Annotated in this window: 44 protein-coding genes and 6 pseudogenes (1 of these 50 running past the window's edge); 25 read left to right on the forward strand and 25 right to left on the reverse strand. The window is 71.2% G+C overall.

The window, feature by feature from the left end; translation table 11 throughout:
- Positions 1-94 precede the first annotated feature (94 nt).
- The 5 genes and pseudogenes from ACFW1I_RS16770 to ACFW1I_RS16790 form a co-directional block, all read right to left on the reverse strand.
- A pseudogene (locus tag ACFW1I_RS16770) lies at positions 95-367 on the reverse strand (DUF1877 family protein); the annotation flags it as partial.
- Between the two features lie 80 nt (positions 368-447).
- Positions 448-618 (reverse strand): annotated as a pseudogene (locus ACFW1I_RS16775) (IS5/IS1182 family transposase); the annotation flags it as partial.
- 381 nt (positions 619-999) lie between these two features.
- The gene (locus ACFW1I_RS16780; protein WP_384670372.1) at positions 1,000-1,443 is read right to left on the reverse strand and encodes a DUF2267 domain-containing protein; all 444 of its coding nucleotides are present in this window, start codon (positions 1,441-1,443) and stop codon (positions 1,000-1,002) included.
- Between the two features lie 59 nt (positions 1,444-1,502).
- The gene (locus ACFW1I_RS16785; RefSeq protein ID WP_384670373.1) at positions 1,503-1,898 is read right to left on the reverse strand and encodes a DUF2267 domain-containing protein; all 396 of its coding nucleotides are present in this window, start codon (positions 1,896-1,898) and stop codon (positions 1,503-1,505) included.
- 104 nt (positions 1,899-2,002) lie between these two features.
- Entirely contained in the window at positions 2,003-2,434 is a 432-nt protein-coding gene (locus tag ACFW1I_RS16790; RefSeq protein ID WP_384670375.1) for an Hsp20/alpha crystallin family protein, read from the reverse strand.
- 128 nt (positions 2,435-2,562) lie between these two features.
- Between ACFW1I_RS16790 and ACFW1I_RS16795 the strand changes: the two genes are divergently transcribed.
- On the forward strand, positions 2,563-3,195 hold the full coding sequence (locus ACFW1I_RS16795) for a type III effector protein (protein WP_384670376.1): 633 nt from the start codon (positions 2,563-2,565) through the stop codon (positions 3,193-3,195).
- 96 nt (positions 3,196-3,291) lie between these two features.
- Here the strand turns inward: ACFW1I_RS16795 and ACFW1I_RS16800 are convergent, their stop codons facing one another.
- A complete protein-coding gene (locus ACFW1I_RS16800; RefSeq protein ID WP_384670378.1) occupies positions 3,292-3,786 on the reverse strand; it encodes a DUF3237 domain-containing protein in 495 nt (164 codons plus the stop codon).
- Positions 3,787-4,395: 609 nt separating this feature from the next.
- Here ACFW1I_RS16800 and ACFW1I_RS16805 point away from each other — a divergent pair.
- A complete protein-coding gene (locus tag ACFW1I_RS16805; RefSeq protein WP_384670379.1) occupies positions 4,396-5,583 on the forward strand; it encodes an alpha/beta hydrolase family protein in 1,188 nt (395 codons plus the stop codon).
- Between the two features lie 857 nt (positions 5,584-6,440).
- On the opposite strand, the gene ACFW1I_RS16810 is transcribed toward ACFW1I_RS16805, so the two are convergent.
- From ACFW1I_RS16810 to ACFW1I_RS16830, 5 genes and pseudogenes are all read right to left on the reverse strand, one after another.
- Positions 6,441-7,367, reverse strand: coding sequence for a discoidin domain-containing protein (locus ACFW1I_RS16810; protein ID WP_384670435.1), 927 nt, complete (start codon positions 7,365-7,367; stop codon positions 6,441-6,443).
- Positions 7,350-8,132, reverse strand: a pseudogene (locus tag ACFW1I_RS16815) (Tat pathway signal sequence domain protein); the annotation flags it as partial. The gene ACFW1I_RS16810 and the pseudogene ACFW1I_RS16815, both read right to left, overlap by 18 nt.
- 806 nt (positions 8,133-8,938) lie before the next feature.
- A complete protein-coding gene (locus tag ACFW1I_RS16820) occupies positions 8,939-9,523 on the reverse strand; it encodes a hypothetical protein (RefSeq protein ID WP_384670380.1) in 585 nt (194 codons plus the stop codon).
- Positions 9,524-9,651: 128 nt separating this feature from the next.
- Positions 9,652-9,996, reverse strand: coding sequence for a hypothetical protein (locus tag ACFW1I_RS16825; RefSeq protein WP_384670381.1), 345 nt, complete (start codon positions 9,994-9,996; stop codon positions 9,652-9,654).
- Between the two features lie 930 nt (positions 9,997-10,926).
- Entirely contained in the window at positions 10,927-11,916 is a 990-nt protein-coding gene (locus ACFW1I_RS16830; RefSeq protein ID WP_384670382.1) for an NAD(P)H-dependent oxidoreductase, read from the reverse strand.
- Positions 11,917-12,084: 168 nt separating this feature from the next.
- On the opposite strand from ACFW1I_RS16830, the gene sigJ reads away from it, so the two are divergent.
- Both sigJ and ACFW1I_RS16840 read left to right on the forward strand, forming a co-directional pair.
- Positions 12,085-13,032 carry an RNA polymerase sigma factor SigJ gene (gene sigJ, locus ACFW1I_RS16835; RefSeq protein ID WP_384670383.1) on the forward strand — a complete coding sequence of 316 codons (948 nt, stop codon included), beginning with the start codon at positions 12,085-12,087 and terminating at the stop codon, positions 13,030-13,032.
- 540 nt (positions 13,033-13,572) lie between these two features.
- On the forward strand, positions 13,573-13,839 hold the full coding sequence (locus ACFW1I_RS16840; protein ID WP_384670385.1) for a hypothetical protein: 267 nt from the start codon (positions 13,573-13,575) through the stop codon (positions 13,837-13,839).
- Between the two features lie 73 nt (positions 13,840-13,912).
- Here ACFW1I_RS16840 and ACFW1I_RS16845 read toward each other — a convergent pair whose 3' ends face one another.
- Positions 13,913-14,053, reverse strand: a complete 141-nt coding sequence (locus tag ACFW1I_RS16845; protein ID WP_384670387.1) for a hypothetical protein — start codon at positions 14,051-14,053, stop codon at positions 13,913-13,915.
- A gap of 335 nt (positions 14,054-14,388) precedes the next feature.
- On the opposite strand from ACFW1I_RS16845, the gene ACFW1I_RS16850 reads away from it, so the two are divergent.
- On the forward strand, positions 14,389-17,223 hold the full coding sequence (locus ACFW1I_RS16850) for a tetratricopeptide repeat protein (RefSeq protein WP_384670388.1): 2,835 nt from the start codon (positions 14,389-14,391) through the stop codon (positions 17,221-17,223).
- Between the two features lie 121 nt (positions 17,224-17,344).
- Here ACFW1I_RS16850 and ACFW1I_RS16855 read toward each other — a convergent pair whose 3' ends face one another.
- From ACFW1I_RS16855 to ACFW1I_RS16875, 5 genes are all read right to left on the reverse strand, one after another.
- Entirely contained in the window at positions 17,345-17,842 is a 498-nt protein-coding gene (locus tag ACFW1I_RS16855) for a hypothetical protein (RefSeq protein WP_384670390.1), read from the reverse strand.
- A gap of 117 nt (positions 17,843-17,959) precedes the next feature.
- Positions 17,960-19,312 (reverse strand): carotenoid oxygenase family protein, encoded by a 1,353-nt coding sequence (locus tag ACFW1I_RS16860; RefSeq protein WP_384670391.1) that lies wholly within the window; start codon positions 19,310-19,312, stop codon positions 17,960-17,962.
- 142 nt (positions 19,313-19,454) lie between these two features.
- Positions 19,455-19,922: an SRPBCC family protein gene (locus ACFW1I_RS16865; protein WP_384670393.1), complete on the reverse strand. Its 468-nt coding sequence runs from the start codon at positions 19,920-19,922 to the stop codon at positions 19,455-19,457.
- A gap of 84 nt (positions 19,923-20,006) precedes the next feature.
- Entirely contained in the window at positions 20,007-21,611 is a 1,605-nt protein-coding gene (locus ACFW1I_RS16870; protein ID WP_384670395.1) for an MFS transporter, read from the reverse strand.
- Between the two features lie 107 nt (positions 21,612-21,718).
- Positions 21,719-22,285 (reverse strand): TetR/AcrR family transcriptional regulator, encoded by a 567-nt coding sequence (locus ACFW1I_RS16875; RefSeq protein ID WP_384670396.1) that lies wholly within the window; start codon positions 22,283-22,285, stop codon positions 21,719-21,721.
- 1,085 nt (positions 22,286-23,370) lie between these two features.
- On the opposite strand from ACFW1I_RS16875, the pseudogene ACFW1I_RS16880 reads away from it, so the two are divergent.
- Positions 23,371-23,475, forward strand: a pseudogene (locus ACFW1I_RS16880) (IS5/IS1182 family transposase); the annotation flags it as partial.
- Positions 23,476-23,507: 32 nt separating this feature from the next.
- On the opposite strand, the gene ACFW1I_RS16885 reads toward ACFW1I_RS16880, so the two are convergent.
- On the reverse strand, positions 23,508-23,912 hold the full coding sequence (locus ACFW1I_RS16885) for a RidA family protein (RefSeq protein WP_384670398.1): 405 nt from the start codon (positions 23,910-23,912) through the stop codon (positions 23,508-23,510).
- A 535-nt stretch (positions 23,913-24,447) separates the two neighbouring features.
- Between ACFW1I_RS16885 and ACFW1I_RS16890 the strand changes: the two genes are divergently transcribed.
- A complete protein-coding gene (locus ACFW1I_RS16890; RefSeq protein WP_384670399.1) occupies positions 24,448-25,017 on the forward strand; it encodes an SMI1/KNR4 family protein in 570 nt (189 codons plus the stop codon).
- Here ACFW1I_RS16890 and ACFW1I_RS16895 read toward each other — a convergent pair.
- A pseudogene (locus ACFW1I_RS16895) lies at positions 24,989-25,369 on the reverse strand (transposase family protein); the annotation flags it as partial. The gene ACFW1I_RS16890 and the pseudogene ACFW1I_RS16895 sit on opposite strands and share 29 nt — an antisense overlap.
- A gap of 212 nt (positions 25,370-25,581) precedes the next feature.
- Between ACFW1I_RS16895 and ACFW1I_RS16900 the strand changes: the two are divergent.
- Positions 25,582-26,142, forward strand: a complete 561-nt coding sequence (locus ACFW1I_RS16900; protein WP_384670400.1) for a GNAT family N-acetyltransferase — start codon at positions 25,582-25,584, stop codon at positions 26,140-26,142.
- 239 nt (positions 26,143-26,381) lie between these two features.
- Positions 26,382-26,639, forward strand: coding sequence for a hypothetical protein (locus ACFW1I_RS16905; protein ID WP_384670402.1), 258 nt, complete (start codon positions 26,382-26,384; stop codon positions 26,637-26,639).
- Positions 26,640-26,914: 275 nt separating this feature from the next.
- Here the strand turns inward: ACFW1I_RS16905 and ACFW1I_RS16910 are convergent, their stop codons facing one another.
- Complete coding sequence (locus ACFW1I_RS16910) at positions 26,915-27,769, reverse strand: alpha/beta fold hydrolase (RefSeq protein WP_384670404.1); 855 nt, start codon at positions 27,767-27,769, stop codon at positions 26,915-26,917.
- Between the two features lie 77 nt (positions 27,770-27,846).
- Here ACFW1I_RS16910 and ACFW1I_RS16915 point away from each other — a divergent pair, with 77 nt between their 5' ends.
- Positions 27,847-28,812: a DUF5937 family protein gene (locus ACFW1I_RS16915; RefSeq protein WP_384670406.1), complete on the forward strand. Its 966-nt coding sequence runs from the start codon at positions 27,847-27,849 to the stop codon at positions 28,810-28,812.
- A gap of 120 nt (positions 28,813-28,932) precedes the next feature.
- Here ACFW1I_RS16915 and ACFW1I_RS16920 read toward each other — a convergent pair whose 3' ends face one another.
- Entirely contained in the window at positions 28,933-29,751 is an 819-nt protein-coding gene (locus ACFW1I_RS16920; RefSeq protein WP_384670408.1) for an MBL fold metallo-hydrolase, read from the reverse strand.
- A 119-nt stretch (positions 29,752-29,870) separates the two neighbouring features.
- On the opposite strand from ACFW1I_RS16920, the gene ACFW1I_RS16925 reads away from it, so the two are divergent.
- Positions 29,871-30,479: a helix-turn-helix domain-containing protein gene (locus tag ACFW1I_RS16925; RefSeq protein WP_384670409.1), complete on the forward strand. Its 609-nt coding sequence runs from the start codon at positions 29,871-29,873 to the stop codon at positions 30,477-30,479.
- A 242-nt stretch (positions 30,480-30,721) separates the two neighbouring features.
- Here ACFW1I_RS16925 and ACFW1I_RS16930 read toward each other — a convergent pair whose 3' ends face one another.
- The 3 genes from ACFW1I_RS16930 to ACFW1I_RS16940 form a co-directional block, all read right to left on the reverse strand.
- The gene (locus tag ACFW1I_RS16930) at positions 30,722-30,991 is read right to left on the reverse strand and encodes a DUF1905 domain-containing protein (RefSeq protein WP_384670410.1); all 270 of its coding nucleotides are present in this window, start codon (positions 30,989-30,991) and stop codon (positions 30,722-30,724) included.
- Positions 30,992-31,007: 16 nt separating this feature from the next.
- Entirely contained in the window at positions 31,008-31,373 is a 366-nt protein-coding gene (locus ACFW1I_RS16935; protein WP_384670411.1) for a VOC family protein, read from the reverse strand.
- Positions 31,374-31,497: 124 nt separating this feature from the next.
- On the reverse strand, positions 31,498-32,655 hold the full coding sequence (locus tag ACFW1I_RS16940; RefSeq protein WP_384670412.1) for a helix-turn-helix domain-containing protein: 1,158 nt from the start codon (positions 32,653-32,655) through the stop codon (positions 31,498-31,500).
- Positions 32,656-32,780: 125 nt separating this feature from the next.
- Here ACFW1I_RS16940 and ACFW1I_RS16945 point away from each other — a divergent pair, with 125 nt between their 5' ends.
- The 3 genes from ACFW1I_RS16945 to ACFW1I_RS16955 all read left to right on the forward strand — a co-directional run bounded on the left by ACFW1I_RS16945 (position 32,781) and on the right by ACFW1I_RS16955 (position 35,156).
- On the forward strand, positions 32,781-33,503 hold the full coding sequence (locus ACFW1I_RS16945; protein ID WP_384670413.1) for a hypothetical protein: 723 nt from the start codon (positions 32,781-32,783) through the stop codon (positions 33,501-33,503).
- A gap of 269 nt (positions 33,504-33,772) precedes the next feature.
- Complete coding sequence (locus ACFW1I_RS16950) at positions 33,773-34,582, forward strand: hypothetical protein (RefSeq protein ID WP_384670415.1); 810 nt, start codon at positions 33,773-33,775, stop codon at positions 34,580-34,582.
- 247 nt (positions 34,583-34,829) lie between these two features.
- Positions 34,830-35,156 carry a hypothetical protein gene (locus ACFW1I_RS16955; RefSeq protein WP_384670416.1) on the forward strand — a complete coding sequence of 109 codons (327 nt, stop codon included), beginning with the start codon at positions 34,830-34,832 and terminating at the stop codon, positions 35,154-35,156.
- 49 nt (positions 35,157-35,205) lie between these two features.
- On the opposite strand, the pseudogene ACFW1I_RS16960 reads toward ACFW1I_RS16955, so the two are convergent.
- Positions 35,206-35,768, reverse strand: a pseudogene (locus ACFW1I_RS16960) (IS5 family transposase); the annotation flags it as partial.
- 414 nt (positions 35,769-36,182) lie between these two features.
- Between ACFW1I_RS16960 and ACFW1I_RS16965 the strand changes: the two are divergent.
- The 11 genes from ACFW1I_RS16965 to ACFW1I_RS17015 all read left to right on the forward strand — a co-directional run.
- Positions 36,183-36,377 carry a hypothetical protein gene (locus ACFW1I_RS16965; RefSeq protein ID WP_384670418.1) on the forward strand — a complete coding sequence of 65 codons (195 nt, stop codon included), beginning with the start codon at positions 36,183-36,185 and terminating at the stop codon, positions 36,375-36,377.
- A gap of 68 nt (positions 36,378-36,445) precedes the next feature.
- Positions 36,446-37,198, forward strand: a complete 753-nt coding sequence (locus ACFW1I_RS16970; RefSeq protein ID WP_384670419.1) for a BTAD domain-containing putative transcriptional regulator — start codon at positions 36,446-36,448, stop codon at positions 37,196-37,198.
- A gap of 87 nt (positions 37,199-37,285) precedes the next feature.
- Positions 37,286-37,885, forward strand: coding sequence for a dTDP-4-dehydrorhamnose 3,5-epimerase family protein (locus ACFW1I_RS16975; RefSeq protein WP_384670436.1), 600 nt, complete (start codon positions 37,286-37,288; stop codon positions 37,883-37,885).
- An 88-nt stretch (positions 37,886-37,973) separates the two neighbouring features.
- Positions 37,974-38,972 (forward strand): Gfo/Idh/MocA family protein, encoded by a 999-nt coding sequence (locus tag ACFW1I_RS16980; RefSeq protein ID WP_384670420.1) that lies wholly within the window; start codon positions 37,974-37,976, stop codon positions 38,970-38,972.
- Between the two features lie 732 nt (positions 38,973-39,704).
- Positions 39,705-40,601, forward strand: coding sequence for a glucose-1-phosphate thymidylyltransferase RfbA (gene rfbA, locus ACFW1I_RS16985; protein ID WP_384670422.1), 897 nt, complete (start codon positions 39,705-39,707; stop codon positions 40,599-40,601).
- Positions 40,588-41,613, forward strand: coding sequence for a dTDP-glucose 4,6-dehydratase (gene rfbB, locus ACFW1I_RS16990; protein ID WP_384670423.1), 1,026 nt, complete (start codon positions 40,588-40,590; stop codon positions 41,611-41,613). Before rfbA ends, rfbB begins: the two co-directional genes overlap by 14 nt.
- A gap of 122 nt (positions 41,614-41,735) precedes the next feature.
- Positions 41,736-43,055: an acyl-CoA dehydrogenase family protein gene (locus ACFW1I_RS16995; protein WP_384670425.1), complete on the forward strand. Its 1,320-nt coding sequence runs from the start codon at positions 41,736-41,738 to the stop codon at positions 43,053-43,055.
- Between the two features lie 5 nt (positions 43,056-43,060).
- Positions 43,061-44,182 carry a DegT/DnrJ/EryC1/StrS family aminotransferase gene (locus ACFW1I_RS17000; protein ID WP_384670426.1) on the forward strand — a complete coding sequence of 374 codons (1,122 nt, stop codon included), beginning with the start codon at positions 43,061-43,063 and terminating at the stop codon, positions 44,180-44,182.
- 73 nt (positions 44,183-44,255) lie between these two features.
- Entirely contained in the window at positions 44,256-45,500 is a 1,245-nt protein-coding gene (locus ACFW1I_RS17005; RefSeq protein WP_384670428.1) for a methyltransferase domain-containing protein, read from the forward strand.
- Positions 45,501-45,629: 129 nt separating this feature from the next.
- On the forward strand, positions 45,630-46,031 hold the full coding sequence (locus ACFW1I_RS17010) for a hypothetical protein (RefSeq protein ID WP_384670429.1): 402 nt from the start codon (positions 45,630-45,632) through the stop codon (positions 46,029-46,031).
- A gap of 106 nt (positions 46,032-46,137) precedes the next feature.
- Positions 46,138-57,671, forward strand: partial view of an SDR family NAD(P)-dependent oxidoreductase gene (locus tag ACFW1I_RS17015; RefSeq protein ID WP_384670431.1) — the 5' portion only. 7,501 nt of this gene lie beyond the right edge of the window; only the first 11,534 of its 19,035 coding nucleotides appear in the window; it begins with the start codon at positions 46,138-46,140; its stop codon lies off the right edge, out of view.

Raw genomic sequence — 57,671 nt, forward strand, 5'->3', positions numbered from 1 at the left:
CCCGAATAGTCCTTCATCGCCATCGGCGGTCTTCTCGCTTCCTCCGGATCAAGCAGATCCAGTATCAGCGTGTCCACCACTCAGGGGGAGGCCCCGTCACGTATCGCGGCGGCCCGTAGCCCCAGTCATCGGCTTCGGCGAAGGGTTCCTCGCCATGCACGATGTCCACTGGGAACGCCGAGCGTTTCAGCAGGAAGCCCAGCAGGTTCCAGGTCTGATGCGTGGTGAAATGACGCGCTTCGGCCAGCGTCGTCTCCTCTGCCTCCTGGACGTCCTGGTACTCCTCGGCGAGCTCCAGAGCCCACTCGGGATCCTTCAGGGCCCGGGTCAGTTCTTCGGGTGTGACGCGCAGGTACTCGCCGTTCATGCTCATGGGCGGCAGCTTATGGACAGGCACCGACAGCCGGTCCGGCTGGTCATCACGTACTTGCGGTTCGGTGCCGACCTTGCGGTGTATTGCCGGAGGTGCTGCTGGGCGAGGAAGCGGTCGTAGCCCTTGTCGCCGTGGAGCTTGCCCGGCTTGCGCCACCGGGGCCCGCGGCGGGAGCGGATCGGCGGTATGCCGTGCACCCGCGGGATCAGGGCCTGGTTGTCGTGCAGGCTCGCTGCCGAAATTCCGAAGCCGTCATCCGCAACGGCCGCCTCGTACCATCCCCGGCCCGCCAGCCAGGTCTCGAGCCAGCTGTCCGCATCCACGAACCACGCCCGGGCCCGTCCTGCCCGCTGATCGCGTTCGGCTCGAAGGAGTACGGCTTGGTCATCTGCGGGCGGTCGGGCGCATGGGACCCCACCCGCCTGCGCACGGCGCAGTCCCACTGCCCCGGCAGGTCATCGGCGCCTACTGCCCGACGACTGAACCCGGTAAGTGAACCTGGCGGGTGAGCCCGGCGACAGGGGCCGTCCTCGTCAGCGTGTCGCCGGGGTCTCTATGTCGGTGCGCGGCTCGGGACGGCGCGGAGGTCCGTCGTCGGGGTACGCGGGTGCCGGGTGCCCGCCCGCTTACACGGCCGGGTTGAGTTCGGCTTGGCCGAACAGCAGCGCGTAGCCGGTGGGGAGCTGGTGGAGGATGCGGGTGACGAGGTCGGGGCCGGCGTGGGCGGCGACGGCTGCGAAGACGGATCCGGTGTCCCAGCGGGTGGTGGCCAGGGAGGCGCCGGAGCGGGCGGCGAGGTCCTTGACGAAGGCCCATCCGGTCAGTGGCTGGGTGTCGGGGATCTGCACGGTCAGGAGACGTGCGGCCTCCAGGGGCAGGCGGGCGGCCAGGTCGACGCGTTCGTCGCCGGTCAGTTGGCGTCCCAGCCCGCCAAGGACCAGGCGGACGGCTTCGTCCGCTCGCTCGCGTGTGGGGTAGGCGCCTTCGTAACGGACCTTCTCCAGCATCTGCTCGTACGCCGTCCCGTACGGCTGCCGGTACTCAGACGGTGCGCGCACGTCGGTGATCACTGTGGTGCATGCCTTTCGTGAAGCCGGGGTGGAGCGGTGCCGGTGTGCGGCACCGCTGGTCAGGTGGGCTGGGGGCGGCCGAAGAGGAGGTCGTAGCCGACCGGGAGCTGGAGCAGGATCTGCCCCAGCAGGTCCTCGCCCGCGGTGTCGGCGACCGTGGACAGCACAGCGCTGACGTCCCAGGTCGCGGTCTGCTCGGTGGCGCCCTCGATCCAGGCCGCGGTCGCCCGCACGAACCGCTCCGGTGGCAGCGGTTCGGCGCTCTGCAGCGGGTTGAGCAGGATCAGGGCGAAGTCCTCCGGCAGGCGGGCCGCGAGCCGGGCGCGGACTTCGCCGACCAGGTGTGCGCCGAGCAGGGCGAGGACCACGCGGGCCGCGCGCTCGGCTTCCTGCACAGTGCCGTACTTGCCACGTTCCTTGACGTGATCGAGGAATGCTTCGCGTCGCAGAGTCATCTCGGCCGCCACCCCTTTTGGTTCTTCGGATTGCCCATGGGGGTGCGGAGAACGGGTTGAGGGGGGAGATCGCGTGCCCGTCCTCCGCACCTGTCCGGCCGGTGTCAGCCGGAGATCTCCTTGTGGCCGGTCCCGACGCCGATGGAGATCTTGCGGGGCTTGGCGCGCTCGGCGATCGGGATGCGCAGCGTGAGCACGCCCGCGTCGTAGTCGGCCTGGATGTGCTCGGTGTCGAGGGTGTCGGCGAGCACGATCTGGCGGGAGAAGACGCCCAGCGGCCGCTCGGACAGTTCCATCTGTACGTCGTCGGCCTTCGCCACGGGCCGTCGCTCGGCCTTGACTGTCAGCATGTTCCGCTCGACGTCGATGTCGATCGCGTCGGGGGTGACGCCCGGCAGGTCGAAGGCCACCACGTACTCGTCGCCCTCGCGGTAGGCGTCCATCGGCATCGCCGACGGCCTCGACCAGGTGCCCGGGCCCAGCAGCTGCTGCGTCAGCCGGTCCAGCTCACGGAAGGGGTCAGTGCGCATCAACATCGTGAAAACACCTCCAGCAGGTTCAGGCAGTTGCTGCCAATGCGCCTCACTGACACCGTTGTAACATGTCATCCAATGGATGACAAACATGAAGTCGTCGATCCGATGACAACCCGAGGGAAGTGCCCGTGACCCCGGCCGACCAGCCGTCTTCGCCCAGCGCCGACGCCCCCAGTCCGGTGCCGTTCCTTGCCGCCGCGGCGGCCCTAGCCGCCATCGACGACGCCTTGCGCGTCGCCCAGCAAGAGTCCAAGGGCGTCCCCGATACCCCCCGTCCCGGGCCGGAGCAGGCGCTCGCCTCCCTGCTGCTGCTGCGGCAGGTCCGCGAGCAGCTCGCCGGGTGGGAGACCGGCCTGATCGAAACGGCCCGCGACGCCGGCGCAAGCTGGGCCGACCTCGCCCAGCCCCTCGGCGTCGCCAGCCGTCAGGCCGCCGAGCGTCGCTACCTGCGCGGCCGCCCCGGCGCGGCCGGCACCACCGGCGAGCAGCGAGTGACGGCCACCCGCCAGGCCCGGGCCGCTGACCGCACCGCCGCCGCCTGGGCCCGCCGCAACGCGGCCGACCTGCGCCGCCTCGCCGGCCAGATCACCGCCCTCACCGACCTGCCCCCCGCCGCCCGCCGCCCGCTCAGCCGGCTCCACGCGGCCCTCGCCCACGACGACCCCGCCGACCTCATCGCCCCCCTGGCCGCCGCCCGCCCCCATCTGGCGGCCGCCCACCCCGACCTCGCCGCCCGGCTCGACACCCTCACACCCCCCTGACCCCGCCCGCCGCACCACGACGACAGCCCGGTCAGCCCCGCCCCAGGTGGGTGAACGAGCGGAGACCTGGCCTTTGCGGCTTGTCTCGGCCGGTGGTCAGGTCACGGAGTAGAAGCGGATGGCGACCTCGGAGTCGTCGCCGCGGGCGAGGCCGATGAAGACGGTGCGGGCGAGCCAGAGGTGGGCGGGGGCATCAGTGCGGAAGACGGGGGATGTCCGGTAGTACACGCCTGCCTCGGACACCTGCAGGGCGCCGTCGTACTGGGCGGGGGCGGTGGGGTCGTCCTCGTGGTAGTAGCCCCGGTTGGTGATGTCGATGACCGCGCCGTCATCGGCTTGAAGGAGGTACCGGGCATCGAGCTGGTAGACACCACGGCGTCTGTCGCACCAGTCGCCGCCACCGGCCAGGACCTTGCCGCGCAGGCTGGGGCCGTCCACAGTGCCGCCGGTGATGGGGACGTACTCGGTGACTTCGCCGGCGCCGTGCCCGATATGGAGGGAGGGAGCGAGGAAGGCACGGACCTCGAAAGCGAAGCGGAGGGCGGGGGTGAAACCTGGCCTGACGACGGGATGCGACTCTGGGGCAATCACGGCACTCCGTAAAGGCTGCGGGGCTGGCGTGGCGGTTCGGCAGATCCTAGACAAGCCTTGCCCAGCGCAGTCAACGGTGTTGACGTAGTGCAGTCGTGCCCGATCAGTTGGTGGCCGCTAGGGCGGCGGTGCGGGCGCGGTCGACGTCGTGGCGGCGGGGCCGGGTGCCACTGTCGGAGGGCGACCCGCGCAGTGGCACCAGAAGCTCGCCAAGGCCCTACGCCACTGGTAGCCGTCGGAGTCCTCCTCAACGGGACATCTGGTCGACGGCGCGCCGCGGCGACCGGCGCGTGGGCCACGTTCTGGAAGACCTCCACGCCGCCGGCACCGTTCTGGCCGCCGCCACCTGCACCCGGCGCCGGCTGCCCGCAGGGCTCGTCGCACGGCCCGGACCACGACCGACGCCTGCGGCAGCCGACCGCATCAACCCTGGGGTGTAAACCCGTGGGTCGACGCCCTCACGAGTGATTAGCCCGTGGGCCGATGCTGCGCGGGAGGGGCGCCTGACAGTGTTCCCCTGTGCCCGCGGACTGACCGTCGCGGCACGGTCGACGTTCCGTCACCACAGGAGGGCCCATGACCATCACGCCGTTCAACTGTCAAAAGAGCATGACGCGCCGCAGCGCGCTGAAGGCCGCGCTGGCCACCGGGGCCGCCGTGCCGCTTGCCGCCTTCGCCGCTCCCGCGTGGGCGGGACCGGCCGCGGCCGGTCCCGCCGCGACGCGGCTCACGCTGCCCGAGCCGACCGGACCGCACCCGGTGGGCACGGTCCAGCTGCACCTCGTCGACCGGTCGCGTCCGGACGACATCGCGGGCCCCGGGCACTTCCGCGAGCTGATGGCCACCGTCTGGTACCCCGCCCGGGACGTCCAGCGGTACCCGGTGGCGCCCTGGATGCCGACCGGCGCGCTTCAGGCGTTCCTCGCCGACGCCGGGTTCAGCGACCTGGCTCCCCTGGGGCCGTTCTCCGCCGGCCACGTGGGCGCTCCGGTGAGGCGATCGGGCCGACGGCTGCCCGTGGTCGTGTACTCGCACGGCGCCCGCAGCCACCAGGGCGACCACACCGTCATGGTCCAGGAGCTCGCCAGCCACGGATACGCGGTGGTGACGGTGGCTCACCAGTACGACACCTACGCCGAGTTCCCCGACGGTCGGATCGCCGTCCCGCGCCGCGACAGGCAGGCGCCGATACGGCCCGGAGACTTCGCCGCCGACCTGCGCTTCATCCTCGACTGCGTGGAGCAGCTCGCCGGCGGGCGCAATCCCGACGTCGACCACAGGCAGCTCCCGGCCGGCCTGCTCGGCTCCCTCGACCCACGGCGCATGGGCGCGTTCGGCTGGTCGAAGGGCGGTACGGCCACCGCCTGCGCCATGCTCGCGGACGAGCGCATCCGGGCCGGGCTGAGCCTCGACGGCCCGATGGAGATGAACCCGCCTCTGGCCGAAGACTTGGACCGGCCCTTCATGATGATGTCCGCCGAGTTCACCCGGGCCACGCATCCCGCAGCCGCCGCATTCTGGTCACACCTGCGGGGCTGGCGGCTGAACATCCAGGCCCAGGGCGCCGTCCACATCTCGTACGGCGACAACGAGGCGCTGTTCCCTCAGGTGGCAAAGCTGTTCGGATGGAACGAGCAGCAACTCCAGGACGTGATCGGCACCCTCGATCCCGACCAGGCGGTCAAGATCCAACAGGCGTACCCGCTCGCGTTCTTCGACGAGCACCTGCGCCACCGTCGACGGCACCTGCTCGACGGACCGTCCTCAGCCTTCCCGGCAGTAGCCTTCCTCCCCTGAGCACCCCGGACCGCGGCGCGCCTCGGTCCCGACTCTCGCGCCGGCACCGGAGTCCCGGGGTGCATGCCCAAGTCCAGCGATACGAGACGTGACCGGCGGGCGCGAAGGCGATCCGTTCCTCGCGGTCGTGCGACTGAAGCCGGCGAATGTGCTGATGGCCGCGGAGGGGCCGTGTGTCATCGACTTCGGGATCGCCGCCACGGCTGCCTCGGCATCCGGAACGTGGACCGAACCGCTCACTGCGAGCGGTGAGGTGATCGGCTCTCGCCCGGCTTCATCGCGGCGGAGCAGATCGAGGTCGGCGGCCGTCTCGGCAGCCACTCGGACGGGTTCGCGCTCGGGACGCTCCTCGCGCCGGCGGCCACGGGCGGCCGTTGCCCCTTCGGGGCGGGGTCAGCGCCTCAGGTGCGGTACGGACCCCTGCACGAGGATCCCGGCCTGCCGAGCGCTCCAGGCGAGGAGTGGTCTGTCTTCCTGGACCGCCCCACGGTCCCGTGCGGGAGTCTCGTAGGCCGGGGCGGCGGGCTGGAGGATTCGTTGCGCCGGCTGGGCGATGAGGATGCGGGCGAACGTGTCGCTCTGGTTCCGGCATCACTCCTACCTGCACGAGGTACTTGGTCCACTCCGGCAGACGGGCGTCCAGCCTCCTGCGAAGCTCTGGATCAGGGACGCCCACCCCGCCCCGCCGATGGGAGACTCGGACCATGTGCGAAAGCGGCTCTCCAGTGCCACGTTCGCGGGTCGGAACGACTCCCGTGGTGGGGCGGGTAGGGATCACACCACATTCGATGACGGGCAGCACCGCACCTGAGGAAGGCTGATATCGCGTGCCGTTCGGGGCTGGTCCACGCGGCAGGTCACGACGACCGCTCCCAGAGCGCGGGGCTCGCGGAGGGCTCCCAGCCCGGCTGCGAGGTGTGGGCCTGCAGGCAGCGGTAACCACTCCCGCCGTAGGTGACCACGGCGTAGGCGACGCCTGCCTGCCAACTGCCCGACGAGGTCGGGCTCGGAGTCGGGGTCGGGGATTGGGTCTGAGTCGGGGACGGGGTCGGCGTCGGGCTCGGTGAGCCGGTGGTGCCGTAGACCTTGAGCTCGTAGAGCGAGTAGCCGTACGGGGTGGCCCGCTGGGTGCCGTAGACGCGGACGTAGCGTGCGTCGCCCGTCACCGCGATGTCGTCGGTGCCGCCGTCGCCCCCCGTGACGGTGGCGAGGTCGGTCCAGGTGGCGCCGTCGGCGGAGGACTGGATCCGGTAGGCGGAGGCGTACGCGGCCTCCCAGTCGAGGCGGACGCGGGACAGCGCGGCGGTGGTGCCGAGGTCGACACGGAGCCATTGGGGGTCGGAGCCCTCGGCGGAGGCCCAGCGGGTGGCGCTCTGGCCGTCCACGGCCAGAGCGGGCTCGAAGCCCGGGCCCTCGGTGGAGGAGGCCGTGGCCGGCCGGCCCTGGGAGAGCAACGTCTCGGTACCTGGTGCGGGGGCGGTGGTGACGGAGAGGGGCGTGGACGCGGCGGAGCGGTTGCCGGCGGCGTCCCTCGCCCTGACGGTGTAGCTGTACGGGGTGGCGGCGGCGAGGCCGGTGTCGGTGTGGGTGGTGCCGGCGACGGTGGCGACGAGGGTGGTGCCGCGGTAGACCTCGTACCCGGTCACGCCGACGTCGTCGGTGGCCGCGTTCCAGGCCAGCGAGGCACTGCCGGCGGTGGTGCCGGTCACCCGGAGTCCGCTCGGGACCGTCGGCGGCTGGGTGTCGGTGCCGGGGGTGCCGCTGGTGAGCTGGTAGGCGCGCATGTTGCGGAGCAGCAGGTAGGTGTCGCGCAGGGAGCCGGAGGTGTCGCCGAGGGAGCGGTAGATGCCCCACTTGGGTCGGACGCGGTCGGCGAGGAAGGTGTCGACGCCGGTCTTGGTCGCGTCGACGACCGTGGTGGCGCCGTTCTTGACCACCCAGCGCACCGAGCCCGCGGTGCCGTCGCCGATCTTGATCTCGTACTCGATGTCGATCCATTTGTTCTGGAGGGGTTCCAGGTTGGTCCTGCCGACCAGGACGTCCCCGGCGATGACCTTGTGCTCGATGGTCTGCACGCCGTTCACCCGGCGCAGTGAGGTGACGGTGATCGGGGAGCTGCCCGTGCCAGGCTGCTTGGTCTGCATGATGTGGGTGAAGCTCGTCGTGGCCATCAGCGAGCTGGGGATGTACATGGAGTACGTCACCCGCCAGGTCTCGCCGAGCTTCCACTGGAGGTAGCTGGAGGACGAGGTCCGGTTGCCGGTTACCTCGTGGCGCTGCCGGTCGGTGGACGTGTCCCGATCGACCGTATGCATGTCGAATCGGTAGGCGCCGTTGGCGACCTTGATGTGCGGTCCGCCCGCGGGGTGGGAATCCGCCCGGTCGTCCTCGATGGTCTCGAAGGCGTCGAGACCTTGGACTGCCGGATCGGGGGACCATCGGAGTGTCCAGACGGGTGCGGCTCCGGCGGGACCGGAGGAGAGCAGCGGCCCGAGCGGGGCCAGAAGGAGCGCGGCCAGCAGGAGCGGCAGCGCGCGGCGATGCTTCATGCGTCACCCCTTGAGAGGTTGTCAGGTACGCAACATGCTGCCCGAGGGGTGGCATGACAGTAAAGCTTCCTAACAAACAATGTGGAGGTGAGATCCCTCCGCGGCCCACGTCGGACTCGGCCGGCCACCAGGGGCCTGGACGGCGCTCGCGACGCCGCCAACGTCGGCCTGGCGGGCTTCCGGAACGGACGCGGACGGGTGCAGGTGCAGGTGCGGGTGCGGGTGCGGGTGCGGGTGCGAGAAAGTCAGCCGTGGAGCCGGAGGAGGTGAACCTGCCCTTGGCAAGGGTGGTGGCGTGGTTGGCCTCGTCTGCCGGGTCGGCGAGGCCGTGTGGCGCGAGGAGGGCGCCCGTACGTTCCCGGGAGGCAAGTCCGATGACCAGGCCTCAGAAGACCCGACGCTGCGTCGGGTCCATACCGGCTGTGGGCTCTGCAAGGAGCAGGACCTCGGGTCCATGGACCAGGGCGTAGGCGACGCCGACGCGGCGCAGCTGACCGCCGGACTTCCCGCCGTTCAAGACCGTCTACGACTATGACGCAGCGAGGGAGGCGGACGGAATCAGCCGGGCAGGGCCACGATGTGTGCTGCCTGTCCGGCTGGGGACGCGACTGCTCCGCACGGAGTGCAGGCCACGATCACTGACGTGAAGCGGCGTCCAGAACTCGTGAAGTCTTCTCGCCCCAGCGCTCGCTAACCGCCGCTCAGACTGGTCGCCGAACGCTGTCACTGACGGTGTACGAAACCAAGCGCCTGGGTCGCGGTGGTGGCAGGGCTGAGGGCGCTCTCGATCGGGGTGTCCCACTCGATCAGGGCGCCAGGGAACCAGGTGACCGGCTTGGTGTCTCCACGAGTGTTCGCCCAGGCGGCGAGTCGTAGGGCGGCCTTCCGGTCGGGCAGCAGACCGCGTTCATCAGTATCCACTCCGAGGTGGAGCCTGCCCTCCTCGTACAGACCGTTGCAGAGCCAGGTGTGGAGCAGGCCGTGGTCGTACCGAGTACCTCCCAGCCGAGCTTGTGCCCGTCCTCGGCCACCTCCCGGGCGGCCTCGCCGGCGTCCTGACCGTCGAGGTGGGCGAGCAGCACCGGCTCGTCCGTCCCGGCCGCGCGGATGTCGGCGACGAATCCGCCGACATGTTCGGAGGGCACCGGCAGGGCGTACATACGTGCCTCCGCAGGCAATCGGAGAGGCCGGCAGGCCGCGAGTGCCTCTTGCACCGTGCCGAACCAGCAGCCTTCACCCGGCAACCGGTCGATCAGACAGTCGGACGCCGAGATCAGCCGCTCTGTACGGGGCAACCCCGAGAGCTTGAGCTCCTCGGGTACTGCAACGAAGTACCCAGCGAGCAGCATCTCGCCGGGCACGTCGGCATCGGAAGGAGGACGGTCCGTCATGCGTGAACCGTACCCGTCCCGTCTCATGAGACCTGGGTTCCCGTTTTCTGGAACGAGGAAGGCGTCTGGTTCTCCTTCGAGGTGGACGCCGATGGCTAGGCGAGCCGACAAGTCGAGTTGCAGGGTCGTCACGGTTCCACCGCATCGAAGGGCTCGTTGTCCCAGCGCCAGCCGGCGGTACCGTCGTCGTGGATGTGCAGCATGAACTCGTCAACGGGATTTCCGTCGGGAAACGTCAGGGTGAGCACACTGCGGATGCGGAGGTAGCACTCGTCGATCTGCTCCCAGTCCTCATCGTCTACGGCCCGCTCCTGCTCGCTGAAGAGGGGGCGAAACTCGTCAAAGCCTGGAAGCGCTTCGACGTCGGCGTACATCCAGGGCCAGTCGGCGCCGGTCACCGCCAGCCGGGCAATCTCCTGGTCGCCGTGGTGGAGCCGCCAGATGCCACCGGTCGTCACGTTCGGGTTGGTCATGTCTCCCATGATGGGGATGGGCACTGACAGACGGGGAGCGAGATCACCGTGACTTCCCGGTCGCGACGACGACCCGCTCCTGCAGCGGAAGCTGATGGGGAGCGATATTTGAGCCGCCGTGCCAAGCAACTCGCTGCTGTCCTCGCTCGTGAACCCACCGGGCGAACGATCCCGTGGTGCCGGAGGTTGGCTCGCACGACCTCGTGCAGCCGTGTCAGGTCGTACTGGACATCGCCGAGGGGCCAGCGCTGCTGCTGACGGCAGACGTCTTCATGGTGTGGAGTGGTGCGGACGACGAGGCCGTGGATGTGCCGTCGGGGCGTGCAGAGGCGGCAGGCCGGGCGGCGCCATGGCTCGACCACCAACCTCCTCGGTGGCGGGCGGGAGGTGTCGGGGCGGTTCGCTGAACCTGCCCAGCGGCGACATCGCAGCCGAGTCGGGCATCGACGGCTGCCTTCCGCCGGTGCGTCGGCGGCCGACGTGCGACCGCTCGGTCACCCGTCCCTTCGTGCGGTGCTCACCGTCCCCAGCCGCGTACGTCTCCCGCAGGTTCGTCTGGGAGCCGAAGACCGCCTCCGGGTGCATCGTGTGTCTCTTCGTCGCGGGCTCCTTCCCGCTCGGCGTCCTGGGCGAGCGAGCTGTGGGAACGGCGCCTTCCAGCGCGTCGACGCGCTGTCGCGCGATGGCCGAGACGGTCTTCACAGCCATGCCGCGCCACTTCTCTGCGCTGATCGGTGGCGCTGTCAGCCTTGACGGCAGCGGTGGTCGTGGCGGCGCGTACGGTCGGTCCGTCGGCTGGCCCCGCCCCGGGGATGAGGGCCCTCAAGTCTCGAGTACAGATCCACCACGGCCACACACCTGCTCCGCCCTGCCGGAGGCGCAGGGCGGAGCAGGGCAGGGCAGGATGGGGCAAGGCACGGGCCGTTGGCATCACGGTTCGAGGTCGACGACCCCCTTGCCGCTCAGGATGTCCAGCGGTACGGAGACCTGGTCGTGCGTGATCAGCCATGCGCCGTCGATCTTCCGGAAGCCGAAGGTGGCCCGGACCCACATGCCGGCCGCCGCCGTCCCGTCGGCCAGCGTGCCGCTGAGGCGGCCGAAGCCGTGCAGGAACGCCACGTCCTCACCGACCGTGGGCATCAGGTCGCGTACCTCGTAGGTCACCTCCCGGAAGAACGTGAAGACGTTCGCCCAGTTCTTGAGCTTCGCGTCGATCCCCACGTGCTGGAGCGGCGGATCGATGTCGAAGGACACGACGTCCGGCGAGTAGAACCGCCTCAGGCCCTCGAGGTCCTTGGACCGGATCGCGTCGATGATCCCGTCGATGTGGTGGCGGATCGCGGCTTCGTCCGTCTCGCGCTGCGTGGGGGTGGCCGTCCGTCCTTCCGTGCTGCGGGCGACGACGTGGTCCAGCAAGGTGTCGAGGGCGTTGATGTGGTGGGAGGCCGGCTTGAGCGTCGCGTGGTCCTCGAAGTCGGTGTGCAGGGAGAGCGAGACCTGCGGGGTCACCGCACCCATCTGGAGGAGCTCGCACAGTGCCCGCAGTTGCCGGGCCGCTTGGGTGCCGCCGTCGACGCCGTAGGAGACGAATCCGACGGCCTTGTGGGTCCACTCCGCGTGCAGGTAGTCGATCGCGTTCTTGAGCACGCCGGGGATCGAGGCGTTGTACTCGGGGGTGACCATGACGAATCCGTCGAAGCGGGCGATGGTGTCCGCCCATGCGCGGGTGTGCCCGTGCTGGTACCGCCCAGCGAGCGCGGGCAGCGGCTCGTCCAGATGGGGCAGGCGGTGGTCGAGCAGGTCGATCAGCTCGAACGTGGCGTCGCCGCGGCGGGCCGCCCGCTCCTGGACCCATCGGGCGACCTGCTCGCCCTTGCGGCCGGGGCGGGTACTGCCGACGAGTATGCCGATCCTGGTCATCGCTGTCTCCTGAGGTGTCCCGCCCGGGGTCTCCGGGCGGTGGCGTCTTTGACCGGTACGACGACACGACCCCGCGAAACGTCAGGGAGAGCCGAACACCTGACAATCGGAGGTGCTGTCTCGTCGGACCGCTGAGGGACGATCCGAGAACAGGGAGCCACGGAAACCATGACCGATCACGCGACGTCACGGCACGACGAGTCCGACGCGGGCTTGGACGCGATCATCAGCGAGCGGCGGCGGCTGATCGGTCTCGCCTACCGGCTCCTCGGTTCCCTGGCCGAGGCCGAGGACGCGGTCCAGGAGACCTACACCCGCTGGTACGCCATGTCCCGACAGCAGCAGGACGCCATCGAGTCCCCCGGCGCCTGGCTGACGACGGTCGCCACCCGCGTGTGCCTGGACCTCCTCGGCTCGGCGCGGGTCCGGCGCGAGCGTTACATGGGCGAATGGATCCCGGAGCCGCTGCCCGAGCGGACCGACTGGATCAGCGGGCGCCCAGGCGGCGCCGCGACCGATCCCGCGGACCCGGCCGACCGGGTCACGCTCGACGAGTCGGTGAGCATGGCCTTTCTCGTCGCCCTCGAATCCATGACACCGGCCCAGCGCGTCGCGCTCATCCTGCACGATGTCTTCGGCTACCCGTTCGCCGAGATCGCCGGGATCACCGGCCGCACCCCGGCGGCATGCCGCGAACTGGCCTCCGCCGCCCGGCGCCGCGTCCGCGCCACCCTGCCGCCTCCGGCCCCGGCAGCCCACCAGGCGGGCCTCGTCCGGGAGTTCAAGCGGGCTTGGGACGCGCAGGACATCAACGCGCTGCTCGGACTCCTCGCCCCCGGCGCGACGCTCACGGCGGACGGCGGCGGCGTGGTCGCCGCCGCGCTCCACCCGATCGAGGGCGGCGAAGGGATCGCGCGCTACCTCACCGACCTCGCCGTCCGGGCGTCCGGCGGCCTCACGGTCCTGGAGCGCATGGTCAACGGCCGGGCCGGTCTGGTCATCGAGTATGCAGGCGTCACCGTGGCCGTGTACGCGTTCGACGTCGCGGACGGCCGGATCACGCACATCTGGGCAGTGCGCAACCCCGACAAACTCCGCCCGTGGACGGCCGGCTGACCGGGCTGGGCTCCGCAGGCGCGGAACCTCCTGCGACCAGGGGCTCAGCCGCCCCCGTACGACGCGGCCGCCGACACGCCGTACCGGCAGACACGGTGTGCGGAGCTTCCCCCGCGCACAGCAGCCGACGTACCCGAGTCACGGGTGGTGGGAGTGTACGGCGGCGGTGGACGGCAGTGGTCTCGCAGTCGCCGTCCACTCCCCGACGTAGCCGCAGTGGATGTCGGGCCGTGGTGGCCTCCACAGCCAGAGGACGATCCACCGTCGATCAATGGCCGCCCACGTCGATGCTCGTCCTCTCTCCCCCGTATCCAGTCCTGTGGCGTAGAGCCGTTGCTCCTTCGGCCGCCGCGACAGCGGGACCGACACCGGCACTCTGCGGGACCGCTGCACTGAATGGTGGAGCGACGAATCGGTTCGCCCGACCCGGCGGAGTGAAGCCCCGCGCGCGGGGCCGCTGGCGGCGTCGCGGCCGATGGCAGCCTTGGCGGCGCGAGGGCGTGCGAAGGACCCGCCCCGCCGAGCAAGGAGATCCCTACCATGAGGACGTTCACGCGTCTCGTCGCCGTCGCCGCCTGTACGGCCGCGGCCGCGCTCGCCGTCGTACCCACGGCGCAGGCCACGACGGCCACGCCCGCCGCGAAGGCCGCCGCCGGCTGCCGCTACTACTACACGAGCTACTTCACCGGCCCCAACGGCGAGAAGACCGGCAGCGGCGAGTACGCCGAAGGCGACCACGACCCCGAGGGCCGCATCTGCCGCAACGGCTGGTGGGTGTCCCCGTACGAGCTGGACGACTTCCGCTGACCCGGCGGTGACGCGGGGGCCGCTCCGGCGGCCCGCCGCCCACTCCCCACGCGCCGGCTCCGCCCCACACCCCCTACACCACTCCGCGCCCCTTCCGGTGTCCGGCCGCATCGCGCACCGGCAGCATGCGGGACAGGCACAGGCAGGTGCGCTGATCCGGACCGACCACTTCAGGCTCGACGAACACCAGCACGTCCGGGCAGCCGTAGATCACTTCTGTATCCACCACACGACCCAAGCAACCGCCGCGGAGCCAGCAGCCGTGGCGCTCCCACGGACGAGGCCGAAGACGGCGGCGCGGGCCATACGGCGAGCGGTCTGTCGGTTCCGGTTCTTCTTCTTGCGCTCGTGACTCACGTGAGCTCCCTTGTGCGACGTCACCAGGCGAGATGCCGGGCGGGAGGACCGAGCGTGCGGCCCGTGCGATGTTTCCGTCCGAACCGGCGGGCACAGCGGGCGCTTTGGTCCTACGCTGCTGGTCAACATGGGTGCCCGATACTCCCGCCGCGGGCGGCGTCGCCAGGCGGGCAGCACCGTGGAGGGGGACTGGTGAACGAGCAAGGGCGCACCTTCTACGACCAGTTGCGAGCCTTGGAGAAGCGGGCGGAGGCAGCTTGTCGCAGGGCGGGGCGGCCCTACTCCCGTCGGGAGACGGAGCACTCCCTGCGAGTCGCGCCGTACCACGTGAAGCTGAGTGGGCAGCGCATCAGCGACTGGCTCCCGGACGACCCCTCAGCGGCGCGGACACCTGGCGCGGCCAGCAGCGAGAAGGTCTGGGCGTTGGTGCGGTTGTGGAGCCAGTGGGCTGGGGAGGAGCCCAGAGAGCATTACTGGCGCACGCTGTTGGACCGGGCCCACTCGACCCACACCGTCCGCGCCACGCGCACGTCGCCAGGTCACCCGGTCGGCATCTTCACCGATCCCTTCGCGCTCGAAGTGCACAAGGCGATCGAGGCCGAGTCGGCACGTGCGGGATCGCTGCCGGTCCTGCCCCCGTACATCGCCCGGGCCCACGACGTACGCCTGCGTGCGATCGTGCGCGAGGCTTTGGATGGCCTGAGTCGTGTGGTGGTTCTGGTGGGCGGGTCGTCCACGGGCAAGACCCGCGCGTGCTGGGAGGCTCTGAAGCTCCTCCCTGACGACTGGCGGTTGTGGCATCCCATCGACCCGTCCCGCCCGGAGGCCGCCCTTGCGGAGATGCAGGACATCGGCCCCCGGACGGTGGTCTGGCTGAACGAGGCCCAGCACTACCTGCTCACCCAGTCTTCGGACATCGGGGAGCGTGTGGCCGCTGGGCTGCGCGAGCTGCTGCGGGATCCGGGCCGCGGGCCCGTGCTTGTGCTGGGAACCATCTGGCCGGAGTACTGGGGCGTGCTCACCGCTCCCCCTGACCCGAGCGACCGGTCCCGGGAGGACTCTCACGCTCAGGCCCGGATGCTCCTGGCGGGCCATCAACTACCCGTCCCGACCGCGTTCACCGACCAGAACGACATCGATGCCCTGCGGGCGGCTGCCGCCGCCGATCCACGGCTCGCCTACGCCGCGGCGCGTGCGGAAGAGGGCCAGGTCACGCAGTATCTCGCCGGTGGACCGGCTCTGCTGGAGCAGTACCACACGGCTCCGGACGCGGCACGGGCTCTGATGGATGCCGCCATCGACGCCCGCCGGCTGGGGCTCGGCCCGTCGCTTCCTTCCATGCTGCTGGAGGCCGCCGCGGGCGGATACCTCACGGACAGCCAGTGGGACCTGCTCCCCGACCACTGGTTCGAAGAGGCTGTCGCCTACGCCGTCCGCCCCGTTCGCGGAGCTCGCGGCGCGCTGACGAGAGTGCGCTCCCGGCAAGGCGACATCGCGGCGGCTCATCCGCGCTTTCGCCTTGCCGACTACCTCGAACAGCACGGCAGCCGCGGGCGAGCCGCCGTTTCCCCGCCGGCGATGCTGTGGAGCGCATCCAGTGAGCACATGCCTGCGTCCGAGCACGCCGAGTTGGCCGAGAAGGCCGCGCAGCGCGGTCTGTGGCGGATCTCCTATGGTCTGTACAGGAACTTGGCGGTCGGCGGCGACACCGACGCCATGGACACGATCGTCGACCTCCTGTCGGCCATGGGACGTTGCGACGAGGCCCTCGCCTGGCGCCGCTACGCCACTGCATCGGGCCATGTCGTGGACATCCGGGCCATCGCCGACTCCCTGAGCAGGTTCAGGGGTTACCCCGAGGAGGCTCTCTTCTGGTATCGCCTCCTGGCGTCCGAACGAGAGACCATCGCCTTGCCCTCTCTGGTGCGCCTGCTGGCGGGTATGGGGCGTACGGATGAGGCCGTGGCCTGGAACCTTGAAGCGGCCAAGGCCGGAGTCCCGGTCGCCGCCCGGGAACTGGCTGAGCAGGCGGCGGTCGAAGGCCGCTCCGAGGACGCTCTCACGTGGTACCGGTGCATGACAGAACACGGGGACGGAACCTCCCTGCGGGGCATCGCCGCCATGCTCGTTCGACTCGGACGCAACGAAGAGGCGCTCACCCTGCTCCAGGAGCGGGCTGAAGCCGACGACGTCTCCGCCATGGGAGAGACCGGCTGGCTGTTGGCCGAGTGGGGACGCCCCGAGGAGGCCCTCATCTGGTTCCGGCGTGCTGTCGCAAAGGGCGACAGGTTCGCCTATCGAGCCGTGGCACGGATGTTGGCCAGGACGGGAAGGACCGACGAGGCCCGCCTCTGGTATCGGCGAGCAGCGGACGAAGCCCATGATCCCTTTGCCCTCGAAGAGGCGCGGCAGCTGAACCGCCCCGTCCAGGAGGACCGGGAAACGGTTTGGGGCGGCAGTACGCAGGCGGACTACTTCTTCGCGGTGTCCGACGTGTCACTGCTCCTGGCGACGGAGCACAGCACTCCTGTGCAGCTCGACGAAACAGAGTTCTCGCTGGGCCACGACGACTTCGCCCGGACGCTACGGTCGCTCGTCCTGGCTGGACGCGACGGGGGCGCGTTCGACGTCCTGGGCAAGGCCGCCGACGAGTGGAGCGTCGATCAGGTCCTGGCGCTGCTCCGCGAGCATCGTCTCGTCGACCAAGCGGTCCTGTGGTGCCAATCCCGTGGGGCTTCGGGTTCGTCCGAGGGCGACTGGTGGGGAACTGCCCACCGTCTCCTGTCAGCGGACGGGCGGACGGATGAAGCCGAGCGCCTGCGGCGATACGGCTGGGAGCCGGACGGCAGCGTCGCGTCCGACTGGGAAGCCCTACCTCCGGAATCCGCGCTTCGAGCCAACCCCTACCGCCGGCATGAAGCGGACGTGGCCACGACGGTCCCGGCTTCCCTTGAAGGGAGCGGGCCGCCACGGCGGTCGAGCCTGCGGCGCTTGGCGAAGCACGTACGGAGCTCGTTGAGAGTCTGAGCAGATCACCGAACTCTCGCAGGAGGCTTCCGCAGCGTCGTGCATGGCCAGGCCGACCACGGCCGGGCCCGGCCTTCCTCCCTCTTGCGGAGACGGTCCTGCCGGTAGCCCGGCGGGCCCGTCACGGGCTCTGCTGGAGTCGCTCCGCGGCCTGAGCAGGGGTGTCGTAGTAGCCGGGGCGCGCCAGCAGGACCGAGCTGAAGTGGTAGCCCTGTTCTTCCTCGGGTTCGTCGTCGGCTGCGAAGGGACGCCAGAAGCTCAGCAGCAAGTCCGGGGCGACGAATGAGGCATCGTCGTCAGGATGTTCCTCGATCGAGGTGAACTCGCCCATGCGCCGGACGACCTCGCGGGCCGGAGGCGCGAACACGTCCACGCCCTGGAACAGCACTCGGTCCGTCTGGGACAACGGCCTCCACAGCTCGATGGCTTCGAGCGTGTCTCGCACGCAGTGGATGCTGACCATCAGCCCGCTGGGACGGACGACGTGCTGCCCGGGCCGGTCGGAGTCCGAGATCGCGGAGAGATCGCGGAGCGAGTCCAGCGCTGCGTTGGCCGCGTGCCGAGTCATGCCGATCCGCAGCGGTCCGACGCCGGTCGGCGGGGTGAGGTCGAAGTCCATGTGGACATGATTCCAAACGCGTCGGTCACGACAGCGCCGCCGTTGCGCTGTGTGGAAGGCGGGCGGGCGGGCCGGGGTGTGTCCCGGCCCGCCCGTGTGGAGAGGAGTCACGTAGGTCTATCGCTCGGTGTCCGGGATCCAGGAGCCGTGGATCATCGCCGGGACGCGGCGCGGGAGGTGGACGGTGGCGATCGGGGGCAGGTCCAGGTCGGAGGCGTCGAGGACGAGGAGGCGGGAGCTGTCGGTGGTGAGGTCGCCGACGACAGTCAGGAGGTAGCCGCCGTCCTCCTCGGTGGCCGTGCCGGCCGGGACGAAGACCGCCTCGCTGGGGAGGCGCCCGGTGCCGAACGGCCTCAGCTGCCGGGCGCCGGTCACGCGGTCGTACTTGACCAGGGCGTGGGTGCCGTCGCCGAGGTCGTCAGGGAAGGAGAGCGCGTACTGGTAGCGGTGCTCCCGGCCGAGGAACGCGTCGTTGATGGTCGGGAACTCGACGGTCAGGTCGTCCGTCCGCTCCTCCGTCACGCGGCCGGCGGCGAGGTCGACGGTCCAGCGGGTGGAGCGAGAGCCGGAGTTGGGCTCCGCCCCGCGGTCGGTCGCGCCGACCCACCAGTTCCAGGAACGCTGCCAGCCGTCGCGGCCGACGGCCGGGCCCTCGACGACGATGCGGCCGCGGGTGTCCTCGTACGCGTTGGCGAGGTGCATGGCGTACCCCGGCGCGATCTCGAACCAGCGGACGCGCCGGGCGCCGCCCTCGCCTCGGGGCATGACGCCGATGCGGGTGGGCTGCTCGTCGCTCCAGGCGTACGGGATACCGGAGAGCTCGGCCGGGTCGAAGGCCACGGAGCCCTCGATGAAGACGACGTGGTGCTCGGTGAGGGCGAAGTCGTGCTTCAGGGCGGCGGTCGCGCCGGGGACCTCCTGGCTGCGCAGCACCGTCCCGTCGGGCGAGGAGACGTGGTGGATCAGGAAGGGCGGGAAGGGGGACGAGGCGAAGAAATGGAGCTCGCCGGTGGCCGGGTCCGCCTTCGGGTGCGCGGTCATGGCGGAGGTGAGCCTGCCGTCCCAGTCGAAGGCGCCGACGGTCTCCAGCTCGGGGGTCAGCTCGAAGGGGAGGGCGGACTCGCAGAGGGCGAGGAGGCGGCCGGCGTGCTCGATGACGTGGGTGCCCGCGGTGCTGGCGGTCAGGTCGGGGCCGTGCTCGGTCATGTAGGGGGCGCCGTCGAGGGCCGGGGTGCGCACCCAGCGGTTGCGGTACCACTCGGCGCGGCCGTCGCGGAGGCGGATGCCGTGGACCATGCCGCTGCCCTTGAACCAGTGGGTGGGGGTGATGCCGGGCTTCGGGTTGTGGCTGTTGCGGATCAGGCGCCCCGTCAGCTCCGGCGGCAGGGTGCCCTCGACGGTGAGGTCGGTGGCGGTGGTCTCGTCGGCGACGGGGGTGTAGTGGCCGGTGAGGTAGGGCTTGGCGGTCATGACGGGGTTCCTTCCGGTTCGGCACGGGTGGGTCTGTGGGCAGGTGTGTCCATGGACGGGTGGGGACGGCAGCCGGGTGGTCTACGGACGGGTGGGGAGGGCGGCCGGTGATGAGTCGGGTGGGAGGGCGAGCCGGGGGTGGTCAGGCGCGTTCGGCGGTCGTCCTGAGGGCGGCGAGCCAGTTCTCCAGGGACTGCCGAAGGGCCAGGCCGAGCGCCTCGCGCTCGGCGTCGACGGGGGCACCGCTCCAGGACTCCTCGGTGCGGACGGTCACGGTGCCGTCGGCGCTCTCCTCGAAGGTCCACACGTGGATGCCCTCGATGCCGTGGGCGGGGCCGCCCCAGACGACGCGGCGGCCGGGTACGAGCTCCAGAACGGTGGAGGTGATGTCGAGACCGTGGGTGTGCCAGTGGAAGACGGACCCGGCGGCGAGCGGACCGGAGCACTCCGCGCGGGTGATGTCCGGGTTCCAACTCGGCCAGACGCTGACGTCGGTGTGGAGGTCCCAGAGCGTGGCGAGCGGGGCGCGGACGGTGGTGGCGAGTCGTACGACGGCGGGTGCGGTCTCGTCGATCGTGTGAGTCGGCCGGGGAGTCGTCTCGTGGTTCATCAAGGGCTCCTTCATGGGGTTGTTGTGGGTGTGCGGGGTATGTGGATGTGCGGGTGTACGGGTGTACGGGGTGTGGGGCTCGGGTTACGAGTCGTGGGGCGTGCCGTGGGAGGTGGGCGTGTCGGCGGCGGGAAGGGCGACGGCCCGTGTCGCTACGGCGCGGCGGGACAGCAGCGGGGTGAGCGCCGTGGCCGCGGCGGCGAGCAGGGCCACCAGGAGGAAGGCCGTACGGTGGACTTCGGCGAGCCCCGCTGCCCCACCGCTGCCGACGTCGGCCGAGGGGACGGCTGTGAGGGCCGTGGCGAGGGTGCCGAGCAGGGCGATGCCCACGGCCCCGCCGAGCTGGCGTGAGGTGTTGACCAGGCCGCCGGCGGCTCCGGCGTCGGCCGGACGGACGCCTCCGACCGCGGCTGCGGTGAGCTGCACGAAGGCGATGCCGAGTCCGAGGCCGATGAGGACGGTTGGGCCGGTCAGGGTGATGGCGCTGGTTCCCGGCGTGCTCAGGAACGCCAGCCAGGTCGATCCGGCGGCCTGGAGGAGGAACCCGCCGGCGAGGGTGCGGTACGGCCCGAACCTGCCGTCCAGACGCGGGGCGAGGGCGGCGCCGAGCATGTTGGCGGCCAAGGCGAGCGGGATCTGGGTGAGGCCGGCTGTGAGGACGCTCGCGCCGAGCACCTGCTGCTGGAGCAGCGGCAGGAAGAAGAACAGTCCGGCCCACACCGCGCCCAGGAGGGCCGTCAGGAGATTGGCCGGGGCGACCAGCCCTTGCCGGAGGAGCCCGCGGGGCACCAACGGGTCCGGGTGGTGCCGTTCGGTCCGCAGGAAGAGGAGGGTCAGCGCTCCGGCCGCGGTGAGCGTCCCGAGGATGTACGGGTCGGTCCAGCCCGGTCCGCGGGCCGCCGTCAGTCCGTGGACGAGGGCGACGATCGCGGTGGTGACGGACAGGGCGCCGAGGACGTCGGCGCGGGGACGCCCCACTCCCCCGGGACGCCCGACTCCTCCGGGCCGTCCGACTCCTCCGGGCCGTCCGGGATCCCCCAGCCGTACGGAGCCTTCTCGTCGCCCGCCGTGCGCGCCGTGATCCGCGAGGCGGGCGTCGGGCGGCAGGAGACGGAGCGCGGCGGTGAGGGTCAGGGCCGCGCCGAACGCACAGGCGTGGAAGATCCACGGCCAGCCGAACGCCTCGGTCAGCGCCCCGCCGAGCAGCACCCCGGCCGCACCGCCGGCCCCCGAGACCGCGCCCCACGCCCCGAGGGCTCGGGCCCGGCCGGCGCCCGGCGGAAAGAGCCGGACGAGCAGGGCGAGGGCGGCCGGCGCGGCCGCGGCGGCGGCGAGGCCCTGGGCTGCGCGAGCGCCGATGAGCAGCCAGGGCGTGGCAGCGAGACCGGCCGCCACCGAGGCGACGGCGAACAGTCCCAGTCCGGCGACGAGGACCCGCCGAGCCCCGGCCAGATCGGCCGCCCGGCCGCCGAGAAGCAGCAGCGCCCCGAACGCGAGGCCGTACGCGTTGACCACCCAGGCCGTGTCCGTGTCGGACAGCGTCATGCTGTCGCGGATCGGAGGCAGTGCGACGTTGACGACGGACGTGCTCAGCACGACGACGAACTGCGCGGCGGCCGGTGCGGCGAGGAGGCGCGTGTCCCCGCTCGTCCGTTCCGCGTCCTTCGACCGCTCCCCTGTGCGTTCCATGACCTACCCCCCAATCTATTGAGTGGTTAACCACTCACTCTTTGGCTCTGAGAGAGGGCGACCTCGCCGGCCGGACCGGCACGGTCGCCCGTGAACCCCGGGCGGGGTCAGTAGTGGGTGATGCCCGCAGCGAGCGTCCGCGTCCAGGGCGCGTCCACCGCCTCCGCATCGAGCGAGACCAGCAGGTGACAGAGCATCCCGACCGCGAAGAACTCCTGGACCTGCCGGTCGTCCCCGCCGGACGCGCCGCGCACGTACTCCACGACCCGGGCGTACCCCGCGCGGACCGCCTCGCGGATCACCGGCTCAGAGATCGCGGCCGCCTGGGCGTGCAACTGGACGAGAAGGAGATCGTTGTCGCTGATCAGGCGGGCGTACGCGTCCCCCATCGACCCCAGAACCGCTTCCGGCGAGCTGCCCTCCGCCTCCGCCGCCCCCTGCTCCAGCGCGGCGCGAACCCGGACGAAGCAGTGCTCGACGACGGCCGCGAACAGGGCCTCCTTGTTCGGGAACAGCCGATAGACGTACGCCTGCGAGATGCCGGCCGCCTTGGCGACCTCCGTGGTCGTGGTCCCGAAGTACCCCCGAGCCGCGAAGGCGCCGATGGCCGTGCTGAGCACCGTCTCGCGGCGCTCCTCGGACGTGGAGAGCTGTCGTTGCCGTTCCTTCTGCATAGGAGTAATTAACCACTCACACTTCTTCGCCGTCAACCCAGGACCGGGGGCCGAGGGCCGACCAGGCCCGGCGGGGCCGCCGAGGGGTGGCGGGCAGCTGAGGGCCGGCGGGGCGGGGAGGTCTCGCGGGGCGGGGAGGGCAGCAGCAGTTGCACGGGCGGTGAGCCCGGTCGGCGGTCCCGAACCTGCCGCTCCCCGTCCGTGCGGCGAGGCACCCCCAAGAGGTACACGGCGGTGGCCGGTCAGCGCGGCGTCCATCAGCGTTCCCCGGCGCGGCCAGGTCGCAGATCCTGCGGCCCCTCCCCCGGGCCGGCCCGAGCACCCGGGCCGCCGCTCCGTCAGCCCCTTCCGGGGGAACCGCCGTGATCACCTCCCTTCAGCGCGCAGCAACACTTCCGACCCGCTCTTTCACCTGCACGGGCCGGGTGAGCATGGTGACCACACCGCGACCCGATCCCGGGCGCGAGGAGTAGACAACTACAGGCAGCGTCAGCTCGGCGGTCAGCGACCCAGGCGACCCAGGATCCGGCACCACCACACGAAGCAGGAAACAAGCCCCACGCAGGCGTCGCTGGCGGGCTCTGAACAGCCCTCTCCATGCGCGCGAAGCAGGACTCCCCCGCCCGCCCTCGACCCCGACGCGGAGTCATCACCGTGGCTACCCCTGGCATGAGGTCAGAGTCAGTCGCCGCTGTGAACGTCCTCCGCGCCATCCCACCGCGGTCGCCCGACGCGTCCACAGCTTCCCCAACTGACACCCTGGCGCGTAAGGGGCCCGAGCTCTCCCCTCCTGCCAGTGGCCCAGCTGTACGTACACGCCGTACGCCGGCTACGTCCGTCCGGACGGGCAGACCTGCTGCTCCACGGGCTGCGGCATCCCCGGGGAACACGCCGGAGCACACGCCTCCGACCGAGCCGTTCTGGCAAACCGCCGAGGACATCAGCCAGGTCTTCACCTCGCTCCCCAAACCATCCTCGACGCAATACGGCTTCACGCCCGAGCGAGCCGAGCATGCTCGCACCAGTGCAAGTCACCGAGTGCCCGAACTCTCTGGAGTTGCACACGGAGCTGCAGCAGCAACGGTTTGAAAGCCCGGCGGCTGCTCCGGCGAGCTATATGCTCCACCCGCCGCATCGGCACCATCGTCCAAACTGTCCATACGCTGCTGACCTGCAACTGTTCAGGATGAAAGAGGCCGAAGGAATCGGCCGGCCTCCTCGCCTATGGCTTCACATCGAGACGCACGAGCGCGCCGATCTCCACGAGTTGGTCCGGCAGCGCCAAGTCGGAAACGCCCATGACCGTGCTCGCGGGCCGATGCCCCCCGAAGTACTCGGCGTGGAGGCGTGCTGTCGTGTCGAAGTTCTCCCGCAGGTTCCTCACCAGAACCGTGGTCTCCACTATCTGGCTACGCTCGGCCCCGAACTGCTTCAGCACCAGGTCCAGATTCTCCAGCGTGGTGCGGACCTGCAGTTCGAAGTCGCCGGCACCCACGAAGTCGCCGTGACGGTCATGAGACAGCTGCCCCGACACATAAACCGTGTCACCGACCTGAGTGGCCTGACTGTACCCGTACAACGATTCCCACGGCATGCCGAACCCGAATGCCTTCACCTGAGAACTCATGACTCACTCCCTTGATACAGCGCGCGGAACCGTCAGTTGCAGACAGGCCCCTTTCGCATAGAAGTTACTGGTCCACACAAACGATGCTTGTCTGGTAGCGCCTTCCAAGTGTTCTCTGGGCGCACAAAATCGGCTGCATTGGGCTCCTCCGGGCGCCGGAGTGATGAGTGGATCCTGTACGCCGACGACGAGGCCCTGCCTCCTTCCACACCCTCCGGCCGCAGATGTGAGGCTGAAAGAGGCTCGCTGAGCGTTTTCGGCTTCCCCACCCCAGGGTGACGCCGTGGCCCGCGCTTGAGTTCTGGAAGCGGTTCGGCTGGGGCCGCCGGACACAGGGGCTTCTCTGTGAGAGGTCGCGCGCGGGCACTTCGCCGAGGGGTCGGCCCGGCGCTTCGGGACGGACGATGAGCGCGGAGAGGATGGAACACGCGCTCGAAGTACCATCCCTGCAAGGTTCTCCGGCCGGTACTTCTCAACGTCCGCAGTGGCGTAGTCGGACGAAGTCATCCCTGGAGAGAGGACAGGGGAGAGGGCGATGAGTGTGGCTGAGAGTTGGTCGCGTGTGATGAGTCTTCTGCGGGAGCACGCGCCGGCCGATCACGCGGATCTGCCGGGGCCTGCTACGGAGCAGCTGCTCGCGGCAGCCGAAGGGCGGATGGGGATCTCCCTGCATGGGGACCTGCGGACGTGGCTGTTGCAGAACAATCTGGATCTGCCGGAGGAGAATCTCGACGACGACGTGATGTGCTGCGGCTTCGACGGGTTTCCCGACGAGGGCAGCTTCTTTCTGGGTGTCCGGGCGATGGAGAGACTTTACGCGAATCGCTCCACGTCCTGTGGATTCGACCCTCCGGATCAGCCGGACAACCCGTTCTGGCGTAACGAGTGGATCCCGTTCCTGTCGGACCAAGACGGCTGGAGCGGAAAGTTCATCGATGTGCGGGACGGGCGCGTCGGCAGCTGGTTCGTGGGTGACGTCACGGTCACGGGCGAGTACGAGTCGATGGCCGCGTATTTCGACTCCCTGGCAAAAACGCTGACGAGGATCGCCGATGGAGGCTCCCCGGTCTGTCGGTTCACCGAAGGTCGACTTGTGTGGTCGTGAGGCGGTTCTTGGCACGGCAGCGGGCCCGGCGGAGGATCTGCCAGGACTTGCGTCGGGTGATGCTTCGTTCGATCGGTGCTCGTGCCGCTGACAGGGCTCGGTTGATCCTCCGCTGGGTTCTGGTGAGGTCCCGGCCAGAAAGCCGTCCGATGGGTGCGGTCGCCCGAGAGCCGGCCCCGGCGCAGGCGTGGTCGGCGAGCACAGGGACGCCCTGGCGTTCGCAGCTCCGGATGATGTGGTGGGCGCGGGCCACGGTCGGGTCGTGAGTGCGGCCGGGCACCGCAGGTGGGATCCGCAGCAGCTTGCCGGTGGGATCGGCCACGACCTGCACCTTCAGGCAGCCGGGCCGCCGCCCTCGCCATGGGCTTCAAGCTCATCGCGTCAGACCAGCAACGCCGGCGGGCCGTGGACGCAACTTCACCTGGTCGCGCTCGTCCGGGCCCGCGCCCGCTTCGAGCGCGGTGCCTGTTCGAGCTCCGAGGCCCGCGCGGCATGAACACCACCGCCTGCCGCCGGGCGGAAAATCAGTGGCAGGCCCGGCCTGCCCGTGGTGAAGATCGCGACATGCCCAACTTCCTGGAGACCGACCGGCTCGTCCTGCGCGCGTTCACGGCGGCCGACATCGACCACTTGCTCGCCCTGGACAACGACCCCGAGGTCATGCGCTTCATCAACGGTGGCCGCCCCAGGAGTCGGGAGTCGATCGAGACGCGGACCCTGCCGCGGCTCCTGCACGACTACCCGTGCTGGGAGACCCGCGGTTACTGGGCCGCGCAGGAGAGGGGCACCGGCACGTTCCTGGGCTGGTTCGAGTTCCGGCCGTTGGAGGAGCACAGCCCCGCCGTGGTCGAACTCGGTTACCGGTTGAACCAGGTGGCGTGGGGGCATGGCTATGCCACCGAGGGGTCCCGGGCCCTCGTCCACAAGGGGTTCGCGGAGCTCGGGGTCGAGCGGGTCACCGCGAACACCATGGCCGTCAACGCCCGCTCCCGTCGCGTCATGGAGAAATCGGGCCTGTCCTTCGTCCGGAACTTCACCGGGGACTGGCCGGAGGCGATCGAGGGCTCCGAGCACGGTGAAGTCGAGTATGAACTCACCCGGACCGAGTGGGCGCAGCCTCGATAGACATCAACGGCCCAGTCCACGTCCACGACTCTTGACGATGACTCGCTTCACGGTCCCCTGCCCGACTGCGGCCACCACCGGGCGAGGATGATGACTCGGTGTTGGTCAGGGTAGAGGCAGTGCAATCGGCCCGGTTGGGGCCCGTGTTCGTCCGAGTGCACTCAGCTGTGGGCACCGCAGTGGTGCTCTGGCAGGGGGCACCTCAGGCAGTGGGTGGAGAGCATCATGTGGAGTGGACCGTGGGTGAGGACATCATCTGGGCGGAGAATGCCTGGGCAAGCGCTGATGAATCGCCCGAGATTCGCGAAGAAGGCGACCGCGTCGTCTTTCGTGGGCGGTTGAGCCACGACGAAGGCGGGGGCGCGGTTCTTGACGTGGGCGGCTCGGTGATCCTGTTCGATGTTGCCGACCCCCCTCTGCCGAATGCTGTCGAAGGGGCCTGGGTCGAGGTCCGCGTGGCACCGGGCAACGTCACGGTCTGGCCCTACGAAATCTGACCGCTTGTGGGCGGTCAGGTGGAGCGCCGATGCGCGGTCGACGCCCAGAGCCTGCTGCCGGCGGAGTGGTGAGGGGAGCGAGACCTCCCGCGAGGCGGGCCTGGGACTGCTGCCCCGTCGCCTGCGCCCGGGGGCGCAAGGGGACAGGTTCGCTGCGGCGCTGGCCCCGGTCTCGCCGCCGGGTTTGGCCGCCGGGCGCGGAGGTGACCTCGTAGTCGCTGGTCGGTCGGCAGGCGAGTCGATCGACGGGGCCGCGCGCTGCTCGGAGCGTGCTGTCAGGTGGCGCTGGAGACGAAGCCCTCCACCGTCGCCGTGAAGACCTGCGCATCGTCCAGCCACGGGTAGTGGCCGGCGCCCGGCTGGGTCCCGAGGGTCACCTCGGGGAAGAGCGACGCGGCGTCGGCGGCGGACTTGGCGGTGGGCCACAGGTCCACCTCGCCCGCGAGCAGCAGCACCTGGCAAGGCAGGGCTCCCAGGCGGCGCCGGAGGTCCTCGGTGTCGGGCGTGTAGTCCTTGTAGTAGTGCTCGCTGACGGGGATCGCCCGCTGGGCGGGGTCGGCGGCGGCGTGAACGCGGGCGGCTCGGTCCCAGCGGCCGTACATCAGTGGTTCGAAGGCGAGTCGATACGGTGCTGCCTCGGCGAAGGTGTTCGCGGCCTTCATGTGCCGGTACGCCGTCACGGCCTCGCTGTGCCAGGGCTCGGCCGCGCGGGCGGCGAGCACCTCCTCCGCGCCGGTGTCGGACGGCAGTCCGACGGCGGCGAAGGAGGGACAGACCAGGGTCAGGCTGTCCAGTCGGTCGGGGTGGGTGGCGGTGTAGAGCATGGCCAGGCTGCCGCCTGCGGAGTGGCCGAGCAGGTCGACGCGGTCCAGGCCGAGGTGGTGGCGCAGCGCCTCGACGTCGGCGACGAGGCGGTCGATACGGCAGGTGGCCAGGTCGGCGGGCATCGCGGAGGCCCCGGTACCGCGCGTGTCGGGCAGGATCAGGGTGCGGTGGGCCGACAGCCCGCCGAGGTCGCCGAGGTATGCGGCGGCGCGGCCGGGGCCGCCGGGGAGGCAGAGCAGCGGCGGGCCGTCGCCGAGCGTGCGGAAGGCGAGCCTGGTTCCGTCGTACGAGGTGAAGAACTCCATGACGGACAGCCTGGGGGCTGGTGACCGGGCCCGGCTATCGTTCAGCCACAGCTAAACGATCAGCGGGCGGGGTGGGCATGGCGGTGGAGATCCGGCTCTCGGCGGCCGAGGTGGCGCGGGTGCGGCTCGCGGTGTCGCCACTGGCCGAGACGGTGCTCGGCGTGCGGGCGGCGCTCGGTGTCGGCGGGCACGAGGTGCACCGGCCGTGGGTGCGCGAGGCGCAGCCGGTGCTGGCGGGAGAGCCCGAGTTGCCGCTGCTGCGGATGCTGCTCGAAGGCTGCCTGCCGTCGTTCCTGTTCCCGGCGCCGGAGGAGCGCCTGCCGGCGTTCGACGCCGAGGTGGCCGACCTGCGGTCGACGGACCCGGCGTACGTCGCGGTGGAGTGCGTCGCCGCACTGGGCGGCCAGGTCGGGAAACTGCCCGCCCCGGCGGTGCTGTTGGAGCGGATCGCCGATGCGCTGACGCGCTGCCACGCCCGGCTGGTGGCCCCGCGCTGGGGGCGGATGCGGGCCGTGCTGGAGGCGGACCTGGGTCGGCGCGCTGTGGCGCTGGTGGACGGCGGGGTGGAGGGGCTCTTCACTCAGTTGCACAGTGATGTGGTGTGGCGGGAGGGCGAGTTGATGGTGCGCGGGCACCGCCGCTCGGGTGCGGCGTGGACGGTCGAGGCGGGCGGGCACGGGCTGGTGCTGATGCCTTCCGTCTTCGGCTGGCCGGACGTGATCGTCGACTATTCTCCGCGCACCGCCGCCTCCATCCGCTACCCCGCCTCCGGCGTCGGGCTGCTCTGGGAACAGTCCCGCCCGACGTCCGCCGGCCTCAGCGCCGTCCTCGGCCGCACTCGCGCCGCGCTGCTCACCGAGCTCGGCGAACCCCTGAGCACCCCGGACCTCGCCGCCCGCGTGGGTGTCACCGCCGGCGCCGTCTCCCAGCACCTCGCCGCTCTGCGCGGTGCGGGACTGGTGACGACCCACCGTACGGGCCGTACGGCCGTGCACCTGCGCACGCGGACAGGTACGGCGCTCACGGCCCGGCCGTCGGGCTGACCTGGGCGAGGGGACGTCCCGCTCCGGGCGCCGCGCGATGGACGGACCCCGAGATCGCAGCCGATCAGCGGATCAGCGGATCAGCCGATCCGCCCATCCGTCGATCCGCCCATCCGTCGATCAGCCGATCGGTGGGGCGAGGTACTCCAGCGCGTAGCCGGTGCCGGAAGGAGTGACGCGGGCGATGCCGGGTGAGTCGAGGTGGGCGCCGGCTATGAAGTGGTGGGGTCGGGTCAGTTGTCGGAGCAGGGCCGCTCGGGCGGCGCGGGCCTGGGACTGGTCGCCGTCGAACTCCCAGGACACGTCGGGCTGATCGAACTGAAGCGTGGGAACGTGCACGGTGTCGCCCCAGACGAGAAGGTGGCCGGTGCCGCTCCTGACGTCGTAGACGCAGTGACCCGGCGTGTGGCCGGGCGTGGGGATGGCGGTGACCCACTCATGGATCGCTACCTTCTCCGACACGGGCACGACCCGGTCGCGGATCGGCTCGAGCCGCCCAGTGAACACCGAGGTGTCGCCCGCGCCGATCCACACGCGCTCGAGCTTGGTGAACGCCTCCGAACCGTCCGGCGCGATCAGGCCGCTCACGTGGTCTTCGTGCCGGTGGGTGATGGCCACGTCCGTGACGTGCGCGCGGTCGATTCCCGCTTCATCGAGCGCGTCGTAGATCAATCCCATGGTGGGGTCGTGCCAGGCGTTGGACGCGCCGGTGTCGATGAGAACCGACCGCGTGCCGTCGGTGACGAAGAAGGCGTTGACCGACAGCCGCAAGTTGTCGCCGACCAGCGGGACGGCGGCCGGCAGTTCGTCGAGCGTGCAGCCACGCTCGTCGCGCAGCCGTGTCGGCGGCATGTCGATGTACCCGTCTCGCAACGAGATCACCTGCAGATCGCCGAATGCGAACGTGGCATGGAGCGGGCCAGTTGAGATCAAACGCATGGAGCCTCCCTTGAGTTGGGCGCACATCGCGGATCTTCGATAGAAGATACAGCATCTTCTTTAGGAGACGCCCTACACTGTGCCAGCGCGGCAAGGTACCCATCCGATCGAGGAGCACGGTGGTCGAGCAAGACGGAATCGCGGCCGGACCACAGCACGGTGACGACCTGGCGGGCGCGTTCGGCGGCAACGTGCGGCGTCGCCGTGAGGAGGCGGGCCTGACGCTGGAGCAGTTGTCCGCGCAGTCGTCGGTCAGCCGGGCGATGCTGTCCAAGGTCGAACGCGGCGAGAAGAGCCCGACGATCGGCGTCGCCTCCAGGATCGCCCACGCGCTCGGCGCGTCGCTCTCGGACCTGATCGGTGCGCCGGCTGCCGCCGCGTCGGGTGTGGCCGTCGTCATGCGCAAGAGCGATCGGCCCGTCTTCCGTGACCCGGACACCGGCTTCGAGCGGCACATGGTGTCGGCGGCGCCGGGCGCGGGAGGAGCCGAGATGGTCGTCCACTACCTCCCCGCGCAGGTCTCCACCGGCCTGCTGCCCGCGTATCCGCCGGGTACGGAGAAACAACTCGTGGTGCTCGACGGCAGCCTCACCGTCGCGATCGGCGGAATCAACGAGACCCTGAACACGGGCGACTCCCTGTTCTTCCAGGCCGACGCCGACCACGGCTTCGCCAACCGAACGGACGCTCCCTGCCAATACATCATGGTCATTTCGCGCAGAACCTGAGCGGTGGCGGGTGGCGGGTCTGAAGGGAGGTCGCTGCCGCCGGTCGCGCCGCCGCTGGCGTCTACCGGCTCCAGTGGCGTACTGCGATCGCTGAGATCCCGCCGAGTCCCCGGTTCGACGAGTACGCACGGGGAGTCCGGCAAGCAGCCGGTCAACGCAGCAGGTGTCGTCGTTGCACGACGTGCACGGTGCGCAGCGCCGAAACGGCGCGCCCCATCGCGGCTGCTCGAACGTCCCGGATGTCAGGCGTCCAGCCGCTCCTCCAGGCGGACGGTCACAGTGTCCCCTTCCTCCTTGCCGATCGCCTTGCGCACGTCCGCCTTCACCGGCAGTTTGTGCGTGCCGTCGCCCAGGGCCATGAACGAGCTCTGGAAGGGGTGACCGTCGATCGTGCCCCGGACCTTCACCAGGCCGCGGGTGCCGAAGAACTCTGCCGACTCGGGCCACACGACATAGGTCCAGCCGCCCTTGTTCGGGCTCTTCCGCAAGGTCGCGGTGAACTGCTTGTCCATCTCGGGTGCCTCCTGGTCACGGGTTTTCGATGAGGATGAGGTCGTTGCCGTCCGGGTCACGCACAGCGAACATGGGCGGCACCCCGGGCCCCGCCCGCAGGACCTCCGCATCCGCATCGACGCCGCGTCCGCGCAGGTCAGCGTGGGCGGCGTCGGCGTCCGGTGTCGTGAGACGGATGCCGGCCGGGACGCCTTCGGGAACGAGCGCGATCGTCGTGGTCGCCCCGGGCGGTGCCACCTCGATCCAGCGCCCGCCGCCGAAGGGGACGTCCCGGCGTACCTCGAAGCCGAGGTCACCGACGTAGAACTCGATGGCTCTCTGCTGGTCGGTGACGCGCATCCCGACCGTGGCCACGTGTGTGATGCGGGTGGTCCTGCTCATCCCGTGCCTCCGATTCCTCGGTGTTCACCAGGTAAGACGGAGGCGGACGGGAAAACTCATCGCCGGCCTCCAAGTCCGAGAGGACGGGGCTCGTCGGCAGGGGTGGGTGCTCCCTGATGCCGCACTAGCGTCGTCGGCCCGGGAGGCCGGACCGTCGGTTGACGGCGGGCGTCGTCGCACTGTCGGTGCGGACCTGAGACGGCGGGTGCGTGGCGCGGGACGCCTGCTCTTCCGTCGATGATGCCGCGAGCGCCGTTCCGAGGCCGGTCCTGGCGTAGTGGACGACGCGGCCTCTTCGGTATCGGTCGACCAGTCCCGCCCGCAGCAGAATGCCGAGGTGGTACGAGACGGTCGCGCTGCTCCAGCCGGTCCTCCGGCTCAGTTCGATCGTGGACGCGGGTGCGTCGAGGAGAGTCAGCAGCGCGGCCCTGGTCACGCCCACGAGTCCCGTCAGCGCCGATTCCGTCAGCGCCGATTCCGCCGCGCCCGCCGGGCGCTCCCCGAGGGCCCCGATGCCGCGCGCCCGGTAGATCAGCACCGGCGGGTGCGGGCGCTCGGCAGCGAACAGCACCGGGCCGACATGCGTCGTGGCCGGCACGAAGAGGACTCCTTCGTCGGCCCAGTCGATGATCCCGGAGTAGGGGCGCTCCAGTACGAGCTCGGTGCCTGTCCACCGCATCCGCTCGCCGAGATCGCCGAACACCGTCGCCGCGCCGTGCGCGGCCATCCGGTCGGCACGGTTGCCGATGTCGGCGTCCAGAACCGCTCGGACCCGTGGCCAGTCCGGCGCGAGTACGGACTCGAACAGGGTCGCCATCGCCGTCGCGGCGGCGGTCGCCACGGCGGCACCACCGTCGCGTGCCACCAGCGCGAGCGCCGGGGGCATCGGCCGCCGCCACCGCTCGTAGACCGCCTCGCTCCGATGCAGCGCGAGGACGTGGGGCCATACACGGCGGCCGCGGATCGCGATGTCGAGCTGGTAGTCGACCTCCTCTGCCGGGGTCGCCGCGATGCGGGCAGCCACGTCGCCCGTCGACTCGCCCTGGCGCGGCACAGGCGTCAGGAAGTCCGGGGCGTAGCTGTGATCGGCGGGCACCAGCGCCTCCAGCAGCGCCAGCTGCCCGGGCGGGAGTGCCCGCCGCGCACGGGCGTACCACTCCCGTGCGTGAGCGGCCGGATGCCGGCCGCGGTGCCGCAGCACGCCGAGAACCTCCATGGCCGCGGACGTGGCGAACCGCGACCTGCTCCACGCCTGTGCGTCCAGTCGCACCCTCATCGCCATCCCGTGAGTGTCGCATCGCCGCTGGGGCGGGCCGATGGATTCGAAGGGCCTCGAATGCGTGGACGTCATCGCCGCCACCGCCGGATGGTGATCCGCGACCGTGTCACCACGACCGAGGAGGCGCTTTGAGCTCCGACCGAACACCTACGGGATCCGACCGCGACCGGCTTGCCGCCGCCGTCAGCCGGCGCGGCATCGTGCGCATGGGCACCGCCTTCGGCGCGATGGGGCTCCTGGCCACCGCCACCCCGGCTTCGGCTTCGGCTTCGGCTTCGGCTGTGGGCAACGCTTCGGACGACGACCCCGCGCTGCGCAAGCCGATTCTGGTGGGCGCCAACCCCGGCCTCCAGCTCTTCGACGCGTCTGGCTCGTGCACGGCCTACCTCTCCATCTGGCAGGTGGAGTGGTCCACCCATGGAGCGGGGAACGCCCTCGTGCTCTGGCGGCCGGACGGGGTGAGGGCCGTAGGGGAGGATCCGCACCTCACGCTCTGGCTGGCCGATCACTTCGTCCGCCACTTCCCCGAACTCGACGGCCTGCCCTGGTCCGCTCCCCGGTTCCACCGGTCCGCGGTCCAGGTTCGGCTCGACCTCGCGTCCGGGCTGCAGGCCCGGGGCGGAGGCATCGACGTGCGCATGGCCGAGGTGCTCGACCGGCGCGCCTTCGCCACCGACCGGTTCCCGCTGGGCGGCGTGGAACACAGCCTGAGCCTGGTCTTCGGCCCGTGCGGGAGTGCCCGAGCACGCGTCGACGGCCGTGTCCAGCCGGGCGAGATCAGGCTGGGAGGGACTCCGACCCGCCCGTCGTCTTCGGCGTTCCTCGCCGCGGCCGAGGTGTGGCGCGCCTGACGCTGGTACGAGGCGCCTTGGGCTCCGCCGTACGCCTGCCCCGAGGGCTGCGGCGGGCCCCCAACCAACCCTGTCTGAGGAGGTTCGAGCGTCTCCCGCGCGGGGCGATCGTCGGCGGTGGCAAGGAGTGAGTCCCCTCCCGAGCAGGGGCCGCGGGCAGGGGGCAAGAAGCAGGGGGGCGGGATTGAGCCTCAGGCTCCTGCCAACGCTCTTGACCAGCGGGTTCGTGTGGCTGAAAGTGGATCCCCTGATCGACTGGGGCGGGAAGCATGACACATGACGAATACGCCGCCCGTTGCGAGGAGCTCTTCGCAGTGGGCGGTTTCACGGAGGTCCGGAAGCTGGCCGAATCCGGTTTGGGGGAACTCGGGCCCGATCCGGTGCTCTACCGGTGGCTCGGCCTCGCGCACGCGGCGGAGGACGAGGACGACCACGATGACGAGGCGGAGAAGGCCTACGAGGCCGGGCTGGCTCAGTGGCCGGACGACCTCGGGCTGCTCGTCTCCTACCTGGAGCTGTGCCTCCGGGCCGACGCGTGGACGTACCCCGGGCGCGCCGCTCGGGTGGACCGGCTCAAGGAGCGGATCGCGGGGCTGGCGCCTGCGGGGTCGCCCGAGGCGGCACGGGTGGCGGCCGCGCTCGACTGGGCCGGGCGGGGCTACTGGGAGGACGTACGGGAAAGGACGGCTGCCGCGCGGACCGATCGTGCGGCCCTGACGTCCCACAGTGCCGATGTCGCTGAAGCCCTGGAACGGGGCGGCCAGGCGCCCGCCCACCCGGAGGACCTGCGGGCCGCCGAGGTCGCGGCAGCGCTGGAGCTGCTGGCCGGTCCGTGGCAGGCCCCGCTCCGGCTCTTGGTCCGCTATCGGGTGGCCGCGTACGTCACCACGTTCGTGCTGGTACTCGCTACCAACAAGGTGCTGGTACTGACCGGCACCGTCACCTACAGCGTGTGGGGCTGGATCTGGTTCGTACCCCTCCTGCTGGCCGACTCCAAGCTCAAGCAGGCCCGCCGGCTGGCCCGGCAGCGAGTGATCGCCGCGATGGAGGCCCGACACGCCGGAGCCACCACCGGCTAGGTTCCAGCACTGAACGCAGCAACCCCTCGCGTACGGACGGTGGGGGTCTGCGACATCGCCATGTCACCCGCGTAGGCACCGTCCGGCGGATCATGTGATTGCTGGCATCCAGAGGTGTCCGTTCCCTGTCGGCCAGTGTCGGGGGATGTGGCAGTGGTGAGCGGTGGGGATCCGGTGCTTCCCGCAGCGGATGGTGAACGGGAGGTCTGTGGGGAGTCGACGGCTGTACGGGTGGCTCGGGGCAGCGGTGACTCTGCTGCTCGCGGGATCCGCTGCCATGCTTCTGGGCAGGTCGTGGACCGCCTGTGACGTGGGGGTGAGCAACGCGGCCAACAGCGGTTTCCTGCTGTGGCTGTTCATCCCTGGCCTCTGGACGGTCCTGCTGCTGGTCTGGGTCGCGGTGGGCGGTCTTCTTGGGAACCGTCCCCTTCTCCATGCCCTGGCACTCGCGGTGACGCTCCTCGGTGTTCTCTGGTGCGTCCTCTCGATCTTCTGGGAGGGCGCCGCCACTCCTCCGTGCCCTGGCGGTGTGCCCTCGTGGTGGCCGGGCTTCATCCCCGTCCCGGGATTCTGAGAGATCGGTCCCGGTAGTTCACGACTTGAGCCAGAGGCGGACTGCTGCTGCGTTGGCTTCGGCGGGAGCTGTATGCCTTGTCGCCGCCGACGTGGTCGGACCGCGTCCGGGGTCGGCCGCCCCAGCGGGCGGGGAACCCGGATCCGGTCCAGGACCTCGATCATCTGTGGGCCGTCGCCGCCCCACTGGCCCGGAGTGATCAGGAGAGCCATCGGGCGGCAGCCGCCTTCCCCCGCGAGGTGGATCTTGCAGGTCAGCCCGCCCCGGAACCGTCCGAGCCCTTCATCAGGGCAGTGGTGCCGGGGCGTCGTCCCCTTTTCGGGACCCGCGGGTGCGGCCTTACGGGCTCCGGCCGCGTGCTGGTGGGCCCTGCAGGAGGTCGAGTCGACACCGGCCATGCCCCAGTCGATCCGGCCGGCCAGATCGGCGTGGGCCAAGACCGCCTGCAGGATCCGGCGCCAGGTGCCGTCCGCCGACCAGCGGAAATGCCTCTCGTGGACGGACTTCCAGGAGCCGTATCGTTCCGGCAGGTCACGCCATGGGACGCCGGTGCGGATCCGGAACATGATCCCGTTGAGCACGGTGCGGGTAATCGTTCCACCGCCCGCCCCGCCTCCGGAAGACCCGCCGCCGGCGTCGGAGGGTGGTGGCCACGTTTCGTCCAGCGGCGCCGTCCGGGTGGTGGCCGCGGCGGGCGGCGCCGGGGGCTCGGCGGGCGGCGCCTCGGGGTGTGCTTCGTCGCGTTCGCGCTGGGCTCTTGGACGGGTCAACCAGGGCCTGGATCAAGGGTATTGACCTTGGTTCGGGAACGTTGCGGAAGCTACGTGGTGTGCACACGTAGTGGCCGGAACGCGCCCTTGCAGCATCCTCGCCCGAGCGGGAAGACTCGCTGGAAGCGCTTGTCAGGATCACGGTGTGGCCCCGGAATCGGGCGTTCCCCCACGCGTCCACCTCGTGTTTCCCGGCGGCGCCTCACAGTCCTGCCCACGACAGGGTGGGTTTTTCCTCACGGGAAAGTGAAGATTCATGCGCGCCAGCATCCACAGCTGCATCGCCAGACGAGTCCGCCCGATCGCCCCCACCGCCGGGCCGGTTGCGGCCGCGCTCTCCGTCCCTGCCGCGAACGCGGCTCAGTTCGACACCTTCCGCACCACGACCGACACGCTTGCCGTCATAGCGGGCAGCTCAGGCATGCCCTTGATTCCGGGGGGCATGGCTTGAGGTACGAGCTTCTGGGGCCTGTTCGCATATCGGTCGGCGGCGAGACGTCGTCGGTCGGAACACACAAGATGGAAGTCCTGCTGAGGACGTTACTGGTCCGCAACGGGCAGGTCGTCTCGCTGGACCAGCTGGCGCAGGAGCTGTGGGGCGCGGCCCCGCCTGTGCGCGCGGACGCGTCGCTGCACGTCTATGTGTCGCAGTTACGGAAGATCCTCAACAAGCTGTCCCTCAGCGGGGACTGTATCGCCACCCGCTCCCCCGGCTACGTCCTGAACCTGGGGCGGGACGAGCTCGATCTCAACGTGTTCACCGCCCTTTCGGACAAGGGACGGCTGCAGATGAGCATGGGCGACCACGCCGCGGCGGCCGAGAGCCTGACGCGGGCGCTGGCGCTCTGGCGCGAACCCGTGCACGCGTCGTCCTTCGAGGGACCGATCATCCAGGAGTTCGCCAACGGGACCGAAGAGCTGCGCGTCGAGTGCGTGGAACTTCTCGCCCGTTCGCTGCTGGCGTCGGACCAGGCACGGGAAGCCATCCGGATCCTCTACTCGCTCACCGCGGAGTACCCGCTGCGGGAGGATTTCTACGCGCTGCTCATGGAGGCGCTCAGCCGGTCCGGACGGAGGGCCGACGCCCTCAATGTCTACCAGGCCGCGCGGAAGGCACTGCGCGAGGAGCTGGGCCTGGAGCCCTGCCGTTTCCTGCAGGAGACGCAGGAGTTCATTCTGAACGACCGGCTGGACGAGCTCCAGTTCCTGCGCACGGTCGGCGGCGGCAAGACGCAGCGCCGCCACCTGGCCGCCGGCACCGTCACTTCATGACCCTTCCGTTCGGCGCTCGGTTGATTCCCGCCGTCTTCACCAGTCATCCATTCCTGCCGGCCAACGAAGGACACCACCGTGCCCGGTATTGAGATATCGGAGACGTCCATCCCAGGGGCGTATCGCATCAGAACGAACCACCTACCGGACCGGCGAGGCCATTTCTACGAGGCGTGGCAGTTCAGCGAACTCCTCGGGCGTACCGGTCATCATTTCGAGATTCGTCAGGTGAACTACTCGGTCTCCAAGAAGAACACGCTGCGCGGCATTCATGGCACCACGATTCCGCCCGGTCAGACGAAGCTGGTCACGTGCGTGCGGGGCGCGGCGATGGACGTGGCGGTCGACCTGCGGGTCGGCTCGCCGACGTTCGGCCAGTACGACGTGACCTTGCAGGAGGCGGCGACCGGAATCGGCGTCTATCTCGCCGACGGGATCGGCCACGCGTTCCTCGCCCTGACCGACGACACGTGCATGAACTACCTCTGCGGCGCGGAGTACGTGCCGGGCACGATGATCGACGTCCAGGCGCTCGATCCCGCGATCGGAATCCCCTGGAAGCTGGACGGCCCTCCGATCACGTCGGACAAGGACGCGGCGGCCCCGACGCTCGCCGAGGCGGTCGAGCTCGGTCTGCTCCCCACCTACGAACAGGCGTTGGCATCCGCCGGACCGCGTCTTGTCTGAGGCGCCACGTCCTCCCGTGCGTCGTGGCGCGGAACACCATGTCGCACCGCCGGCGAGTCACCACCGCAATCTTGTCCAGGGAGTTCTGATGGAGCATTCGGGAAGCGTCAACCCTGTCCGTGTCGGAGTGATCGGATGTGCCGACATCGCGTGGCGGCGCGCGCTGCCCGCGCTGGCGGCCGAACCGCTCACCGAGGTGACGGCCATCGCCAGCCGGGGGTGGGACCGGGCACGGCAGTTCACCGACCGGTTCGGCGGGGAGCCCGTCGAGGGCTACGCCACCCTGCTGGAACGTGACGACATCGACGCGGTGTACGTTCCGCTTCCGGCCGTGCTGCACGCCGAATGGATCGATCGGGCGCTGCGCGCGGGCAAGCACGTCCTCGCGGAGAAGCCGCTCACCACCGACCGGGTCCAGGCCGAGCGTCTGTTCGCGCTGGCCTCGGAGCGGGAGCTGCTGCTCATGGAGAACTTCATGTTCCTCCACCACTCTCAGCACGAGCGGGTCGCGGCCTTGCTGGCGGACGGCGTCATCGGTGAACTCCGTTCGTTCGCCGCCAGTTTCACGATCCCGCCCAAGCCACAGGGTGACATCCGGTACCAGGCCGATGTGGGCGGCGGCGCACTGCTGGACATCGGCGTGTACCCGATCCGGGCGGCCGGCTTCTTCCTCGGCATGGACCTCGATGTCGCGGGCGCCGTCCTCCGGCACGAACGGGCCCACGGCGTGGTGGTCGGAGGGAACGCGCTCCTGACCACCGGTCAGGGGGTGACCGCGCAGCTCACGTTCGGCATGGAGCACTCCTACACCAACAGTTACGAGTTCAGGGGCAGCACGGGCCGCCTCTGGCTGAACCGTGTGTTCACTCCTCCGGCGACGTACCAGCCGGTCGTCCACGTCGAACGGCAGGATCACGCCGAGCAGTTCGTCCTGCCATCGGAGGACCAGTTCGCCCAGAGCATCCGGGCCTTCGCCCAGGCAGTGCTCAACGGAGAGCGCCCCGAGGACTGGTCGCGGAACTCGGTGCGTCAGGCGTCCCTGGTGGACGCCGTCCGGGCGAACGCACGCAACATCTCCTTTCCGTAGTCATCCAGCGGTGGCGGGCGACCGTCCGGCGTCCGTCACCGCTGCCGCGACCGCTCACCGTGTGCGTGCGGAGCGGTCGGCCGGGCCTGCGCGGGCGACGCGTCACCAGGGCCGGCGGGCGCCGTCGCGGCCTGCCCCGTGGCCGAGGTCCGGCGGGCGCCGGGCGGCCGTGTCATGGGCGGCGTGCGCGTCCGTCTTCTCTCCTGACCGATGAATCCGGCCGGTCGAATCCCTGTTTTCTGCCATCAGGTGGCGGTTCATCGCGGAATGACGAAAGAAAACCAGCGCCGAAACGCCGTGCGCGACGCGGCACAAGGTCTGGGCAAGGCTCGTTCCAGGCTGCTCTTAGAGCCTCTTAAGAAGCCTTTTGTGCCGCAACAATAGGGTGATCGTCACTGTTGAGGTTTTTCCGCTGCAGTGAGCATCATCCAGTGTCGTCCGGCTGACCGTCTCGGAGGGCGGTGAGGGGGTCAAGGCCATGTGCGCGGACCGGGGAGACGCAGGAGCGGATCCGGGCCTCGGTCTCCACCCCGCCCGGCGTCACCGTGCCGGCGACGTGCCCGCACCGACAGGCCGCGCCGTCCGGGTCCCGCGACATGCTCCGCCCGCCCGTTCCGGCTGCGTGATCCGCTCGGCCGGCACCTCGTTCGGGGGTGGTGGCACACCCAGGCAGTCACGAACCATCAGCGATCACGTCCCGCGACTCACCTTATGACGACAGAGGTGTCATCCGTGAAGGGAATAGTTCTTGCCGGAGGAACGGGAAAGCGTCTTTATCCACTGACCTTCGCCCTCTCCAAGCAGTTGCTTCCGGTGTACGACAAGCCCATGATCTACTACCCCCTGTCGACTCTCATGCTGGGCGGCGTGCGGGAGTTCCTCGTCATTTCGACGCCGACGGATCTGCCGCTCTTCCGGAAGATGCTGGGTGACGGCGCGGAACTCGGCCTGCGCATCTCCTACGCGGAGCAGCCGCTGGCCGCCGGCATCGCCGACGCCTTCCGGGTGGGGGCCGATTTCATCGGTTCCGACCCGGTGTCGCTGATCCTGGGCGACAACATCTTCCACTCCCCGGAACTGCCGGACGTCCTGGCGCGCAGCATGAAGGACGCCGACGGCTGCACGCTGTTCGGCCACACGGTCGCCGACCCGCGGCCGTACGGCGTGGTGGAGAAGGATTCCGAGGGAAACGTGATCGGGATCGAGGAGAAGCCGTCCCGGCCGCGCAGTTCCGAGGTCGCGACGGGTCTGTACGTCTACTCCAACGACGTCGTCGAGATCGCGCACGGCATCACGCCGTCGGCGCGCGGGGAACTCGAGATCACCGATGTGAACCGGGTCTATCTGGAGCAGGGCAAGGCGCGGCTCCACTCGCTCGGGCCGGACAGCACGTGGCTGGACGCGGGTACCTACGACGGTCTGCTGGACGCGACGCGTTTCGTACAGGAGCGGCAGCGCTCGGGCGGCCGGATCGCCTGTCTGGAGGAGATAGCGCTCGACAAGGGCTACATCGACGCCGAGAGCTGCTACTCCCTCGGGGAGAAGCACAAGGAATCGGGATACGGCCGGTATCTCATGGGGATTTCCAGCGAGACCGACTGGGGCGGGCTGGCATATGTCGCGCAATAATCGTGTGGCCGTCACCGGCGGCGCCGGGTTCATCGGGTCGCACTACGTGCGGCAGCTCCTTTCGGGTGCGTATCCGGAATTCGCGGACGCCTCCGTCGTCGTCCTCGACAAGCTGACGTACGCGGGCAACGAGGAGAACCTGGCTCCGGTCTCCGACGACCGGCGGTTCGAGCTGGTGGTCGGAGACGTCTGCGACGCGGACCTGCTGGCCGAGGTGCTCCCGGGCGTGGACGTCGTGGTGCACTTCGCCGCGGAGTCCCACGTGGACCGCTCGATCACCGGCCCGGCCGACTTCATGCACACCAACGTGCAGGGGACCCACACCGTGCTGAACGCCTGCCTGGACGCGGGTGTGCGGCGGGTCGTCCAGGTGTCCACGGACGAGGTGTACGGGTCGATCGACGCCGGTTCCTGGACCGAGGACCATCCGCTGGAGCCGAACTCGCCGTACTCGGCGTCCAAGGCGAGCGCGGATCTCGTCGCGCGCTCCTACTACCGGACCTACGGACTCCCGGTGTGCGTGACGCGGTGCTCGAACAACTACGGCCGCTACCAGTTCCCCGAGAAGATCATTCCGCTGTTCATCACGAACCTGCTGGAGGGTGAGCAGCTCCCGCTGTACGGGGACGGCAGCAACGTACGCGACTGGCTGCACGTGGACGATCACTGTCGAGCCATCCAGCTGGTGGTGGAGGGCGGCCGGCCCGGCGACGTCTACAACATCGGCGGCGGGACGGAGCTCACCAACCGCGACCTCACGGCGTGGCTGCTGAAGGAGACGGGCTCGGACTGGTCCGCGGTGCGGAGCGTTCCCGACCGCCCGGGCCACGACCAGCGGTATTCGGTGGACTGGACGAAGATCAAGAACGAGCTGGGCTACACGCCGCGCGTCGACCTGGCGGACGGGCTCGCCGACACGGTGCGCTGGTACGTGGAGAACGAGTCCTGGTGGCGACCGCTCCGCCGGACGGCACCCGGCCGCACGCCGGCCCCCGCTCCCCCACCGGAGTGACGGCCGCCCGGCCGCGGACACCTCCGGGTCCGGCCCGGAGCGCGCCGGTGACCGCCCGATGACGGCCCCATGACCGCCGACGACCGCCGATGACCGCTGATGGAGAGAGTACGGAGCAAGTCATGACGGAGCACGTATTGTCCTCAGGCACGACCCCTCAGGGCCCGGCGACGGGATTCGACGCACCGGTGACCCCCGCCGGCCGCGTCCTGCTGGAGCGGCTCAGCGAGCACCTGCCGCGGATCCGGGCCACCGCGGCGGAGAACGACCGCGACGGCAGGTTCCCCACCGAGACCTTCGACGCGCTCCGCAAGGACGGCCTGATGGGCGCGACGGTCCCCGCCGAGCTGGGCGGCCTGGGCGTCGACCGGCTGTTCGACGTCGGGGTCGTGCTCCAGCACGTGGCGCAGGCCGACGCCTCGACGGCGCTGGCCCTGCACCTGCAGCTCAGCCGGGGGCTGACCCTCGGCTACGAGTGGCGGCACGGCGGTCGGAACACCCGTGTGCTCGCCGAGCGGATGATGCGGATGATGGTCGCGGGCGAAGCGGTCATGTGCTCGGGCATCAAGGACGCCCGTGGCGCGGTGACCACGCTGCGGCCCGACGGATCGGGCGGGTGGCTGCTGTCCGGCCGCAAGACGCTGGTGTCCATGGCACCCATCGGCACGCACTTCTTCATCAACGCGCGCACGGACGGGATGGGCGATCCGCCGAGGCTGGTGTCCCCGGTCGTCCACCGCGACACCCCCGGGTTCACCGTCCTGGACAACTGGGACGGCCTCGGGATGCGCGCGTCGGGCACGATGGACATCGTCTTCGACGACTGTCCCATCCCGGCCGAGGACGTCATGGTGCGCGACCTCGTCGGGGCCCGCAGCGACGCGGTCCTCGCCGGCCAGACGGTCAGCTCGGTCTCGATGCTGGGCATCTACTTCGGCGTCGCGCAGGCCGCGTTCGACCTGGCGGTGCAAGCGCTCACCCGCCGGTCGGAGGCACCGCAGGCCGCGGCGCGGACCCTGGTGGCCGAACTGGACGCCCGCCTCCACACGCTGCGCGCCACGCTCGCCACCACGCTGACCACGGTCGACGCCCTCAACGCCGATCTGTCGGGGGACCTCGACGAGCGCGGCAGGCAGATGATGCGGCACTTCCAGCGCGCCAAGCTGACGGTCAACCAGATGGCCCCGGCCATCGTCAACGACTGCCTGACCCTGGTCGGCGGCGCGTCCTTCACGGGGGCCCATCCGCTGTCGCGGCTCTATCGCGACGTCAGGGCGGGCGGGTTCATGCAGCCGTACGCCTACGTGGACGGCGTGGACTTCCTCAGCGCGCAGGCGCTGGGGATCGAGCGGGACAACAACTACATGAGCACCTGGGCGGCCCGCTCGACGAGCAACGGAAATTCAGCGGATCCATCGCGTTGTACGCCAATGTCACGGTGAGGGAAATGACGACTCGTGTATGGGATTACCTGCCGGAGTACGAGCAGGAAAAGTCGGACCTGCTGGCGGCCGTCGAGACGGTCTTCGAGTCCGGGCAGCTGATTCTCGGCAAGAGCGTGCAGGGCTTCGAGGCCGAGTACGCGGCCTATCACGGAGTGGGGCACTGCGTCGGCGTCGACAACGGCACCAACGCCGTCAAGCTCGGGCTGCAGGCACTCGGCGTCGGCCCCGGCGACGAGGTGATCACGGTGTCGAACACCGCGGCCCCGACGGTGGTCGCGATCGCCGGCACCGGGGCGACGCCGGTCTTCGTGGACGTGCGCGAGGACGACTACCTGATGGACACCGGTCAGGTCGCGGACGCGATCACGCCGCGTACGAAGGCGCTGCTGCCGGTGCACCTGTACGGGCAGTGCGTCGACATGGCTCCGCTGCGGCGGCTGGCCGACGAGCACGGTCTGGCCGTCCTGGAGGACTGCGCGCAGGCGCACGGCGCACGGCAGCACGGCAGGCCGGCCGGCACGACGGGGGACGCGGCGGCGTTCTCGTTCTATCCGACGAAGGTGCTCGGGGCCTACGGCGACGGGGGCGCGGTCATCACCGACGACGCCGGCGTCGACCGTGCTCTGCGGCAGCTGCGCTACTACGGGATGGACAAGGTCTACTACGTCGTCCGGCCCCTGGGGCACAACTCCCGCCTCGACGAGGTGCAGGCCGAGATCCTGCGCCGCAAGCTGCGCCGGCTCGACACCTACATCGCGGGCCGGCGGGAGGTGGCCCGCCGGTACGAGGAGGGCCTGGCGGACCTCACCGGCCCCGGCGGGCTGATCCTGCCGTCGGTGACGGACGGGAACGAGCACGTCTACTACGTGTACGTGGTGCGCCACCCCCGCCGCGACGAGGTCATCGAGCGGCTCAAGCGGTACGACATCGCGCTGAACATCAGCTACCCGTGGCCGGTGCACACGATGACCGGCTTCGCCGAACTCGGGTACGCCGAGGGGTCGCTGCCGGTCACCGAGCGGCTCGCGGGCGAGATCTTCTCGCTGCCCATGTACCCGTCGCTGCCCCGGGACCGCCAGGACAAGGTGATCGGCGCGCTGCGCGAGGTCCTGGCCGGGCTGTGACGTCCCGTCGCCCGTCCCGCGGTCAGGACTGCGGTCGGCCGCTCAGCAATCGGAACCGAGAAGGAGTTCGATCATGAATCGAGTAACCGACGGGCCCGCCCCGGGGGCCTGCCGGATCTGTGGCGGCGGCGTCGAGGAGTTCCTCGATCTGGGCCGGCAGCCCCTGTCCGACCGGTTCCTGGAGCCGGACGACACCGGCGAGGAGTTCTTCTACCGGCTCGCCGTCGTCCAGTGCCGCACCTGCACGATGGTGCAGCTGGCCGAGGAGGTGCCGCGGAATCTGATGTTCCACGCCGACTACCCGTACCACTCGTCGGGCTCGTCGGTCATGCGCGAGCACTTCGCCGGGGTCGCCCGGTCGTTCCTCGCCACCGAACTGACCGGGGCGGACCCCTTCATCGTGGAGATGGGCTGCAACGACGGGATCATGCTCGGGACGATCCAGGAGGCGGGTGTCCGGCACCTGGGATTCGAGCCCTCGGCGGGCGTGGCGCAGGTGGCGCGCTCGAAGGGCGTGCGGGTGCGCACCGACTTCTTCGAGGAGGCGACGGCCAGGGAGGTGCGGGCCGCCGAGGGGCCGGCGGACGTCATCTACACCGCCAACACCATGTGCCACATCCCGTATCTGGACTCGGTCCTGCGGGGCGCCGACGCGCTGCTCGCCCCGGACGGCGTGTTCGTCTTCGAGGACCCCTACCTCGGCGACATCGTCGCCAAGACCTCGTTCGACCAGATCTACGACGAGCACTTCTACCTGTTCTCGGCCGGTTCGGTGCAGGCGATGGCCGACCGGTTCGGCTTCGAGCTGGTGAACGTGGAGCGGCTGCCGGTGCACGGCGGCGAGGTCCGCTACACGCTCGCGCGCAAGGGCGTGCGCACTCCGGCGGAGGCCGTCGCGCGGCTGCTCGCCGAGGAGCGCGACCAGAAGCTCGCCGACCTCGCCACGCTGCGGGCGTTCGCGGCGAACGTGCGGAAGATCCGCGAGGATCTGGTGGCGCTGCTGGAGCGGCTGCGCGCGGAGGGGCGCCGCGTGGTCGGCTACGGCGCGACCGCGAAGAGCGCGACGGTGACGAACTTCTGCGGCATCGGCCCGGAGCTGGTGTCGTTCGTGTGCGACACGACGCCGGACAAGCAGAACCGGCTGACCCCGGGCCGGCACATCCCGGTGCGGCCCGCGGCGGCGTTCTCCGACCCGTACCCGGACTACGCGCTGCTGTTCGCCTGGAATCACGCCGAGGAAATCATGGCGAAGGAGCAGGAATTCCAGCAGGCCGGCGGCCGCTGGATCCGTTACGTCCCGCAGGTCCACGTGACGTGATCCGGCGGCGGGCCCGGTCGGCCCGGGCCTAGGGCTGCAGGCGCAGCCCTAGGCTGATTTAAGAACCGCCGTTCATGATTCTTGAAGGCGTTCTCCCGCCAGATTTCTGTGATTTCGGAAGGGAACTTCATGTACCTGGAGAATCTCCGGGAAGTCTGTCACACGACGGTGCACCGGGAGACCCGTCCCGGCGTCGGGCACCACGTCACGTTCACCGAGGAGCTGTACGACTCCGACGGCAATCTGGTGTCCACCTCGGAGGGCATGGCCGTGGTGTTCGGGAACCCGGAGGACGGCAGCCTGATGCAGCTGATGACGGCCACCGAGAAGCTCGCGGACGGCGTCATCAGCTGGACCGGGACGGTCCGTCAGGAAAATCCCGCCGACGGCGAGTTCGTCGTCAACAAGTTCCCCGTGATCGGGGTCAGCGGCCGTTACGCCGGAAAGACCGGGACGCGTACCTTCAAGTTCGTGGAACGGCCCGACGAGAACACGACGATCGCCGAGGCCACCCTTTACGTGGAGGACTGAACCGCCCCCACCGAGCGACCCACAGGCGACGACGGAACTGTCGGTCGCTCGGTTTTCCATGCCCTTTCAGAAACCCCAGGTGTGCGAGGAAGGCTGTCAGGACGCCATGACGGATCTCACTGAGTCGAAGAGCGTTCACCCGGTGTCGAACGACCCGATCGCCGTTGTCGGGTTGTCCTGTCGGCTGCCCCAGGCGGCGGATCCGGCGGCGTTCTGGCGGCTGCTCCGCGACGGCCGGTCCGCCGTCACCGAGACCCCGGCCGACCGCTGGACCGGCATGGAGCGGCCGGCCGGGCTCCGGCACGGCGGGTTCCTCGACGACGTGGCGGGGTTCGATCCGGCGTTCTTCGGCATCTCCCCGCGCGAGGCCGCCGGCATGGACCCGCAGCAGCGGCTGATGCTGGAGCTGGCCTGGGAGGCGCTGGAGGACGCGATGATCGTCCCCGCGACCCTGGCGGGCGGCCGGACCGGCGTGTTCGTCGGGGCCATCGGCGACGACTACGCGTCCCTGCTGCGCCGTCGCGGTCCTGAGGCGAGCACCCCGTACTCGCTGACCGGGACCAGCAAGGGCGTCATCGCCAACCGGATCTCCTACACGCTGGGGCTGCGCGGCCCGAGTCTCACCGTGGACACCGCGCAGTCGTCGGCGCTGGTGGCGGTGCACCTGGCCTGCGAGAGCATCGCGTCCGGCGAGTCGGTCACGGCGCTGGCCGGCGGCGTCAACCTGAACCTGGCGACCGGTGCCGCGCTGGAGACCGAGCGGTTCGGGGGGCTCTCTCCCGACGGGCGCTGCCACACCTTCGACGCCCGTGCGAACGGCTATGTCCGGGGCGAGGGCGGCGGATTCGTCGTCCTCAAGCCGCTGTCCCGCGCCCTGGCCGACGGCGACACGGTCTACTGCGTCATCCGCGGGACCGCCGTGAACAACGACGGTGCCACCGACGGCCTCACCGTGCCGAGCGCCGACGCGCAGCGGGACGTGATCCGGCTGGCGCACGAGCGCGCCGGCCTGGAGCCGGGCGACGTCCAGTACGTGGAGCTGCACGGGACCGGCACCAAGGTGGGCGATCCCGTCGAGGCCGCGTCCGTCGGGGCGGCGGTCGGCGCGGGCCGTACGGACGGGCCCGTGCACGTCGGCTCGGCCAAGACCAACGTCGGGCACCTCGAAGGGGCCGCCGGGATCGTCGGTCTCATCAAGGCCGCGCTCTGCGTGCGCCACCGCGGGATCCCGGCGAGCCTGAACTACGCGACGCCCCACCCGAGGATCGACCCCGGCGCGCTCAACATCGAGGTGCGCACGGAGTTCGGCCCCTGGCCGAAGCCGGACGCGCCGCTGGTGGCGGGCGTCAACTCGTTCGGCATGGGCGGCACGAACTGCCACGTGGTGGTCTCCGACCTCCCGGCCGCCGTCCCGGGCACGGCCCCGGCGGACCCGGCCCCGGCTGGCACGGCCGCAACGGACACGGTGCCGGACACGGATGCCGCCGCCGTGCCGGTGGTGCCCTGGGTGCTCTCCGGGGCGGACGAGGCCGCGCTCCGCGCGCAGACGACCGCCCTGCGGGCCGCCGTGGAGGAGCGCGGCGACCTCGACCCGGTCGACGTCGGCTGGTCGCTGCTCACCACCCGGTCGGCCTTCGAGCACCGCGCCGTCGTCCTGGGCGACGGCCGCGAGCGGCTGCTGCGCGGACTGGCCGCCGCGGCGGAGGGCGAGGACGCGGCCGGTCTGGTCACCGGGCGGGCCGGCGAGCGCGGCAAGACGGTGTTCGTGTTCCCCGGGCACGGCACCCAGTGGCCCGGCATGGGCCTGGACCTGCTGGAGAGTTCCGCGGTCTTCGCCCGGCACTTGGAGGCGTGTGACGAGGCCCTGCGCCCGCACACCGGCTGGTCGCTCCTCGACGTGCTGCGCGGCACGCCCGGCGCCCCCGACCTCGACCGCGTCGATGTCGTCCAGCCCGCCATCTTCGCCGTCACCGTCGCACTGGCCCGGCTGTGGCAGCACCACGGCGTCACCCCCGACGCCGTCATCGGCCACTCCCAGGGCGAGATCGCCGCCGCCCACATCGCCGGAGCGCTCTCCCTCGACGACGCCGCGAAGATCATCGCCCACCGGGGGCTCGTCGCGAGGACGATCGCCGGCACCGGCGGCATGGCCGCCGTCCCGCTGTCCCCCGAGCGGGTCGCCGACGACCTGACCGCCTATCCGGGCCTAAGCATCGCCGGGATCAACTCCCCCCAGGGCACGGTGGTTTCGGGCGATCCGGACTCCGTCCGCCGCCTCCTGGACCACTACCGGGAGCAGGACGTCAACGCCCGCCCCGTGCCGATCGGGTACGCCTCGCACTCGGCCCACATCGAGCCGCTGCGCGAAGCGTTCCTGCGGTCCCTCGCCGGCATCACCCCCGGCGTGCCGCGCATCCCCTTCCACTCCACGGCCCGCCCCGGCACCAGCCCCGCGTTCGACGCCGACTACTGGTACGACAACCTCCGCCGTCCTGTGCGGTTCCACGAGGCTCTCACCGGGCTGCTCGACACCGGGCACACGCACTTCGTCGAGACCGGTCCCCACCCGGTCCTGACCACGTCGATCCAGCACACCGTCGACGCCGCCGAGCGTGCCGCGGTCGCGGTCGGCACCCTCCGGCGGAACAAGCCGGCCTGGCCGGCGTTCGTCCACTCGGCGGGACGGCTGTACGCCCACGGCGGGGAGGTCGACTGGGCCTCGTTCTTCGCGGGCCGGCGGCCGCGCCGGGTGCCCCTGCCGACGTACCGCTTCCAGCGCCGCCGCCGCTGGCTTCCGTCCGGCGACGAACAGCCCGCGCGGCACGAGCGGCACGAGCGGCACGACACTCCCGTACCCGGGGGTCCGGCCGCCGAGCAGCCGGGGTCGGCGGCGGAGCGGCTGGCCGCGCTGCCGCGGCGGGAACTCCGGCGGACGCTGCTGGCTCTGGTGCGCAGCCGGGCCGCCGCCGTCCTCGAACACGAGGACGCCGGGGGCATCGACACGGCGCGGTCGTTCAAGCAACTCGGATTCGACTCGCTCCTCGCGGTGGAGCTGAGGAACAAGCTGGCGGCGTCCACGGGCCTCGATCTGCCGGCCTCCCTGCTGTTCGACCACCCCACACCGGCCGTCCTCGCCGAGCATCTGCTCGACCGGCTCACCGCGGCCGCCGACGCGCCACGGGACGCGGCGGCGCCGGCGGACGCCGACGGCGCGGACGATCCGATCGCCATCGTGGGCATGGCGTGCCGCTTCCCGGGGGGTGTGCGGTCCCCCGAGCAGCTGTGGCGGCTGGTGGAGACCGGGACGGACGCGATCTCGGACTTCCCCGGCAACCGGGGGTGGGATCTGGACGCCCTCTTCGACCCGGGCTCGGGGCCGTCGGGCACCTCCTCGGTGCGACGCGGTGGGTTCGTGCTGGACGCCGACATGTTCGACCCGGCGTTCTTCGGCATCAGCCCGCGCGAGGCGCTGGCGATGGACCCGCAGCAGCGGCTGCTGCTTGAGGTCTCCTGGGAGGCGCTGGAACGCGCGGGCATCGCCCCGTCGTCGCTGCGCGGCGGCCGGACGGGGGTGTTCGTCGGGGCGATGTCGCAGGAGTACGGCCCCCGCCTCACCGAGGGCGGCGACGAACTCGAAGGATTCCTGCTCACCGGTACGACGGCCAGTGTCGCCTCCGGCCGGATCGCCTACACGCTGGGGCTGCAGGGCCCGACGTTCACCGTGGACACGGCCTGCTCGTCGTCGCTGGTGGCGTTGCACCTCGCCGTCCAGGCGCTGCGTGGCGGCGAGTGCCCGCTCGCCGTGGCGGGCGGTGTGAACGTGATGGCCGCGCCCGGCATCTTCGTCGAGTTCAGCCGCCAGCAGGGCCTGTCCCCCGACGGCAGGTGCAAGGCGTTCGCCGACGCGGCGGACGGCACCGGCTGGTCGGAGGGCGCCGGCATGGTCGTGCTCGAACGGCTCTCGGACGCGCGCCGGAACGGCCACCGGGTGCTCGCCCTGATCCGGGGGTCGGCGATCAACTCCGACGGGGCCAGCAACGGTCTGACCGCGCCGAACGGGCCGTCCCAGGTGCGGGTGATCCGGCAGGCGCTGGCCGGTGGCGGTCTGGAGCCGTCCGACGTGGACGTCGTCGAGGCGCACGGCACCGGCACCCGGCTCGGCGATCCGATCGAGGCGCAGGCCCTCATCGAGGCGTACGGGCAGAACCGTGCCGAGGACGCGCCGCTGTGGCTGGGCTCGCTGAAGTCGAACATCGGCCACGCGCAGGCCGCGGCCGGGGTCGGCGGCCTGATCAAGATGGTGATGGCGCTGCGGCACCGCACGCTGCCGCGCACGCTGCACGTGGACGCGCCCACCCGGCAGGTCGACTGGTCGGCGGGTGCGGTCCGGTTGCTGACGGAGGCGCGGCCCTGGCCCGAGACCGCGGTGCGGCGGGCGGCGGTGTCGTCGTTCGGCATCAGCGGCACCAACGCGCACCTGGTGCTGGAGCAGGCCCCCGACGAGGAGGCGGTGGACGCGGGGGACGGCGAGGTGACCGTCCCGTGGCTGCTGTCGGCCCCGCACGACCAGGGGCTGCGGGAGCAGGCGGCCCGCCTGCTCCGGCTCGTCGACGGCGAGCCGGGCGTCGCTGTCGCCGACATCGGCCGCGCGCTGTCGACCACCCGCTCGGCGTTCGCCCGTCGCGCGGCCGTCACCGGCGCCGACCGGGCCGCGTTCCGTGCCGGTCTCGGCGCGCTCGCGGCCGGCGAGACCGTGCCCGGCGTCACGGTCGGCACGGCCCAGGACCGGGGGAAGATCGTGTTCGTCTTCCCCGGGCAGGGTGCGCAGTGGGCGGGCATGGCCGCCGAGTTGATGCGGACCTCGGGGGTGTTCCGGGACGAGGTGCTGGCCTGCGCGGACGCGCTGCAGCCGCACGTGGACTGGTCGGTGCGCGAGGTCCTGCTCGGGGGCCCGGGGGCTCTCGGGCTCGACCGGTCCGACGTGGTGCAGTGCACGACGTTCGCCGTGGTGGCGGGCCTGGCGGCGCTGTGGCGTTCGGTGGGGGTCGAGCCCGACGCGGTGATGGGGCACTCTCAGGGGGAGATCGCCGCCGCGTACGTGGCCGGTGCCCTCTCCCTCGACGACGCCGCTCGCGTGGTGGCGCTGCGCAGCACCGCGCTGCTGTCGCTGGCGGACACCGGCGGCATGGTCACGGTGTCCGGCTCCCGCGACACGGTGACGGAGCTGATCGGCCCGTGGGAGGGGAAGCTGTGGATCTCCGCGGTGAACGGCCCCTCCTCGACCGTGGTCGGCGGTGAGGTGGAGGCGCTGGACGAGCTGCTGGCGCGGTGCGAGGCCGACGGCCTGTGGGCCCGCCGGGTCCCCGTGGACTACGCCTCCCACTGCCCGCACATGGCGGTGCTGGAGGAGGAGCTGACGCGGAAGCTCGCGTCGATCACGCCGCGCACGCCGCGGCTGGAGTTCCGTTCCACCGTCGAGGGCGTCGGGCCTGAGCCGTTCCTCGTGGACGGGGAGTACTGGTACCGGAACCTGCGGCGTCAGGTGGCGTTCGAGCCGGCCGTCCGTGCGCTGGCGGACTCGGGGTTCGGCACGTTCATCGAGGTCAGCCCGCATCCGGTGCTGACCGGGACGATCGAGCAGACGCTGGAGGCGGCGGGCGCCGAGCACGCGGTCGTGGTCGGGTCGCTGCGGCGGGACGAGGGCGGCTGGGCCCGGTTCGCGGCCTCCCTGGGCCTCGCCCATGTCCACGGGGTCGACGTGGACTGGCACGCCGTGTTCGAGGGCCGGCCGGCCCGGCACGTGGATCTGCCCACGTACGCCTTCCAGCGGCAGCGGTACTGGATCGAGCCGAGGACCGGCGGCGCGCACGCGATGGGGCATCCCTTCCTGCGGACGGCGACGGAACTCGCCGACGGCGACGGGCACGTGTTCACCGGCAGGCTGTCCCGGTCGGCGCGTCCGTGGCTGGCCGACCACCGGGTCCGGGGGGTCGTGCTCCTGCCCGGCACCGCGTTCCTGGACGTGGTCGCGCGGGCCGGGGACGAACTGGGCTGCGGCACGGTGGACGAGCTGACGCTGGAGGCACCGCTGCCGGTGCCGGAGGACGACGACGTCGAGATCCAGGTCGTCGTGGGCGCCGCCGACGCGTCGGGGCGCAGGCAGGCCAGGCTGTTCTCCCGGGTCGGCGACGGCGGTTGGACGCGCCACGCCACCGGCTTCGTGTCGGCCGGGGCGCCGGGCGGCGAGGCCGCGTTCGCGTCCGGGGCGTGGCCGCCGCCCGGCGCGTCGGAGCTCGATGTGGCCGACCTGTACGACGGGCTCCGGGAGCACGGTTACGAGTACGGGCCGGCGTTCCGGAACGTCCAGGCGGCCTGGCGGCTCGGCGACGCCCTGTTCGCCGAGGTCGCGCTTCCGGCGGAGCTGCGGGCCGAGACGGGCCGCGGTGCGGTGCACCCGGCGCTGCTCGACGCCGCGCTGCATCCGCTGGCGGCGATCGGGCTGCTCCGCGAGGACGAGGGCGGGATGCTGCTGCCGTTCTCCTGGACCGGCTACGCGGCGGCGACCGGTTCCTCCGCGGGGAAGGGCGCCGAGACGGTGCGGGTGCGTCTGACCACGGCCGGGAGCGACACCGTCGAGGTCGTCGTCACCGACGACGCGGACTCCTCGGTCGTGGCGTCGGGTGTCCTCGCGCTGCGGGCGACGGCCGTCGACCGGCTGGGCGCGGTCCGTGGCGTCCGCGACCTGTACGGCCTGGCGTGGGAGCCGCTGCCGCCGGCGGTGCCGGAGGACGTCCGCTGGGCCGTGCTCGGCGACGCGGCCCCCGCCGGCGGTCCGACCGCCGACACGTACCCGGAGCTCGCCGCGCTGCGGGAGGCGGTCGCGAACGGTGCTCCCGTACCCGAGTTCGTCCTCGCGCGTCCGGGCGACGGTCCGGACGGCGTCACCCCTGACGTGGCGGCGCACGCGGCCGCCGGGCGGGCGCTCGCCCTGGTCCAGGAGTGGCTCGGCCTCGCCGAGGAGCGCCTGGACGCGGCGCGCCTGGTCGTGGTCACACGGGGTGCGGTGGCGGTCGATCCCGCCCGTGACGTGCCCTCCCCCGAGGCCGCGACGGTGTGGGGGCTGGTGCGGACGGCGCAGACCGAGCACCCCGGACGGTTCGTCCTGCTCGACCTGGACGACGCCGACGCCTCCGCGCGGGCGGTCGCGGCGATCGCCCCGAGCGGCGAGCCCCAGCTGGCCGTACGCGCCGGGGAGGCGTTCGTGCCCCGGCTGGCTCCGGTGTCCCGGACGGAGCCCGGAGCGGAGGCCCCGGCGCTCGACGGCACCGTGCTGGTCACCGGCGGCACCGGTCGCCTCGGCGGTCTGGTCGCCCGGCATCTGGTGACCGCGCACGGGGCGCGGCGGCTGCTGCTGGTCAGCCGGCGCGGCGAGGCCGCCGACGGGGCCGCCGAACTCGCGGCCGGTCTGCGGGCGCTGGGCGCGGAGGTCGCGTTCGCCGCCGCCGACGCGGCCGACCGGGCGGCGCTGGCCGAGGTGATCGCCGCCGTACCGGACGACCGTCCGCTGCGTGCCGTCGTGCATCTGGCGGGTGTCCTCGACGACGGGACGGTCAGCGCGCTCACGCCGGAGCGGGTCGGCGCGGTGCTGCGCCCGAAGGCGGACGCGGCCTGGAACCTGCACGACCTCACCCGGGACCTGCCGCTCACCGCGTTCGTCCTGTTCTCGTCCGCGATCGCCACGGTCGGCGGGCCGGGGCAGGCCAACTACGCGGCGGCCAACGCGTTCCTGGACGCCCTGGCCGAGCAGCGGCGTGCGGCGGGGCTCCCCGCGGTCTCGCTCGCCTGGGGCCTGTGGGCCGAGGCGAGCGGCATGACGGGGCACCTCACGGAGTCCGACCGGGCGCGGCTGCGGCGCGGCGGCATCGCCGCGATGGACACCGACGAGGCCCTCGCGCTGTTCGACGTCGCGCTGGCCGCCGGCCGGCCGACCGTGATGCCCGCCAGGCTCGACCTGGCCGCGCTGCGGGCGGAGAACGACGAGGCCCCCGCCGTGTTCCGGCGGCTGCTGCCCCCTACGGGCGGGACCGGCACGCGGACCGCGGTCAGGGGCGCCGCCGCGCTGACCAGGCGGCTGGCCGGGCTGTCCCCGGCCGAGCGGGACGCGGCGCTGCTGGAACTCGTCCGTGCCGAGGTGGCCGGTGTGCTCGGCCTCGGCGATCCCGGCCTGCTCGCACCGGACCGGGCGCTGCGGGAGCAGGGGCTGGACTCGCTCACCACGGTCGAGCTGCGCAACAGGATCGGCGCGGCGACCGGACTCCGGCTGCCGACCACGGTCGTGTTCGAGCATCCGACGGCGGCCGCGCTGGCCGGGTTCCTCGGCGAGCGGATCACCGGCACGGGTGGCACGGAGCGGGTGGCCCCGGTCCGGGTGCGGGACGCCGACCCGGTGGTGATCGTGGGCATGGCCTGCCGCTACCCCGGCGGCGTCCGCACCCCCGAAGACCTCTGGCGACTCGTCGCCGACGGCACCGACGCCATCGGCGACTTCCCCACCGACCGCGGCTGGAACCTCGACACCCTCCACCACCCCGACCCCGACCACCCCGGCACCACCTACACCCGCCACGGCGGCTTCCTCCACGACGCAGCCGACTTCGACCCCGAATTCTTCGGCATCAGCCCCCGCGAAGCCCTCGCCACCGACCCCCAACAACGCCTCCTCCTCGAAACCGCCTGGGAAACCCTCGAAAACGCCGGCATCAACCCCCACACCCTCCGCGGCACCCGCACCGGCGTCTTCACCGGCGTCATGTACGACGACTACGGCAACCGCCTCATGCAAGCCAGCCCCGACGGCTTCGAGGGGTTCCTGCTCGCCGGAACCCAGACGAGCGTGGCGTCCGGACGGGTGTCGTACGTGCTCGACCTGGCCGGCCCCGCCCTGACCGTGGACACGGCGTGTTCGTCGTCTCTGGTGGCGCTGCACCTGGCCGTCCAGGCCCTGCGGAGCGGCGAGTGCGACCTCGCCCTGGCGGGCGGTGTGACCGTGATGGCCACTCCGGCGGCGTTCATCGAGTTCAGCCGGCAGCGCGGGCTCGCGCCCGACGGACGCTCCAAGTCCTTCTCCGCCGGCGCCGACGGAGCCGCCTGGAGCGAAGGCGTCGGCCTGCTGCTGGTGGAGCGGCTGTCCGACGCGCGGCGCAACGGCCATCAGGTGCTGGCCGTGGTGCGCGGCTCGGCGGTCAACCAGGACGGGGCCTCCAACGGGCTCACCGCGCCGAGCGCCCCGGCGCAGCGCCGCGTCATCCGCGAGGCGCTGGCCGGCGCGGGCCTCACGACGTCCGACGTGGACGCCGTCGAGGCGCACGGCACCGGCACGACCCTGGGCGACCCCATCGAGGCCGAGGCGATCCTCGCCACCTACGGACAGAACCGGCGGACACCGCTGTGGCTCGGCTCGGTCAAGTCCAACATCGGGCACGCCCAGGCCGCCGCGGGCGTCGCCGGCATCATCAAGATGGTCGAGGCCATGCGGCACGGGGTACTGCCGAAGACCCTCCACGTCGACGAGCCGACCCCGCACGTGGACTGGGACAGCGGAAACGTCCGGCTCCTCACCGAGAGCCGCGACTGGCCGGAGCTGGACCGCCCCCGCCGCGCCGGCGTCTCCTCGTTCGGCATCAGCGGCACCAACGCCCACGTCATCATCGAGCAGGCGCCCGACGCCGAACCGGTCGTCGAGGAGCAGCACGGCGGGCCTGTCGGCTGGCTGTTGTCCGCCAAGACCGCGTCCGCGCTGCGCGACCAGGCCGAGCGGCTGCTCCACCGCGTCGAGGCCGACCCGGAGGTGGACCCGGCGGCCGTCGCCCGCACCCTGGCGACACGTGCCGTCTTCTCCCACCGGGCGGGCATCGTCGGCACCGGAGTGGACGAGCTGCGCTCCGGGCTGGCCGCGCTGCGGGACGGCGTCCCGGCCGCGAACCTGGCGCAGGGCAGCGAGATCGCCGGAAAGACCGTCTTCGCCTTCCCCGGGCACGGCGCGCAGTGGCAGGGGATGGGCCTGGAGCTGATGGAGACCTCGCCGGTCTTCGCCGACCACCTCCGCGCCTGCGACGAGGCCCTGCGGCCGCACACCGGCTGGTCGTTGCTGTCGGTGCTGCGCGGTGAGCCGGACGCGCCCGAGCCGGACCGCGTCGACGTGGTCCAGCCCGCGCTGTTCGCGCTGACGGTCGCGCTGGCGCGGGTGTGGCAGGCGCACGGCGTCCAGCCGGACGCGGTCGTCGGCCACTCCCAGGGCGAGATCGCCGCCGCGCACATCGCGGGCGCGCTGACGCTGGAGGACGCGGCGAAGGTCATCGCGCTGCGCGGCCAGGTCGCCGCCACCATCGCGGGCCGGGGAGGCATGGCGGCCGTCCCGCTGCCCGTCGAGCGGGTCACCGCCGACCTGGCGTCCTACGGCGGCGCGCTGTCGGTCGCGGGCGTCAACTCGCCGCACTCCACCGTCGTGTCCGGCGACCTCGACGCCGTCGGCCGGCTGATCGCGGCGTACCAGGGCCAGGGGGTGGACGCCAGGGCCGTGCCGATCGGCTACGCCTCGCACTCGGCCCACATCGAACCGCTGCGCGACCGCATGCTCGAAGCGCTCGCCGGCATCGAGCCCCGAGAGCCGGTCGTCCCGGTCTACACGACGGCGCGCGAGACCGGCGACGGCGTCCGGTTCGACGCCGCGTACTGGTACGACAACCTGCGGAACCCGGTGCGGTTCCAGCGTGCGGTCACCCGACTGCTGGAGAGCGGGCACACCCGGTTCGTCGAGGCCAGTCCGCACCCGGTGCTCACCGCCTCGATCGAGCACACCGCCGAGGAGTCCGGCACACCGGCGGTGGCGGTCGGCACGCTGCGCCGTCGACGGGGCGACCAGAGCCAGCTGCTCACCTCGCTGGCCCGCGCCCACGCCCACGGCATCGACGTGGACTGGACGACCGTGCTCACCGAGGACCGGGCGGCCGGGCGGCTGGTCCCGCTGCCGACGTATCCGTTCCGGCACCGGCGCTACTGGCTGCACCCTGCCGCGGGTCCGGACCGGTCCGGGACGGCGACCGGGCACTCGCTGGTCGGCGCCGTGACCGAACTGCCCGACGACAGGGGCCACATCCTCACCGGCTCGGTCTCCACCACCACGCACCCGTGGCTGGCGGATCACGGCGTCCTCGGGACGACGCTGCTGCCGGGCGCCGCCTTCCTCGACCTGGCCCTCCGCGCGGCCGTCGAGGTCGGCGGGGACCGGGTCGACGGGCTCGTCCTGGAGAACCCCTTGGTCCTCCGGGACGACGTGCCCGTGCAGCTCCACGTCAGCGTGTCCCCGGCCGGGGACGGCGAACGGCGCGACGTCGTGATCCACTCGCGCCCCGCGGGCCGGTCCGAGCAGCCGTGGACCCGGCACGCGGCGGGCACGATCGCCGAGTCCGGGAGTGAGTCCGCCAGGTCTGCCGGGTCTGCCGGGTCCGCCAGGTCTGCCGGGTCTGCCGGGTCCGCTGCCGGGGGCTGGGACGGCGGGGCGGCGGCCTGGCCGCCGTCCGGGGCGACACCCGTCGATCTGAGCGACGCCTACGGCCGGCTGGCCGCCGACGGTTACGAGTA

The organism is Streptomyces sp. NPDC058955 (genome assembly GCF_042741435.1).
In the GTDB taxonomy this organism is placed as follows: Bacteria; Actinomycetota; Actinomycetes; order Streptomycetales; family Streptomycetaceae; genus Streptomyces.

Coding starts and splice junctions, on each gene's coding strand:
- ACFW1I_RS16885 (WP_384670398.1), bottom strand. CDS start 23,912: ATGAGTTCTCAGGTGAAGGCATTCGGGTTCGGCATGCCGTGGGAATCG.
- ACFW1I_RS16915 (WP_384670406.1), top strand. CDS start 27,847: ATGGCGGTGGAGATCCGGCTCTCGGCGGCCGAGGTGGCGCGGGTGCGG.
- ACFW1I_RS16865 (WP_384670393.1), bottom strand. CDS start 19,922: ATGAACCACGAGACGACTCCCCGGCCGACTCACACGATCGACGAGACC.
- ACFW1I_RS16875 (WP_384670396.1), bottom strand. CDS start 22,285: ATGCAGAAGGAACGGCAACGACAGCTCTCCACGTCCGAGGAGCGCCGC.
- ACFW1I_RS16855 (WP_384670390.1), bottom strand. CDS start 17,842: ATGGACTTCGACCTCACCCCGCCGACCGGCGTCGGACCGCTGCGGATC.
- ACFW1I_RS17005 (WP_384670428.1), top strand. CDS start 44,256: ATGAATCGAGTAACCGACGGGCCCGCCCCGGGGGCCTGCCGGATCTGT.
- ACFW1I_RS16900 (WP_384670400.1), top strand. CDS start 25,582: ATGCCCAACTTCCTGGAGACCGACCGGCTCGTCCTGCGCGCGTTCACG.
- ACFW1I_RS16790 (WP_384670375.1), bottom strand. CDS start 2,434: ATGTTGATGCGCACTGACCCCTTCCGTGAGCTGGACCGGCTGACGCAG.
- ACFW1I_RS16970 (WP_384670419.1), top strand. CDS start 36,446: ATGGAAGTCCTGCTGAGGACGTTACTGGTCCGCAACGGGCAGGTCGTC.
- ACFW1I_RS16935 (WP_384670411.1), bottom strand. CDS start 31,373: ATGAGCAGGACCACCCGCATCACACACGTGGCCACGGTCGGGATGCGC.
- ACFW1I_RS16965 (WP_384670418.1), top strand. CDS start 36,183: ATGCGCGCCAGCATCCACAGCTGCATCGCCAGACGAGTCCGCCCGATC.
- ACFW1I_RS16840 (WP_384670385.1), top strand. CDS start 13,573: ATGAGGACGTTCACGCGTCTCGTCGCCGTCGCCGCCTGTACGGCCGCG.
- ACFW1I_RS16940 (WP_384670412.1), bottom strand. CDS start 32,655: ATGGCGATGAGGGTGCGACTGGACGCACAGGCGTGGAGCAGGTCGCGG.
- ACFW1I_RS16995 (WP_384670425.1), top strand. CDS start 41,736: ATGACGGAGCACGTATTGTCCTCAGGCACGACCCCTCAGGGCCCGGCG.
- ACFW1I_RS16980 (WP_384670420.1), top strand. CDS start 37,974: ATGGAGCATTCGGGAAGCGTCAACCCTGTCCGTGTCGGAGTGATCGGA.
- ACFW1I_RS16810 (WP_384670435.1), bottom strand. CDS start 7,367: ATGCGCGCCTACCAGCTCACCAGCGGCACCCCCGGCACCGACACCCAG.
- ACFW1I_RS16950 (WP_384670415.1), top strand. CDS start 33,773: ATGACACATGACGAATACGCCGCCCGTTGCGAGGAGCTCTTCGCAGTG.
- ACFW1I_RS16825 (WP_384670381.1), bottom strand. CDS start 9,996: ATGACCAACCCGAACGTGACGACCGGTGGCATCTGGCGGCTCCACCAC.
- ACFW1I_RS17010 (WP_384670429.1), top strand. CDS start 45,630: ATGTACCTGGAGAATCTCCGGGAAGTCTGTCACACGACGGTGCACCGG.
- ACFW1I_RS16860 (WP_384670391.1), bottom strand. CDS start 19,312: ATGACCGCCAAGCCCTACCTCACCGGCCACTACACCCCCGTCGCCGAC.
- ACFW1I_RS16870 (WP_384670395.1), bottom strand. CDS start 21,611: ATGGAACGCACAGGGGAGCGGTCGAAGGACGCGGAACGGACGAGCGGG.
- ACFW1I_RS17000 (WP_384670426.1), top strand. CDS start 43,061: ATGACGACTCGTGTATGGGATTACCTGCCGGAGTACGAGCAGGAAAAG.
- ACFW1I_RS16820 (WP_384670380.1), bottom strand. CDS start 9,523: ATGACGGACCGTCCTCCTTCCGATGCCGACGTGCCCGGCGAGATGCTG.
- ACFW1I_RS16910 (WP_384670404.1), bottom strand. CDS start 27,769: ATGGAGTTCTTCACCTCGTACGACGGAACCAGGCTCGCCTTCCGCACG.
- ACFW1I_RS16830 (WP_384670382.1), bottom strand. CDS start 11,916: ATGACCAGGATCGGCATACTCGTCGGCAGTACCCGCCCCGGCCGCAAG.
- ACFW1I_RS16920 (WP_384670408.1), bottom strand. CDS start 29,751: ATGCGTTTGATCTCAACTGGCCCGCTCCATGCCACGTTCGCATTCGGC.
- ACFW1I_RS16890 (WP_384670399.1), top strand. CDS start 24,448: ATGAGTGTGGCTGAGAGTTGGTCGCGTGTGATGAGTCTTCTGCGGGAG.
- rfbB (WP_384670423.1), top strand. CDS start 40,588: ATGTCGCGCAATAATCGTGTGGCCGTCACCGGCGGCGCCGGGTTCATC.
- ACFW1I_RS16930 (WP_384670410.1), bottom strand. CDS start 30,991: ATGGACAAGCAGTTCACCGCGACCTTGCGGAAGAGCCCGAACAAGGGC.
- ACFW1I_RS16785 (WP_384670373.1), bottom strand. CDS start 1,898: ATGACTCTGCGACGCGAAGCATTCCTCGATCACGTCAAGGAACGTGGC.
- sigJ (WP_384670383.1), top strand. CDS start 12,085: ATGACCGATCACGCGACGTCACGGCACGACGAGTCCGACGCGGGCTTG.
- ACFW1I_RS16805 (WP_384670379.1), top strand. CDS start 4,396: ATGACGCGCCGCAGCGCGCTGAAGGCCGCGCTGGCCACCGGGGCCGCC.